Below are 54,829 nucleotides of genomic sequence, written 5' to 3' on the forward strand. Positions count from 1 at the left end.
CTGTCATTGCACTTGAAGAGGCGGGCCGACGACGGATATGACGTACTCAAAAATCCAGCCCAACCCCATCCCACCCCCGTCCAATCAAGGATGCCCGCGTCATGCCCGACAAGCAGCTTCTCCACCTCGTCTTCGGCGGCGAACTCGTCCGCCCCGATTCCGATCAGTTCGTCGACCCGACGAAGGTCCACATCGTGGGCATCTTCCCCAACTACGACGAGGCCTACAAGGCGTGGCGCGGCGCCACCGGGATGACCATCGACGACGCCCACACGCGTTACTTCATCGTGCATCTGCACCGGCTGCTCGATCCGTCGGCGGACGGGCACAAGCACGGTTGACGGACGGCCGCAACCGGCGGCGCGGGGAACCCTCCGCACCGCCGGTGCGTTGAGGACCCCCGATGGCGGTCTTCTTCACCAGCGACACGCATTTCGGCCACGCCGGCGCGCTCAGCCGCTTCCGCCGCCCCTTCGCGTCGGTCACAGAGATGGACGAGGCCATGGCGGCCAACTGGAACGCCACGGTCGCCCCGGACGACGAGGTGTGGCACCTCGGCGACTTCGCCCTGCACCGCAAGCCGGACGTTATGGCGGCGCTCCTGGAGCGCCTGCACGGCACCAAGCACCTGATCACCGGCAACAACGACGGCGCCGCCACCCTGGCGTTGTCCGGCTGGGCGAGCGTCCAGCCCTACACGGAGCTTCTGCTGGGCGAGCGGCGGCTGGTGCTGTGTCATTATGCCTTCCGCACCTGGAACGGCATGTACAAGGGCGCCTTGAACCTGCACGGCCACAGCCATGGCCAGTTGAAGGGCATGCCCCGGCAATTCGACGTCGGCGTGGATGTGTGGGACTTCCGCCCGGTCACCGTCGACGAGATCCTTGCCTCACGGCAACGGACGAAGAAACGGGAATAGTCCACCCGACACCCGCTGCGGCCTTCTGCAAGGAAAGGCCGACGCACCAGGAATGACGTGGATGGCATGTGATGAAATGGGCTGAGCCGGCTTGCCTAACCCGAAAGCACGATCTGACGAACCCGCGGATTCCATTGATGGTGCCGTCCCGGCGATGAGGCGCTACAGTTCGCGTCCGGCCGGGCCGCCGGGCAGCAAGGGACCCCGGGAGCGGTGATGGAAGCGTCATTGTGGATCGTCGCGCTGGGCGCAGCCGTGGCCGGGTTCGTCCAAGGCCTGTCGGGGTTCGCCTTCGGGATGGTGGCCATGTCCTTCTGGGCCTGGGGCCTCGACACTCGGACCGCCGCCGTCCTGACGGTGTTCGGTGCCCTGACCGGGCAGATGATCGCCGGCCTGTCGATGCGGCGCGCGGTGCGTCTTTCCGGCCTGCTGCCGCTGCTGGCCGGCGGGCTGGCCGGAATCCCGTTGGGGGTCGCCATCCTGCCCTACTTGGACGCCCGGCTGTTCAAGCTGGGGGTCGGAACCATGCTGGCGGTTTGGTGCCCGATCATGCTGCTGTCCCGGCATCTGCCCACCCTGGCGCCGAGCCCGCGCGCTGCGGTGGCGGCGGATGCGGCGGTCGGGCTGGCCGGTGGCGTCATGGGCGGCCTCGGCGGCTTCACCGGAGTCGTGCCGGCCCTGTGGTACAGTTTGCGGCCTCTGGACAAGGACGGCCGCCGCGCCGCCATCCAAACCTTCAACCTCGTCACGCTCGGCGCCACCATGGCGGCCTACACGGCGTCCGGAACGGTGACGGCGGAGATGCTTCCCCTGTTCGCCGTGGTCGCACCGTCCATGCTGCTGCCCATTCTGCTTGGCGGGCGGGTCTATATCGGCATCAGCGAGGCGGACTTCCGGCGGATCGTTCTGGCCCTTCTGACCGCGTCGGGCATCGCCATGCTGGCGGCGGCCCTGCCGTCCGTGCTGCCGCCGTCCGCAAGCTGATCGTTGGATACACGGCGGCGGCATTTTCCCGACCGCTGGCATGGCAACGGGCAACCGCGCCCAGTATTCACATATGAAATTAGTTATTGACATGCTTTGAACACATTAAGAGTAATATCCATACTTGCTTTATAGACATTCTGAAGGAAGACCGCTCCATGCCGTCGGACCTGATCGCTGCCGAAAGAGGTGCTTGGCGGCCCATGCTGACCATGCGCAGGGCGCCTCGGCGTCCGGAGCGCACCGCTTGGCTGACGGAACGGGCGGCGGCGCTGCTCCTCCCGCTGGTGGTGCCCGCCGTCCTGCTCGCGCTGTGGCAGCTTTCCGCCACGCACGGCTGGGTGTCGGTCCAGGTCCTGCCGCCGCCGGCCCTGGTGGCCCAGACCCTGTTCGACCTGCTGTGGTCGGGCGACATCTCCGGGAATCTTTGGATCAGCCTGCGCCGCATCCTGTCGGGTTTCCTGATCGGCGGGCTCGCCGGCATGGCGCTCGGCATCGCGATGGGGCTTTCGCCGCGGGTCGAGCATTACCTGAGCCCGCTGTTCCGCGCGGTCGCCCAGGTGCCGTCCCTCGGCTGGCTGCCCTTCCTGATCCTGCTGGTCGGCATCGGCGAGCCGCTGAAGTTCCTGATCATCGCCAAGGCCTGCTTCGTGCCGATGGCGCTGAACAGCTTCGAAGGCATCCGCAACATCCCGCCCTCCTTCCTGGAGGTGGCCCGCGTGTTTCGCCTCAGCCGCCGCGCGCTGGTGCTGAAGGTGGTCTTGCCCGCCACCCTGCCGCCGGTCTTCAGCGGCGTGCGGCTGGCGCTGAGCCACGCCTGGATCGCCCTGGTGATCGTGGAGATGCTCGCCTCGACCGAGGGCATCGGCTACCTCACCGCCTGGGGCCGGACGTTGTTCCAAGTGGACGTCGTGATGGCCGGAATGGCGGTGATCGGCGTCGTCGGGCTGGCGATGGACGCCGGCCTGAAGCGGATCGAGCGGCGCCTGCGCCGCTGGTCGCCGGCCCGAGCCTGAACGGACGGTGACGCGATGCCCGCCGCCCCGCCCTTCCTCCACGCGCCCGGCCCGCGGATTCGGCGCGGCGCGGTCCTTCCCGCCGCCCTGCTGCTGGCCTGGGCCGCCGCCCATTCCGGTCTGGTGAACGGCCATCTGCTGGTGCCGGTGGAGAAGGTCGCGCTGGTGCCCTTCCTGGACCCGCAAGGCATCCATCTTTGGCCGGGGCTGGCCGCCAGCCTCGCCCGCATGGCCGCCGGCTTCACCATCGGGGCCGCCGCGGGGCTGCTGCTCGGCTTGAGCATGGGGTTGTCGCGCACGGCGGACCGCCTGTTCGGACCGACCCTCCACGCCGTGCGTCAGATCGCCCTCTACGCCTGGATTCCCTTGCTGACCGCGTGGTTCGGCAACGGGGAACCGGCCAAGGTGGTGTTCATCGCGCTGTCCGCCTTCTTCCCCATGGTCCTGAACACGCAGGAGGGGTTGCGCACGGTGCCCGCCGCCTACCGCGAGGTGGCGCGCGTGCTGACCCTGTCGCGATGGCAGCTCCTGCGCCGGGTCCTTCTGCCGGGGGCCATGCCGTCGATCGCCATCGGTGTGCAGTTGGCGCTGATCTACGCTTGGCTGGCCACGGTCGGGGCCGAATACGCCATGGGGTTGGGACGGGGCGTCGGCACCCTGCTGTCGGAGGGGCGGGAGCATTTCCGCATGGACATCGTCATCGTCGGCGTCCTGACGCTGGCGCTGGTCGGCTTCGCCATCAACGCCGCCTTCGGGCGGATCTTCGCGCGCGCCCTGCGCTGGCGTGGGCCCGCCCGCTGAAAGGACATGCCGAATGACCACCCCCGGCTCCCTCGATCTGCGCGCGGTCGGCAAGACCTACGCGGTCGACGGCCGCCCGCTGACCGTGCTCCAGGACATCGACCTGCGCATCGAGCCGGGCGAGTTCCTGGCCATCGTCGGCGCCAGCGGCTGCGGCAAGTCCACGCTGCTGCGCCTGATCATCGGGCTGGACGACGGCTACGACGGGGACATCCTGCTCGACGGCCACCGCATCACCGGGCCGGGGCTGGAGCGCGGCATCGTTTTCCAGGAGCACCGCCTGTTCCCCTGGCTGACAGTGGAGGAGAATGTCGGAATCGGCCTGGAGGCCACCTCGGTCCCCGCCGCCGAGAAACGGCGCGCCATCCGCGAGCATATCGACCTCGTGGGCCTGAGCGGATTCGAGAAGGCCTATCCCTACCAGCTTTCCGGCGGCATGGCCCAGCGCGCGGCGATCGCCCGCGGTCTGGTCAACCGGCCGGAAATCCTGCTGCTGGACGAGCCGCTGGGCGCGCTCGACAGCCTGACGCGCGTGCATCTGCAGGACGAGTTGCTGCGCATCTGGACGCAGGAGAACGTCACCATGCTGCTGGTCACCCACGATGTGGAGGAAGCGGTCTACCTCGCCGACCGCGTCGTGGTGATGGAGCCGCGTCCGGGCCGCATCCGCCGCATCCTTCCGATCGATCTGCCCCGCCCGCGCAACCGCGCCGCTCCGGCCTTCGCCGCCGTCAAGGAAACGATCATCCAAGAGCTGAGGCGCTGATCCCGGACACCAACAAACAGGCCAGACACGAACAAGCAGGAGAGTCGCATGCCGTTGACGCCGTCCGCCAGCATCGCGCTGGGAACCAAGGCTCCTCCGTTCTATCTGCCCAACCCGCAGGGCCACCGCATCGGGCTGCACGACTTCCCGGAGGCCAAGGCCGTCCTGATCGCCTTCATCTCCGACCGCCTCCCCCATGTGCGGATGATCCGCGAAGCCTTCGCCATCCACCAGACGCCGGGCATCGGCGGCAACATCATGTGGCGCCCCGGCAACGAGCCGCGCTGCGCGCCCAGCGCCTGACGCCGTTTCCCCTTTCGGCATCGAATCCTCCCGAATCTGGCGCCCCTTCGCGGGGCGCTCCCTTTCTCGGACCTCGCCGTCCCCAACCCCTCCCACACCCGCGGAGAGTCGAGCATGACCCGTTCCTGGACGCCCCACACGGCGGACGGCGAGCCGAAAGCCTGATCCGGCATGGACACCGTTCCAAATGCCGCCCGGACCACCGAATGGCGGGTCATCGCCCCCATGCTGGTCATCGTGCTGTTCGTCATGTGCGGCATGGGCATGGTGATCCCGGTGCTGTCGCTCTACGCCCAGTCCTTCGGGGTCGGGCCGGCGCTGATCGGCCTCATCATCACCGTCTTCGGGGTGGCGCGGCTGTTCGTCAATTTGCCGGCGGGCATCCTGGCCGACCGCTACGGCCGCCGCGCGCTGTTGTGGGGCGGGCCGCTGGTCCTGGGCGGCGCCTCCGTCGCTGCCGCGCTGGCGGAGGATTTCGCCGTCCTGCTGTTCTGGCGCTTCGTCCAGGGGGTGGGGTCCGGCCTCTACATGACCGGGGCGATGGTCGCCATCGCCGATCTGGGCGACAGCCGCAGCCGGGGCCGGCGCATGGGGGCGTACCAGACGGCGCTGCTGACCGGCGCGTCCATCGGCCCGCTGCTGGGCGGGCTGCTGGCCGAGCGCTGGGGCTACACCGCCCCCTTCTGGGGCTTCGCCGCGGTCAGCGGCCTCGCCGCCCTGTTCGCCTTCCTGGCCATTCCGGAAACGCGCCGGTCGGCCGACGCCGACACCCGCCCGCCGGAACGCGGCGGTGTCGGCGACCTGCTGAGGCAACGGGGGTACGCTCCCGTCCTGCTGGTCACCTTCGGGGTCTTCTTCACCCGCACGGCGGCGCAGTGGCAGTTGATCCCGCTGGTGGCGGCCCACCGCTTCGGCATGGCGCCCGATGCCATCGGGCTGGCGCTGGCCCTGTCGGCGGGGGTGACGCTGGTCACCACGCCGCTGGCCGGCTGGCTGGCCGACCGTTTGCCGCGGCGGGGCCTGATCGTGGCGTCGGCCGCGTCGGTGGCGGTGGCCCTGGGGCTGATCGCCGCCTGCCCCACGGTTCCGCTGTTCTGGGGAGCCCTGACGCTGCTCGGCCTCGCGCTGGGGCTGGGGGGGCCGGCCTCCTCCGCCTTCGCCGCGGGCTGCGCGCCCGCCGGACGGCTCGGCCCGACGCTCGGCCTGCTGCGCACGGCGGGCGACGTCGGCTTCGTCGCCGGTCCGCTGGTCGCCGGCTTCGCCGTCGCCGTCTCGGGCACCGCCTTCGGCGGCGGGGAGGCCGCCGGCCTGTTCGTGAACGCCGCCCTCATGGCCATCGCCGCCGCGGCCTTCGCCGCCGGCACGCACCGCCTTTCTCCCCCACCCAAGGAAACCATCGCATGAGATTGCTCCGCGCCCTCGCCGCCACCCTGGCCCTTCTCGCCGCCGCGCCGGCCCTTGCCGAGGAGGCGCCCGCGGTCATCCGCTTCGGCTCGGTCGGCTTCGGCCCCGGCCAGCCCTTCGGCACCGGCCTGGTCGGCGCCGCCCACAGCAAGGGCTTCGTCGAGGCGGAGTTCAAGGACACCCCGACCAAGCTGGAATGGACCTACTTCCACGCCACCGGCCCCGCCATCAACGAGGCGCTGTCCAACCGCCAGGTCGACTTCGCGGTGTATGGCGGGCTGCCGAACATCATCGGCAAGGCGGGCGGCCTGCCGACGAAGATCCTGCTGTCCGGCGACCGCACCACGGTCTTCACCGTCGCGCGCAGCGACCTGCCGATCACCTCGATCCAGGATCTGAAGGGCCGCAGGATCGCCGTACAGAAAGCCACGATCATCCATTTCGTCCTGCTGAAGACGCTGGAGGCCAACGGCCTGTCGGAGAAGGACGTCTCCATCGTCGAGCTGAAGAACGCCGACCAGCTCGCCGCGCTGCAGAGCGGCGCGGTGGACGCCGCCTTCGGCGCCAGCTTTCTGCTGGGGCTGCGCGACCAGGGCGTGGTCAAGGTGATCGCCAGCACCAAGACCGGCGGCCCCACCGTCCAGACCTTCGGCGGCGTTCTGGTGCACGACGCCTTCGAGAAGGCCTATCCGGGCGCCACGGCGAAGGTCGTGCGCGGCTTCGTCAAGGCCGCCCACTGGGCCGGGCTGGAGGAGAACCGGGAGGAGGCGCTCCAGGTCTGGGGCAAGTCCGGCATTCCGTTGAGCGCCCTGCGGGAGGATTACGCCGGCTCCCCGGTGAAGGAACAGATCAACCCGCTGCTCGACAACTTCACCCTGTCCCGCTTCGCCGCCGGCATCGAATTCGCCAAGCAGCAGAGGCTGATCCGCGCGGACGTGGACCTCAAGAGCTGGGTGGATCCGTCCTATCTGAACGCCGCCCTGCGCGATCTCGGCCTGGAGGGCTTCTGGACGGAGCGCGCCGCCGACGGCTCGCCCAAGCCGCGCGGTTGAGGAGAACACGCGCCATGAGCGAATCCACCCTCCATTTGACCGCCGATGTCCTGGTGATCGGCGGCGGTCCCGCCGGCTGCTGGGCGGCGCTGGCGGCGCGCCGCGCCGGGGCCAGCGTGGTGCTGGCCGAAAAGGGCTATGTCGGCACCTCGGGCGCCACGCCGCCCGCCAACACGACGTTGTTCTACACGGTGCCCGGCGACCGCCTCCAGAACGACGGCATGGTCGATCACCGCGTCGCCCCCGCCAAGGGATTCATCGTCCGCGACTTCGTCCGCCGCGTCTACGACGAGACCACCGTAAACACCGAGCTGATGACCCGCTGGGGCTATCCCTGGCCGCGCAACGAGACGGGCAAGACCTTCCGCGGCAATCTGCGCGGACCCGACTACATGATCTTCCTGCGCAAGCGCCTGCTGGCGGAGGGGGTGCGCATCCTCGACCACAGCCCGGCGCTGGAACTGCTGACCGCCGACGGCGTGGCCGCCGGGGCTGCCGGGATCACCCGCCGGACCGGCGACCGCTGGGAGGTGCGCGCCGGGGCGGTGGTCGTCGCCACGGGCGGCTGCGCCTTCCGCTCCGGCGTGGTCGGCACGCACAACCTGACCGGCGACGGCTACCTGCTGGCCGCCGAGGCCGGGGCGCGCTTCTCCGGCATGGAGTTCTCCGGCCAGTGGGCGCTCGCCCCGGCGGAGGGTGGGCTGACCAAGGGCATCATCTATTTCAGCGGCAGTTTCAGCGACGCCGACGGCACCCCCATCCCGCATCCCGGCGTGCCCGACGCGCTGGCCGCCGGGCGGAGCGTCCATGCGGTGCTCGACCGGGCCGACCCCTATCTGGAGGACGGTTACCGCAAGGGCCAGCCGAACATCTTCGTCTATTTCCACCGGCTGGGCGGCAACCCCTTCACCGACCGCTATCCCGTCCGGCTGCTGTACGAGGGCACGGTGCGTGCGGCCGGCGGGCTGGACGTGGACGAGCGCTGCGCCACCTCCGTCCCCGGCCTCTACGCGGTCGGCGACGCCACCACGCGGGAGAAGCTGACCGGAGCGGCGATGAGCGGCGGCGGCCCGGCGGTCGCATGGTGCATCGCATCCGGCACCTGGGCCGGGCAGGCGGCGACCGCCTTCGCCCGCCAGTTCGCTGCGGGAACGGCGGGGCTTGCCGGACGGCCCGTCCACGCGATCGGCGGCGCCGGGCTGCGGCCCGCCGCGAACCCCGATCCGGAACGGACGGCGGAAGCGGTCACCCGCGCCGTGCAGCAGGAGATCCTGCCGCTCGACCGCAACTACCGGCGGACCGGAGCCGGCATCGCGGCGGCGCTGGAGCGTCTGGACGGGCTGTGGGAGGCCGCGCGCGACGGGCTGGCGCCGCCTGCCGGGGCCACGCCACGCGACATCGTCCGCGCACGCGAAGCGGCGGCGCTGGTCGCCACCGCCCGCTGGATTCTGGCCAGCGCCGGGCAGCGCACCGAAACGCGCGGTCTGCACCGGCGGGCGGATTTCCCCGGCCTCGACCCCGCCCAGCACCATCATCTTCTCAGCGGCGGCCTCGACCGGGTCTGGGTCCGCCGCGCCGACCCGCACGAGGAGGCGGTCGCCGCATGATCGAGCTCATCCTGTCCGAGCGCTGCATCGCTTGCGGCACCTGCGCCAAGGTCTGCCCCGACGACGTTCTGCGCACCGACGCGGCGGGGGAACCCGTCATCGCCCACAAGGAGGATTGCCAGACCTGCTATCTGTGCGAGCTGTTCTGCCCGGTGGACGCGCTCTACGTCTCGCCGCGCACGGCGCCCGACCCGACGGTGGACGCCGCCGCGCTGATCGCCGCCGGCCTGGTCGGCAGCTACCGCCGCGAGTTGGGCTGGGCACGGGGCCGCCCCGGCGGCACGGAGACGGACCTGTCCTACCGCATGCACGAAGCCTTCACCGAACCGTTCGGCGAGATCTGGAAACGCTCCGGCATCTGATACCGTGGGCGGACCCGACAGACGAAGCCCTCAGGCGGCGGCCGTCTGACATGAGGCTTCGGGAGGCGGAGCACCCAGCCTGTCCCCGAAGTCCTCTTCATCGTTCGGCCCATCGTCTGGGTTCCGGCAAGCTTATGGCGCGGATCGCCGCCACAGTCTCCCAACAGGGGGCGATCGGCGTTCCATCGTGTCCCGCATGGGCCGGATGGGCGCCGGTGCACCCGCCGACCGCCCCCGCCCCGGCGATCAGGAGGCGTCCCGCGTCACTCATTTCTGTCCTCCCGCGATGGCTGCGCCCCGTCCTCGTCGCGGGATCGTCGAAAAACCTCGCCTGGGACGAAGCGCGCGCTTGACGTCGGGCATAAACCCTATTTTTCTATATGGAATATATATTATAAATACGGATACGGATTGTTGTTATGAGCGCCGCAGCCGTCCGGAGGATGCCCCGTCTCCTTCCCTCCCGAACAGGAGACCCGACATGACGGCCTCGGACGACGTCCAATGGATGCGGATCGCGTCGCTCAGCCCGTCTTGCGCCTTGCCCCTGCCGCTGCCATCGGAACCCCCGGCGGGCGCATCGGACGGAGGGCGCGCGGACGATCCGCCGGCCAGCCATCGGCTGGCCCTGGGGGTCGGCATCCCCGGCGCAGTCCTCCCGGCGCCGCTGGCCGCCCTGACCTGACCTGACCGCCCCCTTTCTCCCAGACGGAGCCTCGCTTCATGCCGGACACCCTCGTTTCCGCCGAATCCCCCATTGCCGGTCTTCCGGACGACCTCGTGCCGGCTGCCGAGCGCCTGTTCCTGAACGCCCGCACGCCGCAGTCCTGGTCGGACCGCCCGGTCCCGGTGGAGACGCTGCACCGGCTTTACGAGCTGGTCCGGCTGGCGCCGACCGCCTTCAACGGCAGTCCGGCGCGTTTCGTCTTCCTGACGACGCCGGAGGCCAAGGAACGGCTGCGCCCGGCGCTGAGCCGCGGGAACCTGTCCAAGCTGGCCGCCGGAGTCATTGCCATCGCCGCCTACGACCGCCGCTTCACCGAACATCTGCCGGTGCTGAGCCCGCATTTCGACCCGACGCCGCTGTTCGCCAACGATCCCGCCCTGACGGAGACAACCGCTTTCCGCAGCGGCACGCTCCAGGCCGGCTACCTGATCCTGGCCGCCCGGCTGCTGGGGCTGGACGCCGGGCCGATGTCGGGGTTCGACGCCGACGCGGTGGACCGGGAGTTCTTCCCCGACGGGCGCCTGCACGCCAACATCCTCGTGGCGCTTGGCCATGCCGAGGGGCCGCCGGCCCGTCCCCGCGCACCGCGCCTGGACCTGTCCCAGGCCGTGACCGTCCTGTGAGCCAACCGCGGTACGAGGACGCACGCCATGACCGTTCCCGCCGGGATCCGGCGCCCGGAGAAGGCGTGAGCACCCCTACCGTCTTGCGTCCGCTGGCGCAGGCGCCCGCGGCGGATCTCGCCCGCGTGCGCTTCGTGCTGACCGACATGGACGACACGCTGACCCACCGGGGCCGCCTGTCCGCCCGCACCTATGACGCCATCGAGCGGTTGCGGGACGCCGGGCTTCCGGTGCTGCCGGTGACCGCGGCCCCCGCCGGCTGGGCCGACCAGATGGCCCGCATGTGGCCGGTGGACGGGGTGATCGCCGAGAACGGCGGCCTGTTCCTGCGCCGCACCCCGGACGGCGACGTCGAGCGCCGCTACTGGCACGGGGAGGCGGAGCGGGCGACGGTCGCGGAACGGCTCGACCGGCTGTCGCACGCCATTCGCGAGGAGTTGCCGGGGGTGGAGCCGGCGAGCGATCAGCCCTTCCGCCTGACCAGCCTCGCCTTCCGTGCGCCGGAGGATGCCGGTTTGCGGGCGGCCCTGGCCGCGCGCTTCCGGGAGGCCGGGGCGGACGTGACGGTCAATTCGCTGTGGGTGCTGGGCTGGATCGGCGGCTACGACAAGCTGACCATGGCCCGCCGTGTGCTGCGCGAGACCCACGGCCTGGACATCGACGCCGCCGCCGATGCGGTCGCCTACGCCGGCGATTCGGTCAACGACGCGCCGATGTTCGCCCATTTCCCGCTGTCGATCGGCGTCAGCACGGTGGCCGACATCCTGCCCGAGCTTCCCGCGCCGCCCGCATGGATCACCCGCGGCCCCGGCGGCGACGGCTTCGTGGAGTTGGCCGACGCGCTGCTGGCCGCCCGCCGCACGGTTCGCTGACGCACAGCGGGGTAGTGATGCTTCCCACCAACCTCGACATGGACGTGCTGCGGGCGCTGGTCATCGCCATGGAGCATGGCGGCTTCGCCCGCGCCGCCGAGCGGCTGGGTCGCAGCCAGTCGGCGATCAGCCTCCAGATGAAGAAGCTGGAGGAGCAGGTTGGCCAGCCGCTGTTCCGCAAGGCGGGCCGCACCGTGGCGCTGACCGACGCCGGGGATCTGCTGCTGGGCTACGCCCGCCGCATCGTTGCCCTGAACGACGAGGCGCTGTCCGCCGCGCGCGGGCGGGCGATGGACGGCACGGTGCGGGTCGGCTTCCCGCAGGATCTGGCGGAGCGCTGGCTGCCCGCCGTGCTCGGCTCCTTCCACCGTGCCCATCCGCGCATCCATGTGGAGGCGCAGGTGGGCCGCGGGCGCGAACTGCGCGAGAGGGTCGCGCACGGAGCGCTCGATCTGGCTTTGGCCTTCGGTGAGATCGGCGGCACGCCCGGCATTTCCGGTGCGGCGGCGCTCGCCCATCTGCCGGTGGTCTGGGTGGCGCCGGAGGGATTCCGGGGTGATCCGGAAAGCTCCCTGCCGCTCGCCCTGCTCGACGCGCCCTGCATGTTCCGCCAGCACGGGATCGAACGGCTGGACGGCGGCGGGCGGACCTGGCGCATCACCTTCACCAGCCCCAGCTTGTCCGGTTTGTGGGCGGCGGTGGAAGCCGGGCTGGGGGTGACCGTCCGCACCCCGCTGGGCCTGCCGGACACGCTGTCGATCCTCGAACCGGACGGGGCATTGCCGGCGCTCGGCACGGTGCCGCTGGAACTGCACCGCGCGCTGTCCGCGGCCAGCCCCGCGGTGGATCGGCTGTGCGGGATTCTGACCGAATCCCTGGGCGCGATGCTGGCCGACGCCCGACCGAACAAACAACACTGAATACTCGTTACTTGAGGATTTCTGAACAATCCTGTTTGTGTTTTTTGTTTTTCCTATCTCCGCAATAGGAATAGGCTTTTCCCGCAGCGCCAACCCTGGCCGGCTTCGGGAGGCATCATGACGGCAGCCACCGTGAGAAAGCCGGGACGTTCGTCCCGCGCCGCCGCGCTCGCGGCGGGCCTGCGCCGCTGCGCGGTGCCTCTGGCCCTGCTGGCGCTGTGGCAGACCAGCGTCGGGCTCGGCTGGATTTCCACCCGCTCCATCCCGTCGCCCACCCAGATCCTGCTGGCCTTCTGGGAACTGACGGCCAGCGGCGAACTGGCGGTTCATCTGCTGGTGTCGCTGGGCCGGGTCAGCGCCGGGCTGGCCATCGGCGTGTCGGTCGGCACGGTTTGCGCCCTGATCGCCGGTCTGTCGAAGCGGGGAGAGGACGCGCTGGACGCCCTGCTCCAGATGCTGCGCACCTTGCCCCATCTGGCGCTGGTGCCACTGTTCATCCTGTGGTTCGGCATCGGCGAGGCGCCGAAGATCGCCCTGGTCGCGCTCGGCTCCGCCTTTCCGATCTATCTGAACCTTTTCGCCGGCATCCGCACGGTCGACGCCAAGGTGGTGGAGGCCGTGTCCACCCTTGGCCTCACCCGGCGGGAACTGATCGCCTTCGTCATCCTGCCGGGGGCGCTGCCCTCCTTCCTGACCGGGCTGCGCTACGCCCTCGGCGTGGCGTGGCTCAGCCTGGTGGTGGGGGAGCAGATCAACGCCTCCAGCGGCATCGGCTATCTGGCGATGACCGCCCGCGACTTCCTGCGCACCGACGTGATCATCGTCGCCCTGATCGTCTACGCCATCCTGGGGCTGCTCGCCGACCTGATCGTCCGGGTGATCGAGCGGTCGGCCCTGGTTTGGCGCCCCGCCTTCATCAAGGAGTGACCCTCCATGAGCCACAACCTTCCGCAAACCGCCGCTCCCGAGCCCGAAGCCGTCGTGACGGTGCGCGGCTTGGTCCGCGGCTTCGGCAACGGCAACGTGCTGGACGGCCTGTCGCTGGATCTTCAACCGGGGTCCTTCACCGCCCTGCTGGGCCGGTCCGGCTGCGGCAAGTCCACGCTGCTGCGCACGCTGGCAAAGCTGGACCCGGCGCCGCACGGCACGGTCACGCTGCCCGACGAGCGCGCCGTGGTGTTCCAGGAGCCGCGGCTGGTCCCCTGGATGCCCGTTCTGCGCAACGTCACGCTGGGGCTTCGCCATGCCGACGCGGAAGCCCGCGGTCTCGCAGCCCTGGCGGAGGTCGGGCTGTCCCACCGCACCCGCGCCTGGCCGCTGACCCTGTCGGGCGGCGAGGCGCAGCGGGCGGCGCTGGCCCGTGCGCTGGTGCGGGAGCCGCGCCTGCTGCTGCTCGACGAGCCCTTCGCGGCGCTCGACGCGCTGACCCGACTGCGCATGCAGCGGCTGGTCGAAACGCTGTGGCGCGCCCACGCCCCGGCGATCCTGCTGGTGACCCACGACGTGGACGAGGCGTTGCTGCTGGCCGACCGCGCCCTGGTGATGGCCGACGGCCGGATCGCCGCCGACATCCCGGTCCCGCTCGCCCGCCCGCGCCGCCACGGCGACCCCGGATTCATCGCGCTGCGCAGCCGCCTGCTCGCCGAACTCGGCATCGACGAGGAGCGTCTCGCCGGGCAGGAGCCGCAGCGCAGCGCCACCGATTCCAGATCGGCGGCGCCCGGCGTGGCCGTGGGCGGCTACGCCCTGCCCGCGGGAGCCGTCGCCGCCCCTTCCCACTGACTCCCAACCCGCGGGACGCCCAACCCATGCCGTTCGACCCGACCACCGCTTCCATTTCCCGTTCCCTGTCCGGCATCGGGCGGCGCAGCCTGCTGCGCGGCGCTGCCGGAGCCTGCGGCGCCCTGGCGCTGGGCGGCCTGCCCGCCCCCACGCGCGCCGCCTCCGGCCCGACGCCCGAGACCGTGCTCCGCATCGCCGACTACAAGGCGCTGGACGGGCTGGCGCTGGAGGCGTCCGGCCAGTTGCCGACACCCTTCCGGTCGCAGTTCGCCGAGTTCGGCTCCGGCAACCTGATCGTGGAGGCGATCAACGCCGGCTCCATCGACGTGGGGTCGAGCAGCGAGATCCCGCCCGCCTTCGGCATCGCCGCCGGGGCGCGCCTGTCCATCGTCGCCGTCGTCAAGGACGACGTGAACTGGCAGGTGGTGCTGGTTCCGCCGGACAGCCCGATCCGCTCGGTCGCCGATCTGAAGGGCAAGCGCGTCGGCTATGTCCGCGCCACCACCACGCAATATTACCTCGCCAAGATGCTGGGCGAGGTCGGGCTGCGCTTCACGGACATCCAGCCGGTCGCCCTGACCCCGGCGGAAGGACAGGCCGCCTTCGAGCAGGGCGCGCTCGATGCCTGGGCGATCTACGGCTATTCCGTGCCCTTCGCCATCAAGAAGGGGGCGCGGGTCCTCGTCACCTCCAACGGCTATCTGTCGGGCAACTACCTGTATCTCGCCTCGCCCGACGCGCTGGCCGAGCCGGGCAAGGCGGCGGCCATCGGCGAGTATTTCCTGCGGCTGCGCCGCGCCTTTGCCTGGCGCGCCGCCAATCTGGAACGCTGGGCGCAGGTCCATTCCGCGGCCATCGGCGTCTCCGCCGAGATCGACCTGGAAATCCTCCGGAAGAATTCGCGCCAGCGCGACCTCGCGCCGATCACCGACGCCGACGTCGCCTCGGCCCAGAACGTCGCCGACACCTTCCACCAGCTCGGCGTGCTGCCCAGGCGGATCGACATCGCCCCGGCCTTCGACCGCCGGTTCAACGACATCCTGTCGCGTCCGCTCGTTTGACCGGACGCCATTCCAATCCCGTCCCATACCACGCACATGAAGGGATCGCCCCCCATGACCGTTTCCGCCACCGCTTCCGCCCACCCGCTGCGCTTCGTCGGCTTCGTCGGCAACCACAATGCGTCGGAGATCATTCCGCGCCAGGGACCGGTGGTCGACCGCGACTACATCGAGACAGTCGCCAAGGCCCATGAGCTGGGCGGCTTCGACGCGGTGCTCCAGGCCTTTCATGCCGACTCGCCGGACAGCCTCCAGGTCAGCCAGCACATCACCAGCGTGACCGACCGGCTGGGCGTGCTGATCGCCCACCGCCCCGGTTTCCAGGCGCCGACCATCCTGGCCCGCCAGTTCGCCACGCTCGACCAGCTGAGCCGCGGCCGCGTCGCCATCAACGTCATCACCGGAGCCGAGCGCAGCGAGCTGGCGCGCGACGGCAACAGCGTGGACGACAAGGACGACCGTTACGCCCGCACGTCGGAGTTCCTCGACATCGTGCGCGCCGAATGGACCAGCGAGACGCCCTTCGACTATGCGGGCAAGTACTACCGCGTCGAGCAGGCCTTCTCGCAGGTGAAGCCCTACAACGCCTCGGGCATCCCGGTGTGGATCGCCGGCGCCTCGCAGGCCGCCATCGACGTTGCAGGGCGCCACGCCGACACCTTCGCCCTGTGGGGCGAGACCCACGAGCAGGTGCGCGAACTGCTGGGCCGCGTGCGCGCCGCCGTCGCCAAGGCGGGGCGTCCGCAGCCGGCCTTCAGCCTGTCGCTGCGCCCGATCCTGGCCGACACCGAGGAGGCCGCCTGGGCCAAGGCCGACGCCATCCACCAGAAGGCCAAGGCGCTGCTGGACAAGACCGGTTTCCGCCGCGGCGATCTGCCCAGCAACGAGGGCGCCCGCCGCCTGATCGCCATCGCCGATGCCGCCGCCGACAAGGGCCACCGCCACGACAAGCGGCTGTGGACCGCCATCGCCGGGCTGACCGGGGCCAAGGGCAACTCCACCTCGCTGGTCGGCACGCCGGATCAGGTGGCCGACGCGCTGCTGGACTATTACGACCTCGGCATCACCACCTTCCTGATCCGCGGCTTCGACCCGCTGCCCGACGCCATCTCCTATGGCCGGGAGTTGCTGCCGCGCGTCCGCCAACTGGTGGCCGAGCGCCGGCAGGCCCAAGCCGCCGCGGCGGAGTGAGGGCGTGGTGGCGGGCACGGGCCGGTCGCCGGTCGTCCTCAATCAGATCGGCGCCCTGGTGGGGGAGCGGATCGCCGCCCACCCGTCGCGCCCGACGGTGCTGCGGCACGAGGACGGCCGTCCGCCCTGGGACATCCCGGACGGGGTGGAGGTGCTGCTGACGCGCCCGCTGATCGGCTGGGACGCGGCGCCCACCGCACGCCCCGCCGGCTGGGGGCGGGGGCTGCGCTGGATACAGTCGGCCTCCACCGGCATGGACGTCTACCCGCCCTGGCTGCTGGACGGAGCGCCGCTGGTCACCTGCGCCCGCGGCGTCTCCGCCGTGCCCATCGCCGAATATGCGATGGCCGCCGTGCTGGCCTTCGAGAAGCGGCTCGACGCCGTGCGCCTGCGCGGACCGGAGGACTGGCGGCGGGAGACATTGGGCGGCCTGTCGGGCCGGCGGCTGGGGCTGGCCGGCTTCGGCGCCATCGGACAAGCGGTGGCGGAGCGGGCGCGGGCCTTCGGCCTGTCCATCGGCGCCGTGCGGCGGTCCGGCTGGACCGGGTCGAGGCCGGGGGTAGAGCCCTTCGACCGGCTCGAAGACCTCATCGCGGTCAGCGACCATCTGGTGCTGGCCCTGCCGCTGACCGCCGCCACCCGCGGCGTGGTCGGCGCGGATCTGCTGGCGCGGGCCAAGCCGGGGCTGCATCTGGTCAACGTCGCGCGCGGCGCGCTGGTCGATCAGGAGGCTCTTCTGGCCGCCATCGAGGCAGGGCGGATCGCCGGGGCCACGCTGGACGTGACCGAGCCGGAACCGCTGCCCGCCGGCCATCCCTTCTACCGCCATCCGGCCATCCGCCTGACGCCGCATGTGTCCTGGTCCGCCCCGGACGTCGAGCCGCGGCTGGCCGAGCGAATCCTGGCCAACCTGGACGCCTACGCACGCGGCGAGCCGCTGCGCGACGTGGTGAACGTCCAAGCCGGCTACTGACCCCATCCCTCGAGGAGCGTCCTTCCGATGACCCACATCCAGCCCCGCCCCCGCAAGTTCTGGCCGCCCGTCGATCCGGTCACCCACACCAGCGTCGAGGAGGAGCGGCAGCACCGCAAGCAGCGGCTGGCCGCCACCTTCCGCCTGTTCGGCCGCTACGGCTACGACAAGGGGCTGGCCGGCCATGTCACTGCCCGCGACCCGGAGCATCACGACCGCTTCTGGATCAACCCGCTGGGCCAGCACTTCAGCACCATCCGGGTGTCCGACCTGCATCTGGTGGACATCGACGGCAACGTCCTGCACGGCGACCGCGCCATCAACCAGGCCGGCTTCACCATCCATTCGGCCATCCACCGCTCCCGCCCCGACGTGGTGGCCGCCGCCCACACCCATTCGACCTACGGCAAGGCGTGGTCGTCGCTCGGGCGGCCGCTGGCCCCGCTGAGCCAGGACGCCGCGGCCTTCTACGAGGATCAGGTGATCTTCGACCCCTACACCGGCGTCGTGCTGACCGAGGGCGAGGGCCGGCGGCTGGTCGAGGCGCTGGGCGACCGCAAGCTGGCGATCCTGAAGAACCACGGCCTGCTTACCCTCGGCCCGAGCGTGGAGGCCGCCGCCTGGTGGTTCATCAGCGCCGAGGACGCCGCCCACACCCAGCTTCTGGCGGAAGCCGCCGGCACGCCGCAGCCCATCGACCACGAGACCGCCCTGCTGACCCGCGCGCAGGTCGGCACCCAGCAGGGCGGTGCCTACAACTTCCACCCGCTGTGGGAATGGATCGTCGCGGCGGAGCCCGACCTGCTCGACTGACCTTAAGTCCCTCTCCCGCCCCGGGAGAGGGTGCCCGCGAAGCGGGCGGGTGAGGGTCGTGCGAGGATCAGAACACTTCATCCTCGGCAGCACCCTCACCCTCCCACGCTGACGCGTGGGCCCCTCCCTCTCCCGGGGCGGGAGAGGGGATGCCAACCGCCCGCCCCCGTTCCTCCGCAAAGGCTCCCGCACCATGACCGCAAAGCCCGCCTTTCCCCTTCTCAGCCGCCGCGGCGTGATCGCCGCCGGCGCCGTTGGCGCCGTGGCGCTGTCCGCGCCCTTCGTCCTGCGCCGCCACGCGCTGGCGGCGGAGCCGCTCCGCCTGTCCTGGAACGCGGGGGCCGTCTGCTTCTCCGCCGTACCGCTGGCCTTAAAGCTGGACCTGTTCAGGAAGCACGGGCTGGAGGTCGAACTGATCAACTTCACCGGCTCCACCGACCAGCTTCTGGAGGCCATCGCCACCGCCAAGGCGGACGCCGGGGTCGGCATGGCGCTGCGCTGGCTGAAACCGCTGGAGCAGGGCTTCGACGTGAAGATCTCGGCGGGCCTGCATGGCGGCTGCATGCGGCTGATCGGGTCCAGGGCGGCGGGTGTGAACACCGTGCTGGACCTGCCGGGCAAGATCATCGGCGTCAGCGACATGGCCAGCCCGTCGAAGAACTTCTTCTCCATCGTCTTGTCCAAATTCGGCATTGATCCGGCCAAGGACGTCGAATGGCGCCAGTATCCCGCCGACCTGCTGGGGCTGGCGGTGGAGAAGGGCGAGATCCAGGCGCTGGCCGATGGCGACCCGCTGGTCTGGCGCCACACCAAGGACCCCAAGCTCGTGGAGATCACCAACAACGTCTGCGGTGAGTACTCCACCCGCACCTGCTGCCTCGTCGGGGTGCGCGGCAGCCTGCTGCGCGACAACCGCCCGGCGGCCAAGGCGCTGACCGCGGCGCTGATCGAGGCGCAGCACGCCGCCTACGCCGACCCGCGCGCCGCCGCTGCGGCCTATGCCCCCTTCGCCCCGAAATTCCCGGCGGAGGATCTGGAGGCGATGCTGCGCAGCCACGCCCACAACGTCACCCCGGTCGGCGACGCGCTGCGCCAGCAGCTCGCCCTTTACACCGACGAGCTGAAGAGCGTCTCGGTCATCAAGCGCGGGACCGACAGCCAGCGCTTCGCCGGACGCATCACGGTGGATCTCGTCTGACCGCCGTCGCCGTCCCGTTTCCCCTCTTCGCAGCGGACCGACCCGACATGCCCCCCGACACGCTCCATGCCGACTTTCCCTTCCAGCCCGCGCCCCTCGGCGAGGCAGCCCCCGTCCCGGTGGTGGACGAGGCCGAGATCGCGGCGCTGGCCGCCCGCTTCGCGCTTCGCGCCGCGGAGCACGACGCCGCCGCCAGCTTCCCCTTCGAGAATTTCGAATGGCTGCGGGAGGCGGGACTGCCGGCGCTGGTCGTTCCGACGTCGCTGGGCGGCAAGGGCGGCGGGCTGAGGGACGCGTTGGCCGTGGTCGGCGGGCTCGCGCGGGGGGAACCGTCCACCGCCCTGGTGCTGGTGCTGCAATACGCCATCCTCAACCAGATCCAGCGCAGCGCCGGCTGGCCGGAGCCTCTGCGTGACCGCATCCTCCGCAGCGCCGTGACCGAGGGCGCCATCATCAACCTGCTGCGGGTCGAGCCGGAACTGGGCACCCCCCACCGCGGCGGCCTGCCGGCCACCGTGGCGCGCCGGGTGCCGGGGGGCTGGCGGATTTCCGGGACCAAGCTCTACTCCACCGGGCTGCCGGTGCTCTCCTGGCTCGGCGTCTGGGCGCGCACGGACGACGACGAGCCGCTGGTCGGCACCTGGGTGGTACCGCGCGGCGACGGCCTCGCCGAACAGGGCATCGAAGTGCGCGAAAGCTGGAACCACATCGGCATGCGGGCCAGCGGCAGCCACGAGGTGATCTTCCACGACACCTTCGTTCCCGACGACCATGTGGGCGAGCTGCGCCCCGCCGCCGGCTGGACGGTGCCCGATCCGGTCGGCTCCGCCTGGCTGTCCACCCTGTTCAGCGGCGTCTACGACGGCATCGCCCGCTCGGCGCGGGACTGGCTGACCGGCTTCCTGCACGCCCGCAGGCCGACGGCGCTGGGCGGTGCCCCGCTGGCGACCGTGCCCCGCCTTCAGGAGGCGCTGGGCGCGGTCGAGGCGCTTCTGCTGACCAACACGGTGCTTCTGCGCTCCCTGTCGGCCTCGGCGGACGTCGGGACCGTCCCGCCGGCCAGCGACAGCCTCCTGGTCAAACACACGGTGACCAACAACGCGATCGACGCGGTCGCCAAGGCACTGGAGATCACCGGCAATCCCGGCCTGTCCCGCGACAACCCCCTGGAGCGCCATCACCGCGACGTGCTGTGCGCCCGCGTCCATGCCCCCCAGAGCGACATGATCCTGACCGGCGCCGGGCGCGCCGCCCTGGCCCGCTCCGCCCCGTAATCCGGTAAAGATGATCCGGTAAAGATGATCCGGCAAAGTCGGGGGGCACGGCCGGGCGCCCCCCTGTCGATTCCTCAGATCACGAAGTCGCCGCGCTCCTTCTGGCGCCGCGCGTGCTCGGCGGCCAGCCGGTCGAGGCTGTCCGCGGCGGCCTGCGGTGCCTCCGGGCGGCCCAGCAGATAGCCCTGGATCAGCGTGCAGCCGTTGGCCGCCAGCCAGGCGAGCTGCTCCGGCGTCTCCACCCCCTCGGCCACCAGAGTCATCGACAGGCTGCGGGCAAGGCCGATGATGGCGCGGGCCACCGCCTGCCCGCTGGCGTTTTCCCGCCCCGCGTCGCCCAGGTTGCGGGTGAAGGAACCGTCCATCTTCAGGATGTCGAAGGGCAGGTTGTTCAGATAGCTGAGGCTGGAGTAGCCGGTGCCGAAATCGTCGAGCGCCAGCCGCACCCCCAATTCCTTCAAGCGGGTCAGGACCTGGCGGCTGAAGGCCATGTCCTCGATCAGCAGCCCTTCGGTGACCTCCAGGACCAGCCGCGACGGTTCGATCCCGGTGGCGGCCAGGACGCCGCGCACGTTGTCGACCAGTGCCGGATCGCGAAGCTGGCGGGGCGACAGGTTGACGGCGAACTCCAGTTCGCCGCGTCCCTCCTCCTGCCATCGGCGCAACTGGCGGCAGGCGGTCTCCAGCACCCAGCGCCCGATGGGAAGGATCAGCCCGCTGTCCTCGCACAGGGGGATGAAGGTGGACGGGGGGACCGGCGCGCCGCCGACGGGATTCCAGCGCAACAGCGCTTCCACACCCACCGGACGGCCCCCCGCGGCCTCGGTCAGCGGCTGGTAGACCAGATGGAACTCCCCGCGCTCCAGCGCCCCGGCCAGCAGGCTGCGCAGCCGCGCCCGTTCCACCGTGGCCGTCATCATCGCCGGGTCGTAGCGGCAGACGGTGCCGCCGCCTTGCTCCTTGGCGCGGTACATCGCCAGATCGGCCATGCGCATCAGCTCCTCCACCCCGTTGCCGTGGTCGGGATGGCGGGCGATGCCGATGCTGACGCTCACGCGATGGCGCACGCCGCCCAGCGGAAAGGGATCGGCGGTGACGCGGGCCATCCGGTCGAGCAGGTCCGTCACCTCGCCGCCGTCGCGCTCCTCCACCAGGACCGCGAACTCGTCGCCCCCCAGGCGGGCGGCTGTGACAATCGGGCCAAGGACACCGTCGGACAGCGCCTCGCGCAGGCGGCGGGCGATCCCGGCCAGCAACTCGTCCCCCGCGGCGTGGCCGAACTGGTCGTTCACCTCCTTGAAGCCGTCGAAGTCGAGCAGCAGCAGCGACAGGCCGCCGCCCGACCGCCGCACGGTTTCCATGGCGCGTTCCAGCGCCTGATGGAACTGCACGCGATTGGGAAAGCCGGTCAGCGGGTCGAAATGGGCCAGCCAGGCCATGCGGTCCTCCGCCGCCTTGACCTGGGTGATGTCGCGGAAGACCAGCACGCCGCCGACGGAGAATCCGTTCTCCATCAGGGGCCGGGCGTTCTCCCGCAGCCAGTCTCCGGAACCGCCGGGCGGCGGGGCGAGATAGAGGCTTTCCCGCTCCATCGCACCGCCCCGGATGGCGCGGCCCATCGGCCAGGAGGCCGGTGGGCACGGGGTGGTCCCGTCGGCCAGCCGCAAGCGCGGTCCGAACAGCGTGTCGAAGGCCGCACCGGTGAGCGGCCCGAACACCGCCTCCGCCGCCGGGTTGGCGGTGATGATCCGGCCATCCGGACCGGCGACGCACACCCCCTCCGCCATGTTGTCGAGAACGAGGCGCAGGATCGGCATCAGGCCGGCATCTCTTGGCTGCACTTCGTTGAAGGAAGCGTATCGTACGGATGTGTGCGGCATGAATCCCACCATTGGCGGCTGAATTATACCATTCCGAAGAAGACAATTATTATCAATGGTGTTCATTCGGATTAAAATACAATAATTATGCGTTAATTGTGGCGATGCGTTGGGATCGACGATTCCGTCGTCGTAAATCACCTGCCGGATCGGCTGATCTTCCTGAAGATCCGGCAAGACCACTGGGACGATCGGGCTCCATCGCACCGGAAGCCGCCGCGTTCCTCCACCATCGCCCCGAACGAAATGCGAGAATTTGGCCTATAAGCGGACACAATGAGAACATCAGGCGGCGAGGAGAAGGCCGTTCGGGACAGGGCCGCGCGGCCTCAATCCGTTATGGTTTTCCGTCATGACCCGACCTCGACTTTGGCCGATTTTGGGGTCTGTGGATCAGGCGTGTATCCAGAAGTCCGGCTGGTTGGCGACACAGTCGAGGGCGCGGTCGAGCGCCATGGTGGCAATCCCCAGCGGGCCTTCGAGCTTAGTGGTGGTGGCATTCTATAGCTGTATCGGAGCGGCAGCCCTCACAACCATACCGATACTGGCCTAGACATGGGACCGCGGTGCCGTTACTGAAAGGTAGCGCTAGAGCCGAACGTCAACGCTGGGGGCTATTTCCCGCGCTCTAAATGGCCGCTCGGGTCTTTGTGCCACTCCCCCAGTACCCCGGCATACCTTTTGGAACAAGGTAGGGGGTCCTCCAATAAGCTTGAAGATGAACCCCCGCCCCATCAGAGACGTTATAGAAAAACTTTGGGGCCTCTCCGCTTGGAAAGGTCAGAACATGAGCCACAACACGGCCCAAAAGTCGGTATTCTCGAAGTGACCATTCAGAAAGGGCGGGAGGGTCTTGGTTCCATGTAGGGAAGTTAGGGACCCCTACGGCAATCGTGCTGCCCTGCTTCTGCTGCTGACACAGCTTCTGATGGGGGCGAGGCGAAGCGTTTGCCGCTCAGTCCCGGCAAGGGCCTCAGGAAGCCCGTTGCAGAGTCGCTGGGTTCGGTCTGGGGATTGGGGAGTTCCCCATGTAGCCGGGAAGCGCAGAAGCCCCTAGCGAGTCGCTAATGGAGGCGAATTTGGAAGCTGTTTAGACAGCCGCTGACGGCTTGACGGAAGGGCAAACGCGCATCCCATCCGTGTACCCTACCCGCCTATTTCCCTGGGATAACTTGCCGGGAAAATCAAATACTTAGACAGGTAGAGGCATGCTGGCGGAGGGAGAGGGATTCGAACCCTCGATACCCTTTTGGGGTATACACACTTTCCAGGCGTGCGCCTTCGACCACTCGGCCACCCCTCCGCAGAGGCCGCGTTTATATCCAGCCCGAAGGCGGCGCGCAAGCCCCTGAAATCACTTTTTGGGAAAAATCTTGCGCCGCCTTCAGGATGATCCGCGGGGCGGATCGAAGCCCCCCTCCTTCAGCCGAGACCGCGGACCAGATCGTCCACCGTGCGGCACAGCAGGTCGATGTCCTGGTCGCGCGACAGGCGGTGGTCGCCGTCCTTCACCAGCGTCACCCGCACGTCCGCGCTGGTCAGGCGGTCGGCCAGGGTCAGGCTGACCTGCCAGGGCACGTCCGGATCGGCCATGCCGTGCAGCAGGCGCACCGGCTTGTCGAAGGCGATGGGCTGGCGCAGCAGCAGGTGGTTGCGCCCGTCCTCGATCAGGGCGCGGGTGATCGGCTGCGGCTCCGGCCCGTAGTCGGACGGGCGCAGCCAGCGGCCCGTCTCCAGGATCTCGCGGCGGACGGACTCGTCGAAGAGGTCCCACATCAGGTCCTCGGTAAAGTCGGGGGCGGCGGCGATGCCGACCAGCCCGGCCACCCGCTCCGGACGGCGCAGCGCGGTCAGAAGCATCATCCAGCCGCCCATCGAGGAGCCGACGAGGATCTGCGGCCCCACCGTGACGCGGTCCAGAACAGCCAGCGCGTCGTCGGCCCACAGCCCGATGGTGCCCTCGTCGAACCGCCCGCTGGAGGCGCCGTGCCCCTGATAGTCGAAGCGGGTGAAGGACACCCCCTCGCCCGCCGCCCAAGCCTCCAGGGCCAGCGCCTTGGTGCCGGTCATGTCCGACATGAAGCCGCCGAGGAACATCACGCCGGGGGCCAGACCTTCCGGGTCGCGGCCCGGGGTGTGACGATAGGCTATGGTCGCGGCGCCGCGCTTCAGGCTATGGTGCGCGCCGCCCGGCGACGGGACGGGGCCGGCTGCGGGTTCGGTCATATCGGACACCTCTGTGGGCCAGGACTTTAGGAATCTGTGACTATGGACGTCGAATCCCAGCTTAGCACCGGCGAGGACCCGCGCAACCCGGCCGACGCCTTCGCGAAGGGCGCCTTCGCGGCCGCCGGCCGCCGGCCCGTCGTTCTCCAGGTGCTGCCGGCGCTGGTCACCGGCGGGGCCGAGCGCGGCTGCATCGACGTGGCGCTGGCGCTGGCCCAGGCCGGGGCGCTGCCGCTGGTGGCGTCCGAGGGCGGGCCGATGGCCGCGGAGCTGGACCGCGCCGGCATCCGCCACATCACCCTGCCGCTGGCCTCCAAGAACCCGCTGGTCATCCGCCGCAACGCGCGCAAGCTGGAGGCGATCATCCGGGAGAACGGCGTGGACATCGTGCACGCCCGCTCCCGCGCCCCGGCCTGGAGCGCCTGGCTGGCCTGCCAGGCGACCGGCGCGCGCTACATGACCACCTTCCACGCCCCGTACAATTACAAGAACGGGCTGAAGCGCTGGTACAATTCGGTGATGGCGCGGGGCGAGCGGATCATCGCGATCTCCGGCTTCATCCGCCGCCACATCCTGGAGAATTACGACGTCGATCCGGCGGTCATCCGCACCATCCACCGCGGCATCGACCCGCTGTCCTTCGCGCCGGAACGGGTCAGCTCCGCCCGCATGATCCAGCTCGCCCAGAAATGGCGGCTGCCCGACGACAAGCCGGTGATCCTGCTGCCCGGCCGCCTGACCCGCTGGAAGGGCCAGACGGTGCTGATCGACGCGCTGGCGAAGCTGGGGCGCAAGGACGTCTGCGCGCTGCTCGTCGGGTCCGACCAGGGCCGCACCGGCTACCGGCAGGAGTTGGAGGAGCAGGTGCGCCGCGCCGGGCTGGACGGTGTCGTCACGATGACCGACCACTGCAACGACATGGCCGCCGCCTACCGGCTGTCCACCGTCGTCGTCTCCGCCTCGCAGGAGCCGGAAGCCTTCGGGCGGGTGATCGTCGAGGCGCAGGCGATGGGCCGCCCGGTGATCGTCTCCGCCATCGGCGCCTACCAGGAGACGGTGATTCCCGGCGAGACCGCCTGGGTGGTGCCGCCCGCCGATCCCGACGCGCTGGCCAAGGCGCTGGACGAGGCGCTGTCCCTGACGACGGAGCAGCGCGACGCCATCGGCGCCCGCGCCCGCGCCTTCGTCGCCGAGCGCTACACCAAGCAGCGCATGTGCGCCGACACGCTGGCCGTCTATGCGGAGCTTCTCGCCGAGCCCAAACACGCTGGGCCCAAACGCGCCGCGCAAGGCCGCTGAGCCGCCCCCCTTCCCCGCCCGTCACACCACCGGACATCATGACCGACATCGTCCAGCTTTCCGGCATCGCCTCCGTCATCGACCGTTACGACGGGGTCATCCTCGACCTGTGGGGCGTCCTGCACGACGGCGAGCGGCCCTACCCCGGCGTGCCGGAATGCCTGGACCGGCTGCGCGCGGCGGGCAAGGTAATCTGCCTGCTGTCCAACGCGCCGCGCCGCACCGGCGGCGCCATCGCCAAACTGGACGGCATGGGGATCGGGCGCGAGCGCTACCACCACGTCATGACCTCGGGCGAGGCCACTTACGACGCGCTGCGCGATCGCAACGACCCATGGCACGCCGCGCTGGGCCGGCGGCTGTACCACATCGGCCCCGACCGCGACATGGACGTGTACGAGGGGCTGAACTACACGCTCGTGGCGTCGCCGGACGAGGCCGATTTCGTCGTGAACACCGGCATCGTCGATTTCGGGGAGTCGCTGTCGGTCTACGAACCGGCGCTGGAGGCCTGCCGCCGCCGCAACCTGCCGATGGTCTGCGCCAACCCCGACCTGATCGTGATGGTCGGCGAGCAGATGGTCATCTGCGCCGGCACGCTGGCCCAGCGTTACGAGGAGATGGGCGGCGACGTCTTCTGGCACGGCAAGCCGCACGCCCCGGTCTATGACCGCTGCCTGTCGCTGATGGGGATCAAGGACAAGCGGCGCATCCTGGCGGTGGGCGACAGCCTGCGCACCGACGTGGCCGGGGCCAACGCCGCCGGGATCGACGTGGCGCTGGTCACCTTCGGCATTCATCGGGAAGAGCTGGGCGGCGCCTGGGGCGAGTCCGTCGATCCGGCCAAGCTGGCCGCCGCCGCTGCCGCCTCCGGTCATCAGCCGACTTACGGCCTCCCCAGCCTGCGCTGGTAAGGCGGACGGTGTCCCGTCCCGCTGTTCAGTCGAAGGGCGGGATGGCGTCGTCCATCGCCTTGCGGAGAATGCTGGACGGCCCGTCTTCGGAGAAGCCGCGGTTTCCGATGGCGTTGCGGAAATAGCTGACGATAAAAACGCGGATGGAGGCGGTCAAATTCGCTTCCCCGCGCCTTTGATCGATCTGGGTGCAGATGTCGTTCAGCGTCAGCCCTTCACGCTCGCAGATTTCCTTCAAGGAGTCCCAAATATAGGGCTCCATCCGAAGACTGGTGCGTCGTCCGGAAACCTTGACATTGCGACAGACCAGGACCGGCCCTTCCTTGTTCCCCTGTCTGCCCGCCATATCGTTGCCCTTGGTCCCCTGCCGTTGCGGAAAAGCGCTCGCGTTTCCGGCGAATATACATTCACTTGTATGATGATATTGCAAGCGGCGTGTGGGCACAAAGCCAATTTCGACCGGGGGTCGCGATCCAGGCCCAAGGTTCACCGTTCCAGTCACCGCGCGCTCCCGGCTTGGGCAAAAGCCGCTTCCCTTCGCGGGCGGCTTCGCTGTACCAGTGCCTGGACGAACCGGCACAAGCTGTAGTGGTCACTTCCGGTGGAGAACGAGCGATGGTGCGACCGGCGGCGTGGGGGATCGCGGTGACGCTGATGGCCGGGCTGGCTCCCGTCCTGCCGGCCCGCGCGTCCGACCTGCCCATCGACCGCATCCGCGCCGAGGTGTCGCGCCTGGTCCCGCCTCTCTGGACCGTCGAGGAGGTGACGGCGGACCCGATTCCCGCCCCGGCGCCCGATGGCAAGGGCACCGCGAAATCCACCGAATCGCGCACCGCCGTGCGAATCGGGGCCAAGCTTCGGCTCGCCAAGCCGACCTACATGGTGGAAAGCCGGGACGGCGCCGTGACCTTCATCCGCCCCGTTGCCGAGGCCGGGCTGGAGAAGACGCTGACCGCCACGGCGCTCGCCACGCTCGGCCCCAACGGCTGGAACGCGCGCATCGAGTTGCGGAATCCCGAGGTGCTGGAGGGCATCGGCCAGCCGCTGGAGGAGCTTCCCGGCCGCCCGGTGCTGGCTGGCTCCGCCGAGGCCAACCGTCTGCGCGACCAGATCGCCCGCGACGCCGAGGCCCGTGGCGACGAGGAGGACGCCCGCCGCCGCCGCGAGGAGGATCTGCTCGCCCGGCAGGCTGCCGCCACCAAGGCCGAAGAGGAACGCGCCGCCGCCGAACGGCGGCGGGAGGAGGCCCGCGCGACGCGAATCGCCGATCTGCGCACCCGGATTCTGGGAGCCGACCGCCCGGCGCGGGTCGCCGCCTATGAGGCGGCGCTGGGCGGCAACGACCCGTCGCTGCGCCAGATCGCCATGGAAGCGGCGCTGCAGAGCCGCGACCCGGTGCTGGGCAATCTGGCGCTGAAGGACTGGATCGCCCGCCGCAAGGCGGTGCCGGTGCAGCTCTACGCGACGAAGGAGGATCCGCATTCGGAAACGGTGCTGAACAACCTGGGTCCGCTGACGCTGGAGATCGATTCCTTCAACCCGGTCAACGGCGCGCTCGCCGGGCGGTTGGGCGCCCCCGGCTACAGCATCGCCAAGCCCTCCGCCGCCATCGGCACGCTGGCGCAGACCGCCTTGACGGTGAACGCCTACGGCTGCGCCCTGTCGTTGCGCCTGACCGAGCAGCAGACGCTGGACGGGCTGTTCCGCTGCCAGACCCTGCCCGCGCTCGTCGCCCGCGTCGTCGTGGACTGAGGCGGCGGATGCGCCGGCTTGCGCTTCCCCTCCTCGGCCTGCTGGCGCTGCTCGGCGGCCCTTCGGTGTGGGCGGACGAGGCCGAACCGACCTTCACGCCGCGCCCGCCGCCGACCGCCGTGCTTCCCCGGCTGACCCCGCTGGGAACGGCGGGGAAGGTGGCGCCGCAGGGTCTGGCGCCGTTGCTTCCTGTGCCGGTGCTGACCGCGCCCGCGCCATCGGTGCCGGCGGAACCGGCCACCACCGCCGCTCCCACGGCGGAGCCTCCGGCGCCGGCCGCCACCGACACCGTCGCCGCTCCCCTGCCGGCCCGCAAGCCCTCCGGCCCGGCCCCCACGACGGCCACGGAAAGCGCGCCGACGAACCGCTTCAAGGGCGGCTATGCCAAAGCCTCGAAGGAGGATCGCGGCTGCGCTCTGCCCGGTCCCATCGCCGAGGAGCGCAGCGCCGAAGCGCGCCGCCCGGCCATCCCCGTGGGGACGCGGGTGCGCGTCCGCGCCGCCGCGAACCTGCGCGTCGCCCCCTTCTGCGACGCCAAGGTGGCGGACGTCCTGGAGAGAGGTGAAACGGTCACCGTGATGGCCGCCTTCGGGTCCTGGTACGAGGTCGGGCGGAACGGGCGGGCGCTGGGCTTCGTCGGCGCCTCCCTGCTCGCCGGAGCGAAGGGCCGCTAACCCTTCACCCGAGCCGCCTCGACCATGAAGCGACGCCAGATTTCCGCCGGAACGGAGCCGCCGGTCACCCCCTTCATCGGCGTGTTGCCGTCGTTGCCGACCCACACCCCGACCGTCAGCCCACGCCCGGCCACGCCGTCGGCGAAGCCGATGAACCAGGCGTCCCGGTAATCGTTGGTGGTGCCGGTCTTGCCGCCCGCCCCGCTCTTGGCGAGCGCCGCCGGCAGGCGGGCCGTCTTGCCGGTGCCGTCCCGCATCACCTCGCCAAGCATTGATTTCAGGGTGGCGGCGGTCCGCGGGTCGATCACCCGTTCCGCCTTCTGCGGGGTGTGGCTGTAGATCGTCCGCCCGGCGGGATCGCCGATGCGCTGGAACAGATGGCCGTCGACCTTGCTGCCGCCGTTGGCGACCGCCGCGTAGGCCTGGGTGATCTCCAGCAGCGACACCTCGCTGACCCCCAGGGCGAGGCCGAGATCCGGCTCCAGCGGCGACTCGACGCCGAGGCGGCGTGCGGCGGCGGCGATCTCCTCCGCATGACCGCGGGTCAGGCGGGCCGAGGCCGTGTTGGTGGAATGGGCGAAGGCGTCGGCCAGCGTCACCGAGGACGGGTAGCGGTTGTCGAAATTGCGGATGGCCCGCCCGTCCGTGAACTCCATGCGCGAGCCGTCGACGTGGGAGTCCGGAGTCAGCCCGCGCTCCAGCGCCGCCAGGAAGACGAACAGCTTGAAGGCCGAGCCGGGCTGGCGGCGGGCCTGGAGCGCGCGGTTGAAGTGGTCCCGTCGGGCCGCCGCGTCGCGACCGCCGATCATCGCCAGGATGGCCCCGTCGCCGTCCATCGCCACCAGAGCGACCTCCGCATCGCCCAGGCTCTTGGCGTGGCGCTTCAGGGTGGTGTCCACGCTGCGCAGGGCGGCAGCCTGAAGGTCGCGGTCGAGCGTGGTCCTTGCGGTGAAGGTCGGTCCCGGAAGCTCTCCGCCGTAGCGGTCCGCGGCGAAACGGTCGAAGCGGGCCTTGGCCGTCTCGCGGAAATGACCGGTGGACAGGACCGCCGCCTTGTTGGCCGCGGCCAGCATCGGGCGCTGGCGCTTGGTCTGCTCCGCCGTGCGCTCGGTGATGAAGCCCGCGTCGGCCATGGCGTCGAGCACCAGGGCGGCCTTGGCCTCCGCCTTCTCCAAGTTGGCAAAGGGGTTGAGGCGGGAGGGGGCGGGCAGCGAGCCGATGAGCATCGCCGCCTCCTTCAGCGACAGCTTGCCCGCCGGCTTGCCGAAGAAGACGCGGGCCGCGGCGTCCACCCCGTACGCGCCGAACCCGAAATAGGCGCGGTTGAGGTACAGGTACAGGACGTTCTTCTTGCCGAGCTGTTCCTCGAAGTCGCTGGCGCTGTACAGCTCGTACGCCTTGCGGGACCAGCGGTTGTAGCGGTTGAGGAAGATCAGCTTCATCGTCTGCTGGGTCAGCGTGCTGCCGCCCTGGCTGAAGCTGCCGGAGGTCACCGCCACGGCCAGCGCGCGGGCCAGCCCTTGGAAGTCGATGCCGTCATGCTCCAGATAGCGCCGATCCTCCTTGGCGATCAGCGCCTGGATCAGGTGCTTCGGCATCTTCTCCAGCGTCAGCGTGTCGCCGTACGTCTCGCCGATGGAGCCGATGAAGCGTCCTTGCCGGTCGAGAAAGCGCACACCGTGGCCGCGGTTGTACGCCAGCACGTCGTCGACGGTGCGGAACTCGTCCCCGAACAATTCCATTGCCTGGGCAGGGGGCGGCGCGGACAGGCCGGACAGCAGCGGCAGCGCGAGCGTCAAAGCCAGGGCGGCGCGGCGGAGCAGGGATGGTCGGGGCATAGGCCGGATGTTGGAGGCGGAATGTGCCTCACGTCGGCGTGGCGCCCCGCTTCCGCAATGCCGCTACCTCGTAATTGCGGAGCGTCGGAATGGCCCCGCCGCCCAACAAAAAAGCCCGCCGGAACCGGCGGGCATTTTTTGGGACGCGTGTGCTCTGCGGAAGGCGGGCGGGCCGGGGCGCCGAGGGGGCACCTCGGCGCGAGGGCCATGACCATCTGGCGGCCTTCGAGCTTGGGCATCTGCTCGACCTTCGCCAGCTCATCCAGTTCGTCGCGCACGCGGACCAGCACGTTCATGCCAAGATCCTGGTGCGCCATCTCGCGCCCGCGGAAGCGCATGGTCACCTTGACCTTGTCGCCTTCCTCAAGGAAGCGGCGGGCCGAGCGCATCTTCACGTCGTAGTCGTTGTCATCGATGTTGGGTCGGAGCTTGATCTCCTTCACCTCGATGATCTTCTGCTTCTTGCGCGCCTCGGCGGCCTTCTTCTGCGCCTCGTACTTGTACTTGCCATAGTCGAGGATCTTGCAGACAGGAGGCTCCGCCTGGGGGGCGATCTCGACGAGGTCGAGACCCGCATCCTCAGCGGCCAGCAGCGCATCGCGCAGCGAAACGACGCCCACCATCTCGCCGTCGGCACCGACGAGACGGATCGAGCGAGCCGTGATCTCCCGGTTTACCCGCGGTCCATCGCGGGTCGGAGCGGCTTCTGACGGTATCCTGGCTATGGACGCTTCTCCATGACTGGAAACCCACCGGGGCGCGGCCTCCCAGAGGGAAGCCCGCCCGAACGGTGCGGTCGGTTAAAACGGCGAATCGAAGGCGGCGGTGCCCGCGGGGGACCTCGCCTCCTCACCCAGTTTATTGAGCGCCGCGTCGAGGGCAAGAACTTCCTGATCCTTACCACCGAGGGTACGGAGGGCGACCGTCCGCTCCTCCGCCTCGCGCTTGCCCACGACCACCAGGACGGGAACCTTCTGAAGGCTGTGTTCGCGGACCTTCAGGTTGATCTTCTCGTTCCGGGTGTCGAGTTCGGCACGGATGCCGCGGCGCTTCAGCAGGCTGACGACCTCCTGCCCGTAGCCGTCGGCGTCGTTGGTGATGGTGCAGACCACCGCCTGGACCGGGGCGAGCCACATCGGGAACTTGCCGGCGTAATGCTCGATCAGCATGCCGATGAAGCGCTCCAGCGAGCCCAGGATGGCCCGGTGCAGCATCACCGGACGGTGGCGGGCGCCGTCCTCGCCGATGTAGGAGGCGTCGAGCCGCTCGGGAAGGTTCGGATCGTACTGGAGCGTGCCGCACTGCCAGGTGCGCCCAATGGCGTCGGTCAGGTGGAACTCCACCTTCGGACCGTAGAAGGCGCCCTCGCCCGGCAGGTCCTCATACTCCAGCCCGGCGGCGTCGAGCGCCTGGCGCAGCGCGCCCTCGGCCCGGTCCCACAGATCGTCGGAGCCGGTGCGCACGTCGGGACGCAGCGCCAGCTTCACCGCGATCTTGTCGAAGCCGAGATCCCGGTAAACGCCGAGCTGCAGCTTGAAATACTCCGCCGCCTCGCTCGCCACCTGATCTTCCGTGCAGAAGATGTGGGCGTCGTCCTGGGTGAAGGCGCGCACGCGCAGGATGCCGTGCAGCGCGCCGGACGGCTCGTTGCGGTGGCAGGACCCGAATTCCGCCATGCGGATCGGCAGGTCGCGGTAGGAGCGCAGCGAATGCCGGAAAATCTGCACATGGCCCGGGCAGTTCATCGGCTTGATGCCGAGCATCTTCTCGCCGTCGTCCGCCGAGACCTTGAACATGTTGTCGCCATACATGTCCCAGTGGCCCGACGCCTTGAACAGCGAGCTGTCGATCAGCTGCGGCGTCTTGACCTCGACGTAGTCCGCCTGGCTCAGCTTGGTGCGGATGTAGGTCTCCAGCGTGCGGAACAGCGTCCAGCCCTTCGGGTGCCAGAAGACCGAGCCGACGGCCTCCTCCTGCACGTGGAACAGGTCCAGCTCCTTGCCCAGCCGGCGGTGGTCGCGCTTCTCCGCCTCCTCGAGCTGGTGCAGGTAGGCCTTCAGCTCCTTCTCGTCGCGCCAAGCGGTGCCGTAGATGCGCTGGAGCATCGGGTTGCGGCTGTCGCCGCGCCAGTAGGCGCCGGCCACCTTCATCAGCTTGAAGCCGTTGCCGACCTTGCCGGTCGTCGGGGCGTGCGGGCCGCGGCACAGGTCCAGCCAGTCGTCCTGGCGGTAGATGCTGATGTCCTGGTCCGCCGGGATCGCCTCGATCAGCTCCGCCTTGTAATGCTCGCCGAGCTTCCTGAAGTAGGCGACCGCATCGTCGCGGGTCCAGACCTCGCGCACGATGGGAACGTCCTTGGCGACGATCTCGCGCATCTTCGCCTCGATCTTCGTCAGATCGTCGGGCGTGAAGGGCTCCTCGCGCGCGAAGTCGTAATAGAAGCCGTTGGCGATCGCCGGACCGATGGTCACCTGCGTGCCCGGATAGAGCTTCTGCACGGCGTCGGCGAGGACGTGGGCGGCGTCGTGACGGATGACCTCGAGCGCGTCGGGATGACTGCGCGTGACGATCTCGATCCTGGCGTTGGTGGTGACGGTGGTGGTGAGGTCCTTCACCTCGCCGTCGAGCTTGACGGCAAGAGCATCCTTGGCAAGGCGCGGCCCGATGGACTGGGCAATCTCAAGCCCCGTCACCGGCCGGTCGAACTCCCGCACGCTGCCGTCGGGCAGCGTGATGGCGATGTTGGACGTCACCGAAGTCACCATTTGACTGTTTGCATCGCACCCGGCGCATGCCGGGAGGCGAAACTTCTAATGCGGGCGGGCTTTCTGTCAAGGGCGCCGCAGGCATTTCCGGCCGGAATCCGTCACCCGAACGGCGAATTTTCTTGCAAATTTAGTTCACGGCAAAATTATCTCAGGGCGGTTTGCGCGCCGGGCGCGGCTCGCCGAACAGATAGCCCTGGCCGAAATCGATGCCGCTGCGCAGGATCGCGTCGAGCTGCGTCTCCGTCTCGATCTTCTCGGCAATGAGATCGATCCCCGTACCGTCCAGACGGCGGCGCACATCCTCGATGCGCAGGGTCATCGCAGGGTCGAGCAGCAGACCGCAATCCAGCTTCAGATAGCGGATTTCGTGGCGCAGCAGCGCGTCCACGTCGATGTCCAGGTCGGTCACCCGATCCATGGAGAAGCGAAAGCCGATGCGGGCGAGCTGCGACAGAATGCCCATCGTCACCGCCCCGCCGGCCCGCAGCTCCTGCTGGCTCAATTCGAACACCAGCTTTGGCACCAGCGACTGGTTCCGGGCCATCAGGTCCAGGAACTGGCGCATGAACTCCGCATCGCTGAGCGTGGCGGCGGATATGTTGGAGAAGAAGCCGATGGCGTGCTGGCGCCGCTCCGTCTCGCGGATCAACTGGATGCAGCGGACCAGGAGCAGATTGTCGATGGTGGCGATCAGCCCCTCGCGCTCCGCGATCTCCAGATAGCGGTCGGGCAGGATCAGCGACCCGTCGGCGGCGCGCACGCGCGAGAACACCTCGAAGAAGCGGTGCTTGCGCTGCGGCAGGCTGACCATCGGCTGGAGGTGGATGTCGATCCGGTCCGCGGCCAGCGCGTCGCGCACCGCTTCCAGAACGCCGGCGTCGTCCATCGGCGGCGCTTCGCCGAACGCCGCGGGCCGCAGGTCCGGAGATCGCGGGGCCTGGGACGCCGGCATGGCGTCCCGCGGCACAGGCCGGGCCGGGCGGGACGCCCGCGGCGGTTCGCGCTCCCCCGAAAACCGGGATTCGCCGAGCCGCGCGACCAGGGTTTGCAGGAGTTTCACCTCCTGAAGGACGGTTTCGTGGGTGGCGGCGGGGGTGGCGGCCTCCGCCACCAGCGCGATCCGCTGGTCCAGCCGTTCAGCCAGCGCGTCCACGCTTTTCTGAAGGGTTTCCAGACGGCGCTGGGTTTCACGCTCCCGGCGGGCCAGCCGGCGGTGCAGATCCAGGACGGCGCCCGCCAGAAGGACCAGCCCGCCGCCGAGCCAGCCCACCGCCGGGCCGGTGCCGGGCCACAGATCCGGCAGGGCGAGAGCGACCAAGACCGCAGCCGCGACGGCCAGCCCATGGATCAAGGCCGCCTTGATCAGGGCCGAAAGGGCCGCCATGCGCCGGTTCCCCCCGCCCCGCTCAGCGGTGATCCGCCCCCACGGCGTCGCTCAACGAGGCGAAGCCGTCGCGGCGCAGCAGGGCGGCAAGGTCGCGCCGGATCGCCAGCACCAGCGCCGGCCCGGCATAGACCAGCGCGGAGTAGAACTGCACCAGCGAGGCGCCGGCGCGGATCTTGGCGTAGGCGTCGGCGCCCGACGCGATGCCGCCGACCCCGACCAGCGGCACCTTGCCGCCGGTCAGCCTGTACATCTCGCGCAGGACGGCGGTCGACGGCGCGAACAGCGGCTTGCCCGACAGGCCGCCGGTTTCCGCGCGCAGCGGCTCCGGGATCTCCGCCGGCCGGGCGATGGTGGTGTTGGACACGATCAGCCCGTCGATGCCCGACTCCAGCACGACCGCGGCGATGTCGGCCTTGTCCTCGTCGGTCAGGTCCGGGGCGATCTTCAGCAGGACGGGGGGCGCCTTGGCCAGCTTGCAGGCGGTCCGGGCATCCAGCACCCGGCCCAGCAGGGTGCGCAGCGGGTCGCGCCCCTGGAGCGTCCGCAGGCCCGGCGTGTTGGGGGACGACACGTTGACGACCAGATAGTCGACCAGCGACGCCACACGGGTCACGCCGAGGACATAGTCGTCCGCAGCCTCCACCGTGTCCTTGTTCTTGCCCAGGTTGGCCCCGACGATTCCCGTCGCCTTGCGAGCGCCGGACAGGCGCCGCTCCAGCCGCTGGGCGAAGGGCTCCAGCCCCTCGTTGTTGAAACCCAGGCGGTTGATGACGGCGCCCTGCTCCGGCGCGCGGAACAGGCGCGGCTTGGGGTTGCCGGGCTGCGGGCGGGGCGTGACGCTGCCCGCCTCGACGAAGCCGAAGCCCAGACGCAGCATGGCATCCACCACCTCGGCGTTCTTGTCGAAGCCGGCGGCGAGGCCGACCGGGTTGGCGAAATCCAGCCCCATCACCGTGGTCCGCAGGATGGGGTCGTCCTTTTCCCGCACCGGCGGCATCAGCCCGCTCGACAGGGCCTTGATGGTCAGCCCGTGCGCCGTCTCCGGATCGAAGCTGCGCAGGACGGGGCCGACGATGGGAAAGAGGTCGATCACGGTGCGGTGTCCTTAAAGGCGGCGTCCTTGAAGGTCGCCGGGAAAACGTGGCGGCCGTCCGGCCCCAGCGGCAGCGGATCGGTACGCAGCACCGCCGCGGGCGGCAGCGGGCCGTAGAGATGGGGAAAGAGCTGGCCGCCGCGCGATGGCTCCCACTTGAGCGCGTCGCCCAGAGCAGCGCCGTCCACTGTCAGCAGGACGAGGCCGTCCTGCCCGGCACGGTGCTTGGCCGCACTTTCCTCGACCTGGGCGCCGGTGGAGAAATGGATGAAGCCGTCCGCCGCATCCTGCGACGAGCCGTGGTAGGCCCCGGCGGCGAGCGCCCTCTCCCACTCCGCGGCGCGGCACATATGAAAGATGATCCGTTCAGTCATGGCACGGCGACCTTAGCGCAAAGCCGACCGCCAAAGCCAGCCGTGGCAAATTCGGGGGGATCGGCGGAACGTTGATAACTTCAGAATGGGACGTTGCGCTGTTTGCTTCGCAATTTGCAAATGTGGCTTTGGGAATCCCGCGGCGTTTTGCAGAAGGAAAATTCGCCATTCCGCCGGATCGCACCCCGGCGACCACACGGAAAAGCAGCAGAATCAAGCATTCCCCGGGGCATCCACCCCTTCGGCGGCAACTTTTCGGAACTGGCATCGGGATTGCTGAGGGATGGGCAAGCAAGGAGATGCCCCATGAACGCGATTGCGATGAATGTTGTGAAGGAACGGCACCCGGTGGACCACGCGCTCGATTCGCGCATCCATGGGGTGATCGTGTCCAGCGTGGACAGCGCCCCCTTGGCCGCCGCCGTCGAGCCCAGCAGCACGCCCGTTCCGCTGAAACCCTCGGCGGCGATGCTGGCCGCCGGGTCGCGCGCCGGCGGCGTCTCGGTCGAGACGGCGTGGAAGATCTATCTGGCGATGATCAAGGAAGCCGCCTGACCGATCCGCTCCAACCTCTCCTTCCGCGGCGGCGGTCCGGAATGATTGTCCGGTCCGCCGGAGCGCGGCCGGGAGATGTCGTTCGACATCGTTGCAGACCGAGACGTCATTCGACGTCGTTGTAGAACTGGAACCCGCCGATCTCGGCACAGACACTGCGCCCTTGCGCCCATTGCGGGTTCGCCCCCGCCCGGTGCAGGTGAGTCGCTCCGCCCGTCGGGTCGTCGAGCAGACCGGCCACCGCGCGGCGGGCGATCCGCTGGGCGACGGCGAAGACCGGGTCCGCGGCGGTCACCGACAGCAGCCCCAGCCGCCCCGGCGCGTCCGGGTCCCAGCAGGGAAACTGGCCCGGCAGACGGCACACGGCGACCACGTCGTTCCCCCACCACCACCCTCCATGGTCGCGCGCCCGGCCGACGCGGTTCATCACGACCGCTGCCACCGCCTCCATGGCCCGCACGGACTCGCCGCGCGCCTCCCCCCACAGGGTGCGGGCGAGCGTGTCGATGGCCTGACCGGGAGCGTCGGCGCGCAGCACCTGCGGCCCGGCCGCCGGTCCGGGTTCCGGCTTCAGGACACGCGCCCTCATCGGCGGCCCCCATCGCCATAGGGCGGAGCGTAGGGCGGGGCAAATGGCGCGCAGCCGTTTTCCAGCTTGGTCTCGATGCGCAGCAGATGATCGGTCAGCCGCCGCTCCACATCCTTCAGCGTCGCGACCGAGACGTAGGTCTTGGCGACCTCCAGCTTGTAGGCGGCCAAGCTCTCTCGGACCTGCGCCTGGGCGGTCTCGGCGCGCGCCCGCACCGTTTCCAGCGCGGTTTCGGCGTCCCGGCGCAGCCGCGCGATCAGCCAGAACAGCCCGCCCATGACCGGCAGCTCGACCGCCGTGATCCACCAGGACAGGTCGATGGACTCCTGCATCTCCGTTCTCCAAGGAAAAAGGCAAAAGAAAAGGCCGCCTCCGGTCAGGGAAGGCGGCCCGACGCAACACGGGTCCTCAAAAGCAGTGGTCACACGTCCCAGCCCTCCGCCGGGGTCGGCACCGCCGCGGAGCGCCAATCCGGCTTCCGTCCCGGCGCCGGCTGACGGTCGAAGCGGAACGGCTCGCAGGACAGCGCGCCGGCCACCGCGTCCAGCCCATCGTCGCGGCCCGTATAGCGCCCGTCCGGCGACCATTCGCGCATCTCGCGGATGAAGGGCGTCTCCCACACCGCGGCGTGGGCCAGCAGCCGGCGGTCGGCCAGCAGGGCGTCGAATGCCTCGCGGATGCGCAGCGCCTTGGTACGGCGGCTGGCCTCCTCGACCACCGCGGCGCCGACCTTCTCCGTGCGAAGCGCCTTGCGCAGCAGGCCGGGCAGGAAGCGCCCGATGCCGTTGATCTCCACATGCACCGCCGGCAGGTGATGCCGCTCCAGGAATCGGGCGACCTGCAGGCACTGCTGCTCCGCCTCGGTGTCCGGGTCGCCGGGATCCACCGACAGGTAGAGCACGCGGTGCAGGTAGAAGCGCCCGTCCGCCCCGCCGAACACCGCGGCGACCACGCTGGAATCGCCGGGTTTGCCGCCCTCCGCCGCCGGGCGTGCGAAGGCCGGGTCCCACCAGCAGGAGGCCGAGGCCATGCGCTGGCCGTTCAGCGTCAGGACCGCCCGCCCCGCCGACTCCCGATACTCCAGCTCGCCGTCGTAGCGGCCCAGCCGGTCGGGGTCGAGGAACCCCTCCGCCTCGTTGACCGGCTGCAGCAGCATCTGGCTGGTGAACTTGTTGGGGCCGGTCGTCTTGCGGATGCGGTTGACATGGGCCTCGCCGAAGCGCTGGGGCCAGGCGTAGCGGCGCCGGCCGTCCGGTCCGTCGGCGTAGACCGGCAGGACCAGCCGCGCGAAGCCGTCCAGGAAGGGCCGCGTCTCCCCCGCCTCCGTCCGCGGGTCCTCCGCGTAGATGGAATAGTAGCTGTGCGGCGTCCCGACATAGAGCTGCACCCCGCCCGGCACCAGCAGATAGTCGATCTCCGCCAGCTTCTCGCGCAGGTCGGCGCGCTTGCCCGGACTGCCGGAGGTCCGCGGAACCTCGACGTCGTCGCAGATCACCACGTCGGCGCGGCTGCCCGTGATGTTGCCGCCGACCCCCGCCGCCACCATGGAGGGGTCGCGCAGCTCCTGCGCCCGCACCACGGTGAACTGGTCGGCCGCCCACTGGTCGCGCTCCTTCGCCGGGGGCTTCAGGCCGCGGGTGTCGGGATGGCGCTCGATGATGCGCTTGACGTTGCGCACCATCTTCTTGGCCAGCTTCAGGTCCGCCGCCAGGACGAGCAGACGCCGGTTGGGGTCCTGGTAGAGCATCCAGGCCGCGAACAACCCGACGATGGACGACTTGCCCGCCCCGCGGAAGGCCATCAGCAGCAGGCGCGGCCCGATGCCAAAGGACCCGACTCCGACCGTTTGCCGCTCCAGCCACGCGGCGATCTGCAGATGGTGGCGGGGGGTGGTCAGCTCCGATTGCCGGTTCCAGTCCTGGACGAAGGCGAAGAAGCCCTTCTTACGCGTTTCCGCCGCCTCCATCACGCCACCCGTCCCAGAATGTGCCAGCCGGCACCGTTGGACATGGCCGTGACCGCGCTGCCGGTTAAGTTCAGCGACACCGGGGCGTTGTCCGGCCCACTGCCGCCCTGCACGGTGACGGTGATCGGGTTGCCCGACACGTCGGCCTTCTTGACCGTCACCGTGCGCCCGACCGCGTGCAGCGCCCCTGCCGGCGGCAGCCGCACCGTGACCGCGCCGCCGAAGGCGCTCACCAGATACAGCGCCTGGTTCAGGTCCGGCTCGAACAGGCCCGGCTGGTCGTGGAAATGGGCGTTGCCCGGCCGGTTGTTGCCGGCCACCACCCACCAGGCGGCGCCGTTCGAGACGATGGTCACGAAGTCGTAGCGGTTGCCCAGCGCCACCGTCCGCCCGTCCGGCCCCGGCCCGCCGTCCTCGGTGATGGTCAGGCGGTGGGTGGAGGCGTCGGTCCGCTTCACCGTCACGGCATGGCCGTTGGCCGCCCCCGCCGCCGGCAGCCGAAGCTCCAGGTCGCCGCTGTAGGCGCTGACCAGATAGACGGAACTGGTCAAATCCAGCGCGACCACGCCACCCGCTTGCGGATCCACATACTCGGTGTCGTAGCGCAGGGCCTCGACGACCAGTTGGGAGACGCGGCTGCGCGCCAGCCGGTTCTTCTCCGGATAGCCGGCGTTCACCGCCGTGTAGCGGCCACCCGACAGGTCGTAGATGGCCGGGCCGGCGGACATCGACAGCAGGTTGACGATGGCCGTCTCGACCGACCCGGCGTCGAGCTGCACGTTCGGCACGCCGCCCAGCGATTCGGCGTAGAAGTTCAGGATCAGCGTCTTGTCGGTGTTGGCGCCGACGCGGAAGCAGGCCAGCGCCATCGTCGACAGGTTGGCCTCGCAGTCCTGGAAGCTGTTGTTGTACTTGCCCTGCTCCACGAAGAAGCCGCAGCCGGCGATCGGCGCCGACAGGGAATAGACGCGCACCATGGAAAAGCGGTTGGCGTTGGGCGTGTCGCCCTCCCCCGTCCGGGTCAGCCACACCCCGTGCAGCGACGGGCGGGCGACCAGCACGCGCGACACCATGTTCCAGTAGCAGGGCCAATTGGGGTCGACGTACCCGTCGAACAGCAGCCCGACCCGCGGGTCCCAGATGGTCAGGTCGCTCAGCGTGTTGTGCACGCAGGGTCCGTCCCGCCCGAACAGCCTCACCGCGGCGTCGCCCCGCTCCAGCCGCAGGCCGCTCACCGTGGCGTAGCCGTCCGGCAGATGGATCAGGTCGAACCCCGCCGAGCCCCCGGCGATGACGGACCTCTGCCCCGCCCCATACAGCGTCTGGCCGTAGCCCACCGTCAGCGTGTTGGTGATCCGGTAGGTGCCCGGCGGCACATAGACGGCGTCCGCACCGGTCAGCGCGGCCTGGATCGCCCGCGTGTCGTCGACGACGCCGTCGCCGACCGCGCCGAAATCCTTCACCGACAGGGCGTCGGCCAGCTTCTCGCGCACCGGGCGGCGCACCGCGCCGGCGCCGGGGGCGACGAAGGTGGACAGCGCCTCCTCGTCCACCGGTTTGCGGGCGATCGGGTTGCCCGTGGTGTCGAAAGCGAGAAGCTGACCGGCCCGCACCGCCCGTTCCGGCAGCCGGTTGGAGGCCGGCAGGTCGGTGTCGGTGTAGCGCAGCATCAGCTCCTGATCGCCGGCCACCTGCTGGAGCGCCGCGGTGAGCTGGTCGAACTCGCGGTTCAGGCTGGCGGCCGGAAGCGGCCCGCTCTCCAGAAAGTCGCTCATCCGCTCGATGGGCAGGCGGCGGCGCAGCAGGACGGGCGTCCCCGCCTCCGGCGGCTCCGCGAACGCCACCGTGCCGCCCGCGGTTTCCCCGGCGCCGCTCACCGCATAGCCGGTGGTCTGCCGCGCCGCGCCCAGGAAAACCTGAAGGTCGCCGTCCTCGAAGACCGGAAACGGGAAGGTGAAGTCCGTCTGCACGCCGTCGGCAAGATACTGGACGCGCGGGTTGCCGCGCGGAACGTCGAGTGCGCTGGGCATGGGTGCGCCCCTCCTGCTGCGTGGAACGAAGTAAAGCGTTCAGTAGAAGCGGCTCATGAACTCCAGCCGTTGGCGCTCGGCGAGCTGCGCCTGTTCCAGCAGGTTGCGGCGGCGCACGCTGTCCACCTCCTGCTGGATGGCCTCGCGCTTCAGCCGGTCGGCGCTCTCCGCCTCCCCGCGCTCCGTGGCGCTGTCCTTGACGACGCCGAGCAAGATCGCCTCGCCGGACCCATCGGCCGCGCTGATCCCGTTGGAGCCGAGCGTCGCGCGGGTGCGCGCCACGGTGCGGCGCAGGGCGTCGACGCGCCGCCGCTCGTCGGATTGCGCGGCGGCGGACATCTGGGCCAGCCGCGTGCGGGCGTCCCCTTCCTTGTCGGCCAGCGTGACGGCCTGCCCGGCGCGGAGCTGCTGGGCGGCCAGGTTCTGGCTCTGCGCCAGCCAGTCCATCTCGCGGACGCGTTGCCGCTCCGCTTCGGCGCGGGCCTGCTCGTCCTTCTGGCGCTGAAGCTCCTGGTCCTGGCGGCGCAGCTCGTCCTCGCGCTGCCATTGCAGCCGTTGCTGCTCCGCCTGATAGGCGTAGCGGCGCTCGTCGGCGGCCTGCTGGCGGCGTGCGCTGTCCGAAGTGCCGGAGACGCGGTCCACCGTGTCGGCGACGGAGTTCGCCAGCGGCAGCGCCGTCGTGGCCAGGGTCGTGATTCCGCCCATCAGTCGTTCACCCTCAATTCCATGGTTACGGACAAAAGCGTGAAGGGCAGCGGCGCGTCCTGCCGGATGCTCCACAGCGGCCGGTCGCTGTCGCGCCGCCAGCCCAACGCCCGCAGCTTGCGGTCCCCGGAGACCAGCGCCGGAACGCCGCCCGCCGGCTGCGGCCCCGTCCGGTGCAGCGGCAGCTCCTGCAGGCCGCGCCCCAGATCGGCGTGGAGCGCCGCCGTCTCCTCCAGCCGGAAGCCGACGGAGACCAGCCGCACCACGTCCGTCCCGCCCGCCTGTCCGATCAGGCTGACCGGCAGCGGGTCGATGCGGTGGCTGTAGGGCAGCCCGGCCTCGACATGGCGGGCCGGCGGGTCGAGCACGATCCTGCCGGCGACGACGGTGGCGTCGGCGCGCACCGTCCCGTCGGCGACCACCGCGACGGTCCGTCCCTCCAGATGCTCCAGCCCGCTCCACACCGCGGTCGGGGCGTCGTGGTCGCCGACCAGGGCGGCGTCGAGGTTCAGCCCGTCGTCGAAGCGCTCCACGCTCCACCGCCCGGCGCGGTCGACCAGCGCGTAGACCTCGTCCCCGACCACCGCGACGGAGCGCACCGCCCCGTCGGTCTCCAGCCGGGTCCAGGCGGTCACCTGCTCCAGCCGGTAGACGGTCAAGGCGCACAGCGCGCCGTCCTCCATCACCACGAACATCAGGCGGCGGCCCTGGTCGTAATCCTGGTCGCGCGGCTTCACCACCAGATGGCGGGCCAGCAGCGCCAGATCGTTGGCCTGATAGGCGGCCTCGGTGTCGGTGTAGAGGAATTCGCGGATCTCCCGCCCGTTGCGCGACACGAACAGGGTGGCCCCGTCCACGTCGCGCGGCGGGACGGAACGGTCGACGGGGGAGCCGATGCGCGTCTGCCGGTGGACCTGGATGTTCTGCGGAGTCAGCGGATCGCCCGACACCATGTATTCCGCGCCGGAGGTGAAGACCTGGAGATGGCGCCCGGAAAAGACGGCGCGCACCGCGTTCACCTGATCGGACAGGATGCCGAACTCGATGGCCTCGTCGTCCTGCCCGGTGCCGAGGTCGAAGTTCCACAGGTCGGCGGAACGCGACAGCCACAGCCGGTTGGGCAGGTCGCGCGACCCGCCGATGACCAGCCGGTCCTGGTGGAAGGCGGCCGACACCGGCCAGCCGCGCAGCGGCGAGAAGGACTGCTCGTCCCAGGCCGTCGTCGCGGCGGTTCCCGCCAGCGTCTCCAGCGCCGTCGCGGTGACCTGCGTCGCCGAGACCACCCCTTCCACGCGAAGCTGTTTGCCCTGGATGCGCAGGCGCGTGCCCTCCTGCTTCGGGTCGAAGACGGGGGCGGAAGCCGTCACCGTCACCAGCCCGTCCGTGCCCGACGGGGTCAGCGTCACCGCGGGATCGGCGAAGCGGTAGAAGGGCATCGCCACCCGCTCCCCCTCCGCGACGTAGCTCCAGCCGGTCAGCGCCCAGGCGTCGGCGCCGCTGCGCGTCAGCTTGCGCGGCGGCACGTCGGGGTGGCAGACCAGCAGCGTGTCGGCGCTCTGCGTCCAGGTGATCTGGGGCAGCTGGGCGGCGGTCCAGGGGGCCTCCACGCTGGCGATGGGCGTGTCGTTGCCGTAGACGTCGATCCGCCCCTCGGAAAAGACCAGCAGATAGGTCTGCTCCGTGTTGAACTCGAAGGCGACCAGCCTCCCGTCGCCGCGGGCCGGATCGACGAAGGCGAGGCCGGAGCGGCGCGTCACCCCGCCGGTCGGGTGGATGAACAGGTTGCGCAGGGCCAGCGCCCCGTTGTCGTAGGCGCGCAGGTCGCCGCGCCCGAGCAGCCGGCGGGAGATCTCCCCCGCTGTGAAGTTGGTCTTCACCTGACGGATCCGCGCCATCAGCCCCTCGCGTCGATCAGGGTGAAATCCTCGAAGCCCGGCTGGCTGTCCTGCAGGGCGTCGATCTGGCGGGCGCGGCGGAACTCGCTCTCGGCCAGCCGCTGCAGCAGCTCCGCCCGGCTCGTGCTCTCGGTCAGCGGAATGCAGAACTCCGCGGCCAGCCGGGCGATCAGCGCCTGGTCGAAGAAGGCGGGAAAGTCCTCTTCCGCCGGGCGCCCGACATAGGTCAGCACCACCGCGTCGGATGCCGCGTGCAGCGCCCGCCCGGCGATGCGGTAGTCGAGCCCCCGCCCCCGCCCGCCCGCTCCGGCGCCGAGCGCGCGCAGGAAATCGGCGGGAAGCTGGAAGGCAACGCCAAAATCGGCGACCGGTTCGTCCGCCAGCCGCGCCAGCCGGGCCTGCCGGGTGGCGAAGCTCCAGGCGTTGGCGGAGAGCAGCGCGTCGCGCGCCGGCTCAAAGAGCGCGGCCGCAACCTCCGCCTCGGCGGTACCCTCGTCGAAGGCGGTGATCGCCGTCGCCCCAATCTTGATGAGCGCGCGGCTGCACAGCCCGATAGCCGTCAATGCCATGGGATCGAACCTCCGAATCCCTCTCCCGCCCCGGGAGAGGGTGCCCGCGAAGCGGGCGGGTGAGGGTGCATACGAGGATCGAGCACCGGCCCGTTGCCGGCACCCTCACCCTTCCCGCGCGTTGCGCGGGCCCCTTCCCTCTCCCGAGGCGGGAGAGGGGACATCAAATGGAACGCATCAGTCCGTGTTGGACGCGCCGAAGGGCGACAGGTTGGTGACGTCCACCACCCCCGCCACGTTGGCAGCGACCACCAGGACGCCGGCGGCGGGCGTCCCGCCGGTGCCGGTGTTGGCCAGGATCATGTCACCACTGCGCAGCAGGTCGGACGCGCCGTTGAAATAGCCACCGTTGTCCACCAGCGTGGCGGCGTCCGGCGTCGTGTAGTGCCACAGCGTGAAGCCGTTGGCGTAGGCAAGGACGCTCAGGTCCTTCGGAAGATAGGCCATGGGGGAAACTCCAGATCGGTCGTCGGCGGGGTGGGGCGTCAGGCTTCCAGGCAGCGCATGGTGACGACGCCCGCCGCGTCGATCAGGCCGGCGCCCTGCGACATCATGTTGTTCACGAAGTGCGCGGCGCGGTCGCCGTGCCAGGAGATGTCCGTCTTCACGTCGGCGCCGGAGGCGTGGCCGATGGCCGTCTTGTGGTACCAGTGGCACAACCTCACGCCACCCTCGGCCTTCAGGCCGGAATGCGGCATCCACAGCGTGCCCAGCCAGCGCTTGGCCTGGGTGCCGCGCCAGGGCAACTCGTCGGCGCCGACATATTCGGTGCTGGCGAACTCGTCGATGCCCAGAAGCTGGCTCCACTGCTTCCAGCCGACGACGGCGAAGCGCTGGCCGTCGTCCGGCACGTCGGACTCGCCCAGCGTCTCGAAGGCCGCCAGAACCTTTGCCTTGGTCAGCCCATCGTTGGAGCCGCCCGCGTAGTTGGTGGACTTGTTCAGCTCGCCGAGGATGAGTTCGTCGGTCTTGCGGCCCAGCGCGTAGGCGCCGGCGCTGGCGATGATCTGCCGCTCGTCGATGTTGGTCTTCAGCTCGTCCAGCCGGTCGACCCAGTCGCCGGCGTAGAAGTCGTAGAGGGTGCATTCGACCGGCGTGTGGTCCAGGTTCATCACCGGAACCGCGCCGTGGCGCGCCTTGGTGGAGGCCGTGCCCTTGCCGACCTTCTGGAAGACGGTGGAGGCGCCCTGGACGTTGTTCTTGGTGCGCACCGTGTTGCGCAGCTTGGAGCCCATGCGCTGGTAGGCGTCGTGCACTTCGCGTTCGAACTGCTTGACGAAAGCCTGGGCGACCGAGGTGGACATTGGACTGTTTTCCTTTCGCGTTCTGCGGGATCCCGTCCGGCGGGAAGCATTCCGCCACCCGGTTGTCAGGCGCGCCCGGTCCCGGAAAAAGGACAAGGGGACGCGCGCCCGGCCGCGGGCGAAGCGCGAAAAAGAAAGGGGCCGACCGGGCCTTTCGGTTGTCCGGTCAGCCCCTTTCAGGACAGGCGTGGAGGGGAGGTTCGGGATGCCGCGGCCCACCGCGTGAGGGGACGCACGACGGGCGTTGGCAAGACGGTTTCTAGGACACTTGCCCTCTCGCGTCAAGAATATTTTCCTTTACCGCAATCCCATCATCTTGGAGCGGTACTCCCTTGGGGCACGGAATATCCCCCAGAACCACGGTGTTGAATCGTTGGCCTTCACGGCACGAAAAACACGGCATAAAAGAGGAATACGCTTCATGAAGACGATCATCACCGCCTGCGGCGTTGCCGCGCTTCTGCTCGCCACGCCGGCCCTTGCCGACAGCCTGTCCGGAACCACCGCCAAGGAGGTCCCGAACAACAAGGCGACCGGGCAGGTCGCGGCGACCCACGGCTCGCTTGACCCGGCGGTCGCGAAGATGACCGCGGCCCAGCTCAAGGGGAAGGACGTCTACGGCAGCGACGGCAAGGACATCGCCGAGATCGAGGGCATCGTCCGCAAGGGTGGCCAGACCTTCGCGGTGATCGATGTCGACCACGTCGCCGACATCAGCGACAAGGACGTCGTCCTGCCGCTGGAGCGGCTGCACATGAAGGGCGAGCGCCTGACCGTCGACATGTCGGAGAACGACCTCAAGGGCCTGGAGTCCTGGCAGAAGGGCAAGTACGAGGACGTCAAGGGCGCGTTGCGCTGACCTCCGGGACGTCCTGGGGCGGAGCGGTCCGGGGGCGGCAAAGGCCCCCGGACGCTCAAACCGTCAGGCCAATCGTCAGGCCGTCCGGCGCAGGCGCACGGCCAGCAGGTCGGCGGCCTGTCCGGCGGGAACCGGGCGCCCGGTCAGCCAGCCCTGGACCAGGGTGCAATTGTGATGGCGCAGGAAGTTGGCCTGCTCCTGCTTCTCCACGCCTTCCGCCACCACGTCCAGCCCCAACATGTCGGCCATGGCGATGATGGTGGAGACGATGCCGTTGTCCTCCCGCTCGCTCGGCACGCCGTTCACGAAGGAGCGGTCGATCTTCAGCGTCGTCACCGGCAACCGCTTCAGGTAGCTCAGCGAGGAGTGGCCGGTGCCGAAATCGTCCACCGCCACGCGGATGCCCATCGCCTTCAGCGCGGCCAGAACGGACAGGGCGTGGTCCATGTCCTGCATCACCGCGCCCTCGGTGATCTCCAGCTCGACCAGATCGGGCGACAGGTGGTGGCGGTCGATGATGCGGCGGAAATCCTCGGCGGAGCGCTGGCGCAGGTGGCGCGGGGAGATGTTGACGGCCACCGGAACCGGCTCCAGCCCACGGTCGATCCAATCCCGCAACTGCCGGCAGGCCTCGTCCAGCACCCAGTCGCCGAGCGGCACAATGAAGCCGGTATCCTCCGCGACCGGGATGAACTCGCCGGGAGGGATCATGCCGAAGCCGGGCTTTTCCCAGCGCAGAAGCGCTTCGAACCCCTCCAGCGACTGGTCGATCAGCGACACCTTGGGCTGGTAGTGGAGTTGGAACTCCCCGCGCGCCAGCGCCGCCCGCAGGTCGCGGTCCAGCGCCAGATGGCGGTGCGCCTGGTCGGCCAGTTCCTTTCGGAAGAAGGCGTGGCGCTTGCCGCCGGCCCGCTTGGCCGCGTAGAGCGCCGTGTCGGCGGAGCGGATCAGTTCCTGCGCGCTGTCGGCATGGTCGGGGAACAGGGCGATGCCGATGGATGGGCGGACGTAATGCTCCGTCCCCATCAGCAGCACCGGCTCTTCGAAGGCGGCCAGGATGCGCTGGGCGGCGATCTCCGCCTCCTTCGCCTCCCCCACCTCGTCGAGGATCACCGCGAAGTCGTCGGTGCCGATGCGTCCCACCGTGTCGCTGGCCCGCACCGTGACGACGATCCGCGAGGCGACCTCCTGCAGCAGCAGGTCCCCAGCGTGGTGGCCCAGCGTGTCGGTGATCAGCTTGAAGCGCGACAGGTCCAGGCACAGAACCGCGAAGCGGCGGCCATGGCGCCGCGCCCGCTCGATGGAGGTGTCGAGCAGCGACTCGATCAGGGCGCGGTTCGGCAGGCCGGTCAGCCGGTCGCGCGTGGCGAGGCGCAGCAGTTCCCGCTCGTGGCGCATCCGCTCGGTCATGTCGGCCAGCGCGCAGACGTAGCTGCGCCGCCCCTGCACGTCCAGGCAGGACAGGGAGAGCGAGGCGTCGATCCGCCCGTCCTCCCGCTCGATCGCCAGCTCCTCGGCGCGCTCCGTGCGGCCGCCGCCCGTCCCCGCCTCGCCCACCGAACCGCCCCCGGCCAACGTCCCCAGGCCGAGCAGCCGGGCGACCCGCTCGCGGTCCTCCTCGGCGAACAGGTCGGCGAAGCGATGGCCGTCGAGCCGCTCCGCAGGGACGCCGAACAGCGCGACGGCGGCGGGGTTGTGCTCCTGGACCAGACCGTCCTCGCCGACCAGCAGGATGGCTTCGCCGATGTTGTTCATGATGCCGAACAAACGCTCGTCGCGCACGATCAGAGCCTCGGCGGCCTGCCGGAAATAGTCCATGGCGCGGGCCATGGCGCCGAACTCGTCCTTGCGGTCGCGGCCGGGGATGTCGATGCCGGTCTGCCCTTCGGTCAGCCGCTCCATCCGCTCCGACAGCGCCTCGATCGGGCCCAGCACATGCTGCGACAGGAACACCGAGAGCGGCCAGCTCAACACCAGAAGAACCGTGATGAACAGGACGAAGGCCAGAGCCTCCATGACGAATTCGCGGTCGAGGTCGTCGGTCCCGCTGGCCGCCGCGATGGCCCAGCCCCAGGGTTCGAAGGTCAGGCTGGCGCGGACCGAATGGCCCTCGCCCATCCAGCCCTCGGGCACGCGCCCGTCGGTGAACACGCTGACATGGAAAGGATCGCGCCCCAACGCCCGCAGCGCCAGCCGCGCCTGTCCCTGGCCCTCGTCCCGCGGCAGGGCGCCAGCCTCGATGGCCGTGTTGATTTCGCCAAGCATGGCGTGCGCCGACCCGACCAACGCGTGGGTCAGCCGTTCCCGTTCCGAGATCAATCCGCTGCGCAGCAGGTAAAGCGCCGGTATTGCCGCCATGAGGCAGCCGATCAAGCCGATCCAGGTCAGCCAGCGGATCTTGCGGCGCAACGTCATTTCGGTTCCGGCGGCAGTCGTCGCACCCGGCCTCTGCCTCCGGCCGGTTGTCATTCTGCGCAAAAGCCTCGCTTTTTTATTTCAAACACGCAACGGCCAAGTTGCCCGTTCCGGCCCTCCCGCGTCCTTTTCAAACCGGCTGCGACATTTCGCCCATCCGGCGCGGCATGGCTTCGCGGATCTCCCCGAGAGGCCCCCCTGCGAAGCACGCCGCGCCGCCGGTCCGGCGACCGATCAGGCGGTCGGGTAAAGGCGCCGGAACCCGTCGGTCACCTTCGACACCACCGCCGGGTCGCGGTCCCGCCAATAGCGGGGGTCGCGCATCAGCGCCTGAAGCTCCGCCTCCCCGCCGGCGGACGGCGCGCCGGCCGGCATCGACAGGGCGGCGGGCTCGCCCCCGGTCATCATCCGGTGAAGCGCCATCACCCCCTCATAGGTGGTCGACAGCCCCTCCACCGCCGCCGGCGGCAGGTTCTTCACCGCCCAGGCGTGGAGCTGCCGCGACACCTCCCGCCAGCGCTCGGCCCCGCCGAACTGGGCGGACAGCCGCTCGACCTCCCGTTCCGCCTGGAACTCGGCGGCCAGCTCCTGGATCAGCGGGACCAGCCGCTCGGCGGCGAGGTCGTAGACGAGCTGCGCCTGCTCCGGCGTGAAGCCGGCGCCGTGCAGGCGGCCGTTGATCGCCGGGTCCGGCTCGAACAGCCCGTGGTCGCAGGCGATGCAGTAGCCCTCCGGTCCGTCCGGCACGCCCGACGCCTTCAACAGGTCGGGCCGCTCGCCGCCACCGTGGGCAGGGGCGGACAGCTTGCGCTCCAGCTCCAGATAGGACTTCAGCAACGCCTCCACGCGCACCGTGCCGGTTTCCGGGTCGCGGAACTTTTCGGGCACCGCGGACGGGACACCGGGAACGGGCGAAGTCAGCAGATTGTCGGCCATGGATAGCTCCTTATCGATGAAAGAATCAGGCGCCCTGCCCACGGGCGGCCAGGGCGAGGATGAGGGCGACCAGACGGCGCTGACCCTCCAGGTCGCGCAACGCGGCGTCGGAGGCGTCGGGGCCGAGCGTGCGTTCCAGCGTCATGGCTTTCAGCGTGGCCAGCACCCGCGCCCCGTCCGGCCCGGCGAAGCAGCGGGCGAAGCTGGGCGCCGGATCGCCCGCCGGAACGACCTCGGCGGGTGAGACTCCATCCAGCCAGTCCCACCCGCCTTTGGTCCAGCCAGCCGGATCAGCCATGGGGAGCCTCCGCCCGCACCAGCTTGGCGGGCACGCCGAAGGCCTCGCCCAGCCAGCGCGCGGTCGCCGCGACGTCCACCGCGGACAGCGCGTCCGGGCCGAGTTGCCGTGCGGTGTCCAGCCAGCGCAGCGTCGCCTGGACGTCCCGCTGCGCCTGCGCCTGGGCGAGCGGGGAACGGTGCTGCAACGCGACCGTGCGCCCGTCGACCGCGATGTCCGGGATCTCGCCGCGGCGGCGCAGGATGCCGACGGCGCGCAGCACCAGCGGCGTCAGCAACTCGGCCTGGAGACGCCCATAGGTCGCGCCGAGCAGCCGGGCCATCTCGGCGGAGCGTTCGACCACCTCGGTCGCGGTCATCCGCGGCTGGTCCAGCGGCCCCAGCCGGTCGGCCAGCAGCGCGTGGCGGATGCGCGACCGCAGGTCGTCCAGCACGAGTTGCGACACGTCGAACCGGCCGGGGTTGGCGAGCGGCGTCAGCCCGGCCGAGCCCACCGCCTTGGGGATGATCGTCCCCGGCACCAGCCGGATGGTCGCGGGGTTCAGCACCCCGTCGTCGTCGGCCTGCCAGATGCCGGTGACGGCGACGGAGGCGTTCTTCAGCACCAGCTCGACCACCTTGTTGGCGGTCTTGATGTCGGGCAGCGCCTTCATGACCGGCGACCGGCCGTAGGTCTCCCCGGGTGCCTTCAGCCAGCGAAAGTTGATGAAGGGCGATTGCGCGAAGCGTCCCTCGGCCAGCGTGGCGGGATCGGCCAGCCCGCTGTCCAGCACCACCGTCCAACGGTAGGCCAGCCCATCCGGCAGCACCGCCTCGACCAGCGGAAAGCGGCTGTCCGGCTCCGCCGCGCCGCGTTCCCGCACCTCGTCCGGGAGGACCGCGCCGGAAAAGCGGCGCTCGATCTGGGCCAGCGTCGCCTCGCTGCGCCGGAAGGTGCCGTCCAACCGCCCGTCCGCTCCCTCCTCCAGCACCGCCTCGGCCAGCGGCACCGCGGTGAAGCGCAGGCTGGACGCGCCGCCGGGCGGGGCCTCCTCCATCAGCAGGCAGGCGGTGCCCACCGTCACGAGGTCGAGGAAGGCCTGATGGATCTCGACGGCGAAGTTGGAGCGGTCGACATGCGCCTGCACGATGCCGGCGGCGCGGTCGAGCATCGGGGCCACCCGGTCGCGCTCGCCGTCCGGCAGCGAAGGGCCGGGCTGAAGCCCGAACCAGCGCGACCAGGGCGGGGTCAATTCGGCGAGCAGGCTGGCGGCGAGCTGCTCCACCGCGTCCGGCGCGGTCCCGTCGAACAGCCGGTCCACCCGCCGCTCGCCGGGGGTGCCGCCGCCGCGGAAGGGCTGCCCGTTGGGCAGGGCGTGGTCGTAGCATTCCTGCCAATGGCTTTCCCAGACCGACCGGCGCTCCCGCGCCGCCCGGTAGCGCTCCAGCAGCCGCTCCGGCGCGTTCGGCGAAGCAGGACCGGTGGCGCCTTTGCGGCGCCCTCGATCAGCGTTGGGCGCGATGTTGGGCACGCTGTCCGTCATGGCCTCACTCCCCCAACAGGCGCTTGCGCAGCGGCACCAGCGCGCCGACGTCCAGCGCGCCCCGCCAGGAGGTCTGGACCGTCCCCGCCCGGCCCCGGTTGCGGCGCTGGATCAGCGCCTCGGCGGCCTTCGCCGGGTCCTTCTCCTCCTCGGTGGCCGGAGCCGGAGCCGCCGGGTCGGCGGCAGGCGGAACCGCGGGAGGCGGGGCCTCGACCACCGGGGCGGCGGGTTCCGGAACCGGTTCCGGGGCGGTGTTCCACCAGGGCGTCGTGATGGGAACCGGCGTGGGAGTCTCCACGGGGACCGGTGCCGGGGCCGGCGCGGGGACGGGTTCGGCGGCGGGCGGCGGCGTGGGTTGGGGGGTGGGCGCGGGGTCGGGGGCGGGGGCCGGGGGCGGCGCCGGCCGGGGCGCCTTGAACAGGTTCGCCATGAACGGGGTTTCCTTGTTCGTGGTGAGGAAGGGCGACGGGAAGCGGGACGGGCCGGCGGCGCGGATCAGGCTGCGGGGGTGAGCCGCGTCAGGCGCCGGTGGAGCTGCCAGGGCGTCAGGACACCGGGCGCGTGGAGACCCAGCAGGCGCTTGACCGCCTCCACGCAGGTGAATGGCCCCCAGGGGGCCGGTCGATTCAGGCCCCGCCGCACCGGCGCCGGGATCACCGCCATGCCCAACCCGTGGTACCAGCCCGGCAGGTCGAAGGCCGCGGGCAGTTCGAGGACCGACACGTCGGTGAAGGGCGAGAGCGGATCGACGATCACCCAGTGGCGCCCGTCGTGCAGCAGCGCGAAGCAGTGGCGGAATCCCGGTTTCAGCAGGCGCAGCCACCACAGCTCCGCCTCGCCCCGAAAGACCACCCAGGCGCGCGGCGCGTCCACCCCCGCCCGGCAGGGTTGGGGCAGCGGCGTGCTCACTGGACGATGCCCTTCTCGCGCAATACTGGACGGAGCCGCTCGAACGCCTCGCGCCACAGGGTGTGGGCACGCTGTTCGCGGTATCGCGCGGGGTCCGGCGCCATCAGGCGGCGCCCGTAATAAACCAGCACATGCAGATGGTCGCGGATCAGCAGGCGGCGGCGGTACAGCCGGTCCACCGCGCACAGCACGTCACCGGGCTCGCACGGGCGCTGAACCAGCCCGCGCCCGGCGGCGATGCGTGCACCGGCGGCCTTGGCGTCCTGCGCCTGGACCGACCAGAACCACGCCTCCTCCGCGCTGCCGAACGGTTCCCCGACGGCGTCGGACAGGACCATGGACGTGTTGCGGTGATGGACCATGCGAGAGGCCTCCCTGGGAGTTGCAGCTTTTGGGTTCGCGGGCGCAGCTTCGCTCTCGGGCGGAGCGCCGGATGGGCCGCGTCACGCGCGGCTGGCGAACACATGTTCACGTTATGTACTGATTAAAGTCCTTCGTCAAGGAAAATATGAATAGGTTCCTAGGGACGGGCCGGCTCGTTTATGTGATTATCCTCCCATGCTCAAACATGCGGACATTTGGCGGGCGATTGACCGCCTCGCGGCCCAGCACGGGCTGTCGGCCTCCGGACTCGCGCGGCGCGCGGGGCTGGACCCGACGACCTTCAACAAGAGCAAGCGGACCACCGGCGATGGAAAGCTCCGCTGGCCTTCGACGGAGAGCGTGTCCAAGGTTCTGGAGGCAACCGGCGCGTCGCTGTCGGAGTTCGTCAGCCTCGTCGGCGATTCCGCGGGCGCCGGCTCGCTCCAGCGGGTGCCGGTCATTGGCTATGCGCAGGCCGGCAACGCGGGCTTCTTCGATGATGCGGGCTTCCCCTCGGGCGTCGGCTGGGACGAGCTTCTGTTTCCCAGCATCGGCGACCCCCACGCCTACGCGCTGGAGATCGCCGGGGACAGCATGGACCCCGTCTACCGGGACGGCGATACCATCATCGTCTCGCCCGCCGCGCAAATCCGGCGCAACGACCGCGTCGTCGTCCGCACCAAGGGCGGCGAGGTGATGGCGAAGCAGCTCCTCCGCGAAACCGCCACCAAGATCGAGCTGATCTCCATCAACCGCGCTCACCCGGACCGCAGCATCCCGCGCGCCGACGTCGCCTGGATGGCCCGCATCGTCTGGGCAAGCCAGTAAGCGTCAGCCCTGCGGCTCTCTGTCCTAGGATTAAAATCCTTTACAATGGCGACGCAATGGCTTAGCGTCCGGTCATGATCGGAACCGCCGGAACGCTGCCGCGTTCATCCCTTCTGGAAGACCTTGAACGCCGCCACGACGATGCGCCGCCCCGCGACGCCATGCGGGCAGCGGCTCTGGAAGGGGCGGAGCGTTACGTCGCCCTGGCCCATGCCGCCGCGCTTCGTCTGCAC

At 70.1% G+C, this 54,829-nt stretch carries 55 protein-coding genes, 1 tRNA gene and 1 pseudogene (1 of these 57 running past the window's edge); 31 read left to right on the forward strand and 26 right to left on the reverse strand.

Features of this window, described 5'->3' with window-relative positions; all coding sequences use genetic code 11:
* The first annotated feature begins 101 nt into the window (after window positions 1-101).
* The 23 genes from H0B54_RS14895 to H0B54_RS15005 all read left to right on the forward strand — a co-directional run bounded on the left by H0B54_RS14895 (window position 102) and on the right by H0B54_RS15005 (window position 20,648).
* On the forward strand, window positions 102-341 hold the full coding sequence (locus tag H0B54_RS14895) for a DUF4170 domain-containing protein (protein WP_014241380.1): 240 nt from the start codon (window positions 102-104) through the stop codon (window positions 339-341).
* Between the two features lie 62 nt (window positions 342-403).
* Complete coding sequence (locus tag H0B54_RS14900; RefSeq protein WP_188260974.1) at window positions 404-919, forward strand: metallophosphoesterase family protein; 516 nt, start codon at window positions 404-406, stop codon at window positions 917-919.
* A 216-nt stretch (window positions 920-1,135) separates the two neighbouring features.
* Window positions 1,136-1,903 carry a sulfite exporter TauE/SafE family protein gene (locus H0B54_RS14905; protein WP_188260975.1) on the forward strand — a complete coding sequence of 256 codons (768 nt, stop codon included), beginning with the start codon at window positions 1,136-1,138 and terminating at the stop codon, window positions 1,901-1,903.
* A gap of 158 nt (window positions 1,904-2,061) precedes the next feature.
* Window positions 2,062-2,919 (forward strand): ABC transporter permease, encoded by an 858-nt coding sequence (locus H0B54_RS14910; RefSeq protein WP_188260976.1) that lies wholly within the window; start codon window positions 2,062-2,064, stop codon window positions 2,917-2,919.
* A gap of 15 nt (window positions 2,920-2,934) precedes the next feature.
* Window positions 2,935-3,720 carry an ABC transporter permease gene (locus tag H0B54_RS14915; protein WP_188260977.1) on the forward strand — a complete coding sequence of 262 codons (786 nt, stop codon included), beginning with the start codon at window positions 2,935-2,937 and terminating at the stop codon, window positions 3,718-3,720.
* A 13-nt stretch (window positions 3,721-3,733) separates the two neighbouring features.
* Window positions 3,734-4,486, forward strand: a complete 753-nt coding sequence (locus tag H0B54_RS14920; protein WP_188260978.1) for an ABC transporter ATP-binding protein — start codon at window positions 3,734-3,736, stop codon at window positions 4,484-4,486.
* Window positions 4,487-4,534: 48 nt separating this feature from the next.
* Window positions 4,535-4,789: a thioredoxin domain-containing protein gene (locus H0B54_RS14925; RefSeq protein ID WP_188260979.1), complete on the forward strand. Its 255-nt coding sequence runs from the start codon at window positions 4,535-4,537 to the stop codon at window positions 4,787-4,789.
* Between the two features lie 171 nt (window positions 4,790-4,960).
* Window positions 4,961-6,193: an MFS transporter gene (locus tag H0B54_RS14930; RefSeq protein ID WP_188260980.1), complete on the forward strand. Its 1,233-nt coding sequence runs from the start codon at window positions 4,961-4,963 to the stop codon at window positions 6,191-6,193.
* Entirely contained in the window at window positions 6,190-7,245 is a 1,056-nt protein-coding gene (locus H0B54_RS14935) for an ABC transporter substrate-binding protein (RefSeq protein WP_188260981.1), read from the forward strand. Before H0B54_RS14930 ends, H0B54_RS14935 begins: the two co-directional genes overlap by 4 nt.
* Window positions 7,246-7,259: 14 nt before the next feature.
* Window positions 7,260-8,852, forward strand: a complete 1,593-nt coding sequence (locus H0B54_RS14940; RefSeq protein WP_188260982.1) for an FAD-dependent oxidoreductase — start codon at window positions 7,260-7,262, stop codon at window positions 8,850-8,852.
* On the forward strand, window positions 8,849-9,214 hold the full coding sequence (locus tag H0B54_RS14945; protein WP_188260983.1) for a 4Fe-4S dicluster domain-containing protein: 366 nt from the start codon (window positions 8,849-8,851) through the stop codon (window positions 9,212-9,214). Before H0B54_RS14940 ends, H0B54_RS14945 begins: the two co-directional genes overlap by 4 nt.
* A 481-nt stretch (window positions 9,215-9,695) precedes the next feature.
* Window positions 9,696-9,899 (forward strand): hypothetical protein, encoded by a 204-nt coding sequence (locus H0B54_RS14950; RefSeq protein ID WP_188260984.1) that lies wholly within the window; start codon window positions 9,696-9,698, stop codon window positions 9,897-9,899.
* A 38-nt stretch (window positions 9,900-9,937) separates the two neighbouring features.
* The gene (locus tag H0B54_RS14955; RefSeq protein ID WP_188260985.1) at window positions 9,938-10,564 is read left to right on the forward strand and encodes a malonic semialdehyde reductase; all 627 of its coding nucleotides are present in this window, start codon (window positions 9,938-9,940) and stop codon (window positions 10,562-10,564) included.
* A gap of 65 nt (window positions 10,565-10,629) precedes the next feature.
* The gene (locus tag H0B54_RS14960; protein WP_343068948.1) at window positions 10,630-11,436 is read left to right on the forward strand and encodes an HAD-IIB family hydrolase; all 807 of its coding nucleotides are present in this window, start codon (window positions 10,630-10,632) and stop codon (window positions 11,434-11,436) included.
* 17 nt (window positions 11,437-11,453) lie between these two features.
* On the forward strand, window positions 11,454-12,356 hold the full coding sequence (locus tag H0B54_RS14965; RefSeq protein ID WP_211109383.1) for a LysR substrate-binding domain-containing protein: 903 nt from the start codon (window positions 11,454-11,456) through the stop codon (window positions 12,354-12,356).
* A gap of 117 nt (window positions 12,357-12,473) precedes the next feature.
* Window positions 12,474-13,283: an ABC transporter permease subunit gene (locus H0B54_RS14970; RefSeq protein WP_188260987.1), complete on the forward strand. Its 810-nt coding sequence runs from the start codon at window positions 12,474-12,476 to the stop codon at window positions 13,281-13,283.
* 6 nt (window positions 13,284-13,289) lie between these two features.
* Window positions 13,290-14,138 carry an ABC transporter ATP-binding protein gene (locus H0B54_RS14975; RefSeq protein WP_188260988.1) on the forward strand — a complete coding sequence of 283 codons (849 nt, stop codon included), beginning with the start codon at window positions 13,290-13,292 and terminating at the stop codon, window positions 14,136-14,138.
* Window positions 14,139-14,164: 26 nt separating this feature from the next.
* Window positions 14,165-15,199: an ABC transporter substrate-binding protein gene (locus H0B54_RS14980; RefSeq protein WP_188260989.1), complete on the forward strand. Its 1,035-nt coding sequence runs from the start codon at window positions 14,165-14,167 to the stop codon at window positions 15,197-15,199.
* A gap of 54 nt (window positions 15,200-15,253) precedes the next feature.
* Window positions 15,254-16,390 (forward strand): LLM class flavin-dependent oxidoreductase, encoded by a 1,137-nt coding sequence (locus tag H0B54_RS14985; RefSeq protein WP_188260990.1) that lies wholly within the window; start codon window positions 15,254-15,256, stop codon window positions 16,388-16,390.
* A gap of 4 nt (window positions 16,391-16,394) precedes the next feature.
* Window positions 16,395-17,363, forward strand: coding sequence for a D-isomer specific 2-hydroxyacid dehydrogenase family protein (locus H0B54_RS14990; protein WP_343068949.1), 969 nt, complete (start codon window positions 16,395-16,397; stop codon window positions 17,361-17,363).
* A gap of 27 nt (window positions 17,364-17,390) precedes the next feature.
* On the forward strand, window positions 17,391-18,176 hold the full coding sequence (locus tag H0B54_RS14995) for a class II aldolase/adducin family protein (protein ID WP_014241412.1): 786 nt from the start codon (window positions 17,391-17,393) through the stop codon (window positions 18,174-18,176).
* A 193-nt stretch (window positions 18,177-18,369) separates the two neighbouring features.
* Window positions 18,370-19,374, forward strand: a complete 1,005-nt coding sequence (locus H0B54_RS15000; RefSeq protein WP_188260992.1) for an ABC transporter substrate-binding protein — start codon at window positions 18,370-18,372, stop codon at window positions 19,372-19,374.
* 47 nt (window positions 19,375-19,421) lie between these two features.
* Window positions 19,422-20,648 (forward strand): acyl-CoA dehydrogenase family protein, encoded by a 1,227-nt coding sequence (locus H0B54_RS15005; protein WP_188260993.1) that lies wholly within the window; start codon window positions 19,422-19,424, stop codon window positions 20,646-20,648.
* A gap of 74 nt (window positions 20,649-20,722) precedes the next feature.
* Here the strand turns inward: H0B54_RS15005 and H0B54_RS15010 are convergent, their stop codons facing one another.
* The 3 genes from H0B54_RS15010 to H0B54_RS15020 form a co-directional block, all read right to left on the reverse strand.
* Entirely contained in the window at window positions 20,723-22,465 is a 1,743-nt protein-coding gene (locus H0B54_RS15010; RefSeq protein ID WP_188260994.1) for a putative bifunctional diguanylate cyclase/phosphodiesterase, read from the reverse strand.
* Window positions 22,466-23,740: 1,275 nt separating this feature from the next.
* Window positions 23,741-23,831, reverse strand: a tRNA-Ser gene (locus H0B54_RS15015).
* A 119-nt stretch (window positions 23,832-23,950) separates the two neighbouring features.
* Window positions 23,951-24,754: an alpha/beta hydrolase gene (locus H0B54_RS15020; protein WP_188260995.1), complete on the reverse strand. Its 804-nt coding sequence runs from the start codon at window positions 24,752-24,754 to the stop codon at window positions 23,951-23,953.
* A gap of 42 nt (window positions 24,755-24,796) precedes the next feature.
* Between H0B54_RS15020 and H0B54_RS15025 the strand changes: the two genes are divergently transcribed.
* The gene (locus H0B54_RS15025) at window positions 24,797-26,053 is read left to right on the forward strand and encodes a glycosyltransferase family 4 protein (protein ID WP_188260996.1); all 1,257 of its coding nucleotides are present in this window, start codon (window positions 24,797-24,799) and stop codon (window positions 26,051-26,053) included.
* A 38-nt stretch (window positions 26,054-26,091) separates the two neighbouring features.
* Window positions 26,092-26,967, forward strand: coding sequence for a TIGR01459 family HAD-type hydrolase (locus tag H0B54_RS15030; RefSeq protein ID WP_188260997.1), 876 nt, complete (start codon window positions 26,092-26,094; stop codon window positions 26,965-26,967).
* A 25-nt stretch (window positions 26,968-26,992) separates the two neighbouring features.
* On the opposite strand, the gene H0B54_RS15035 is transcribed toward H0B54_RS15030, so the two are convergent.
* Complete coding sequence (locus tag H0B54_RS15035; protein WP_094303087.1) at window positions 26,993-27,313, reverse strand: ribbon-helix-helix domain-containing protein; 321 nt, start codon at window positions 27,311-27,313, stop codon at window positions 26,993-26,995.
* Window positions 27,314-27,582: 269 nt separating this feature from the next.
* Here H0B54_RS15035 and H0B54_RS15040 point away from each other — a divergent pair, with 269 nt between their 5' ends.
* Together H0B54_RS15040 and H0B54_RS15045 are read left to right on the forward strand one after the other, a co-directional pair.
* On the forward strand, window positions 27,583-28,719 hold the full coding sequence (locus H0B54_RS15040) for a hypothetical protein (protein ID WP_188260998.1): 1,137 nt from the start codon (window positions 27,583-27,585) through the stop codon (window positions 28,717-28,719).
* Between the two features lie 8 nt (window positions 28,720-28,727).
* The gene (locus H0B54_RS15045; RefSeq protein ID WP_188260999.1) at window positions 28,728-29,393 is read left to right on the forward strand and encodes an SH3 domain-containing protein; all 666 of its coding nucleotides are present in this window, start codon (window positions 28,728-28,730) and stop codon (window positions 29,391-29,393) included.
* Here H0B54_RS15045 and H0B54_RS15050 read toward each other — a convergent pair.
* The 6 genes and pseudogenes from H0B54_RS15050 to H0B54_RS15075 form a co-directional block, all read right to left on the reverse strand.
* Complete coding sequence (locus H0B54_RS15050; RefSeq protein ID WP_188261000.1) at window positions 29,390-31,231, reverse strand: transglycosylase domain-containing protein; 1,842 nt, start codon at window positions 31,229-31,231, stop codon at window positions 29,390-29,392. The genes H0B54_RS15045 and H0B54_RS15050 overlap by 4 nt on opposite strands.
* Window positions 31,232-31,422: 191 nt before the next feature.
* Window positions 31,423-31,947, reverse strand: a pseudogene (gene infC, locus H0B54_RS15055) (translation initiation factor IF-3); the annotation flags it as partial.
* An 84-nt stretch (window positions 31,948-32,031) separates the two neighbouring features.
* Window positions 32,032-33,996, reverse strand: a complete 1,965-nt coding sequence (thrS, locus tag H0B54_RS15060) for a threonine--tRNA ligase (protein ID WP_188261001.1) — start codon at window positions 33,994-33,996, stop codon at window positions 32,032-32,034.
* Between the two features lie 151 nt (window positions 33,997-34,147).
* Window positions 34,148-35,383 (reverse strand): EAL domain-containing protein, encoded by a 1,236-nt coding sequence (locus H0B54_RS15065; protein ID WP_188261002.1) that lies wholly within the window; start codon window positions 35,381-35,383, stop codon window positions 34,148-34,150.
* A 22-nt stretch (window positions 35,384-35,405) separates the two neighbouring features.
* Entirely contained in the window at window positions 35,406-36,479 is a 1,074-nt protein-coding gene (locus H0B54_RS15070) for a quinone-dependent dihydroorotate dehydrogenase (RefSeq protein ID WP_188261003.1), read from the reverse strand.
* On the reverse strand, window positions 36,476-36,853 hold the full coding sequence (locus tag H0B54_RS15075; RefSeq protein WP_188261004.1) for a DUF952 domain-containing protein: 378 nt from the start codon (window positions 36,851-36,853) through the stop codon (window positions 36,476-36,478). Before H0B54_RS15075 ends, H0B54_RS15070 begins: the two co-directional genes overlap by 4 nt.
* A gap of 306 nt (window positions 36,854-37,159) precedes the next feature.
* Here H0B54_RS15075 and H0B54_RS15080 point away from each other — a divergent pair, with 306 nt between their 5' ends.
* A complete protein-coding gene (locus H0B54_RS15080) occupies window positions 37,160-37,408 on the forward strand; it encodes a hypothetical protein (protein ID WP_094303079.1) in 249 nt (82 codons plus the stop codon).
* Between the two features lie 106 nt (window positions 37,409-37,514).
* On the opposite strand, the gene H0B54_RS15085 is transcribed toward H0B54_RS15080, so the two are convergent.
* From H0B54_RS15085 to H0B54_RS15125, 9 genes are all read right to left on the reverse strand, one after another.
* Window positions 37,515-37,997 carry a cell wall hydrolase gene (locus H0B54_RS15085; protein ID WP_188261005.1) on the reverse strand — a complete coding sequence of 161 codons (483 nt, stop codon included), beginning with the start codon at window positions 37,995-37,997 and terminating at the stop codon, window positions 37,515-37,517.
* Window positions 37,994-38,329 carry a hypothetical protein gene (locus H0B54_RS15090; RefSeq protein WP_188261006.1) on the reverse strand — a complete coding sequence of 112 codons (336 nt, stop codon included), beginning with the start codon at window positions 38,327-38,329 and terminating at the stop codon, window positions 37,994-37,996. Before H0B54_RS15090 ends, H0B54_RS15085 begins: the two co-directional genes overlap by 4 nt.
* Window positions 38,330-38,418: 89 nt before the next feature.
* The gene (terL, locus tag H0B54_RS15095; protein WP_188261007.1) at window positions 38,419-39,963 is read right to left on the reverse strand and encodes a phage terminase large subunit; all 1,545 of its coding nucleotides are present in this window, start codon (window positions 39,961-39,963) and stop codon (window positions 38,419-38,421) included.
* Entirely contained in the window at window positions 39,963-41,993 is a 2,031-nt protein-coding gene (locus H0B54_RS15100) for a glycosyl hydrolase family 28-related protein (protein ID WP_188261008.1), read from the reverse strand. Before H0B54_RS15100 ends, terL begins: the two co-directional genes overlap by 1 nt.
* A gap of 39 nt (window positions 41,994-42,032) precedes the next feature.
* On the reverse strand, window positions 42,033-42,698 hold the full coding sequence (locus H0B54_RS15105) for a hypothetical protein (RefSeq protein WP_188261009.1): 666 nt from the start codon (window positions 42,696-42,698) through the stop codon (window positions 42,033-42,035).
* Complete coding sequence (locus H0B54_RS15110; RefSeq protein WP_188261010.1) at window positions 42,698-44,593, reverse strand: phage tail protein; 1,896 nt, start codon at window positions 44,591-44,593, stop codon at window positions 42,698-42,700. The genes H0B54_RS15105 and H0B54_RS15110 overlap by 1 nt, the downstream gene beginning before the upstream one ends.
* Entirely contained in the window at window positions 44,593-45,162 is a 570-nt protein-coding gene (locus tag H0B54_RS15115) for a phage connector family protein (RefSeq protein WP_188261011.1), read from the reverse strand. The genes H0B54_RS15110 and H0B54_RS15115 overlap by 1 nt, the downstream gene beginning before the upstream one ends.
* Window positions 45,163-45,339: 177 nt before the next feature.
* Entirely contained in the window at window positions 45,340-45,609 is a 270-nt protein-coding gene (locus H0B54_RS15120; protein ID WP_188261012.1) for a hypothetical protein, read from the reverse strand.
* A 38-nt stretch (window positions 45,610-45,647) separates the two neighbouring features.
* The gene (locus H0B54_RS15125) at window positions 45,648-46,466 is read right to left on the reverse strand and encodes a phage capsid protein (protein WP_094303069.1); all 819 of its coding nucleotides are present in this window, start codon (window positions 46,464-46,466) and stop codon (window positions 45,648-45,650) included.
* 421 nt (window positions 46,467-46,887) lie between these two features.
* Here H0B54_RS15125 and H0B54_RS15130 point away from each other — a divergent pair, with 421 nt between their 5' ends.
* On the forward strand, window positions 46,888-47,325 hold the full coding sequence (locus tag H0B54_RS15130; RefSeq protein WP_188261013.1) for a PRC-barrel domain-containing protein: 438 nt from the start codon (window positions 46,888-46,890) through the stop codon (window positions 47,323-47,325).
* A 75-nt stretch (window positions 47,326-47,400) separates the two neighbouring features.
* On the opposite strand, the gene H0B54_RS15135 is transcribed toward H0B54_RS15130, so the two are convergent.
* The 7 genes from H0B54_RS15135 to H0B54_RS15165 all read right to left on the reverse strand — a co-directional run bounded on the left by H0B54_RS15135 (window position 47,401) and on the right by H0B54_RS15165 (window position 53,767).
* Window positions 47,401-49,740, reverse strand: a complete 2,340-nt coding sequence (locus H0B54_RS15135; RefSeq protein ID WP_246472536.1) for a putative bifunctional diguanylate cyclase/phosphodiesterase — start codon at window positions 49,738-49,740, stop codon at window positions 47,401-47,403.
* Window positions 49,741-49,974: 234 nt separating this feature from the next.
* A complete protein-coding gene (locus H0B54_RS15140; RefSeq protein WP_188261015.1) occupies window positions 49,975-50,676 on the reverse strand; it encodes a capsid assembly protein in 702 nt (233 codons plus the stop codon).
* 25 nt (window positions 50,677-50,701) lie between these two features.
* Complete coding sequence (locus tag H0B54_RS15145) at window positions 50,702-50,974, reverse strand: Bbp19 family protein (protein WP_188261016.1); 273 nt, start codon at window positions 50,972-50,974, stop codon at window positions 50,702-50,704.
* Complete coding sequence (locus tag H0B54_RS15150; protein ID WP_246472537.1) at window positions 50,967-52,496, reverse strand: portal protein; 1,530 nt, start codon at window positions 52,494-52,496, stop codon at window positions 50,967-50,969. Before H0B54_RS15150 ends, H0B54_RS15145 begins: the two co-directional genes overlap by 8 nt.
* A 4-nt stretch (window positions 52,497-52,500) precedes the next feature.
* Window positions 52,501-52,926: a hypothetical protein gene (locus tag H0B54_RS15155; RefSeq protein ID WP_188261017.1), complete on the reverse strand. Its 426-nt coding sequence runs from the start codon at window positions 52,924-52,926 to the stop codon at window positions 52,501-52,503.
* Window positions 52,927-52,991: 65 nt separating this feature from the next.
* Window positions 52,992-53,405 (reverse strand): hypothetical protein, encoded by a 414-nt coding sequence (locus H0B54_RS15160; RefSeq protein WP_247895078.1) that lies wholly within the window; start codon window positions 53,403-53,405, stop codon window positions 52,992-52,994.
* Window positions 53,402-53,767: a hypothetical protein gene (locus tag H0B54_RS15165; RefSeq protein WP_188261018.1), complete on the reverse strand. Its 366-nt coding sequence runs from the start codon at window positions 53,765-53,767 to the stop codon at window positions 53,402-53,404. Before H0B54_RS15165 ends, H0B54_RS15160 begins: the two co-directional genes overlap by 4 nt.
* Before the next feature lie 196 nt (window positions 53,768-53,963).
* On the opposite strand from H0B54_RS15165, the gene H0B54_RS15170 reads away from it, so the two are divergent.
* Both H0B54_RS15170 and H0B54_RS15175 read left to right on the forward strand, forming a co-directional pair.
* Window positions 53,964-54,596 carry a S24 family peptidase gene (locus H0B54_RS15170; RefSeq protein ID WP_094303062.1) on the forward strand — a complete coding sequence of 211 codons (633 nt, stop codon included), beginning with the start codon at window positions 53,964-53,966 and terminating at the stop codon, window positions 54,594-54,596.
* A gap of 74 nt (window positions 54,597-54,670) precedes the next feature.
* Window positions 54,671-54,829: the 5' portion of a hypothetical protein gene (locus tag H0B54_RS15175; RefSeq protein WP_246472538.1), read on the forward strand. Its footprint extends 156 nt past the window's final position; 159 of the gene's 315 nt are visible here — the first part of the coding sequence; the start codon lies at window positions 54,671-54,673; its stop codon lies off the right edge, out of view.

Source organism: Azospirillum tabaci, from assembly GCF_014596085.1.
Lineage (GTDB): Bacteria > Pseudomonadota > Alphaproteobacteria > Azospirillales > Azospirillaceae > Azospirillum > Azospirillum tabaci.

Bases quoted from the DNA above. Each gene is read 5' to 3' on its own strand.
- H0B54_RS14895 (WP_014241380.1), top strand. From the start codon at position 102: ATGCCCGACAAGCAGCTTCTCCACCTCGTCTTCGGCGGCGAACTCGTC.
- H0B54_RS14900 (WP_188260974.1), top strand. From the start codon at position 404: ATGGCGGTCTTCTTCACCAGCGACACGCATTTCGGCCACGCCGGCGCG.
- H0B54_RS14905 (WP_188260975.1), top strand. From the start codon at position 1,136: ATGGAAGCGTCATTGTGGATCGTCGCGCTGGGCGCAGCCGTGGCCGGG.
- H0B54_RS14910 (WP_188260976.1), top strand. From the start codon at position 2,062: ATGCCGTCGGACCTGATCGCTGCCGAAAGAGGTGCTTGGCGGCCCATG.
- H0B54_RS14915 (WP_188260977.1), top strand. From the start codon at position 2,935: ATGCCCGCCGCCCCGCCCTTCCTCCACGCGCCCGGCCCGCGGATTCGG.
- H0B54_RS14920 (WP_188260978.1), top strand. From the start codon at position 3,734: ATGACCACCCCCGGCTCCCTCGATCTGCGCGCGGTCGGCAAGACCTAC.
- H0B54_RS14925 (WP_188260979.1), top strand. From the start codon at position 4,535: ATGCCGTTGACGCCGTCCGCCAGCATCGCGCTGGGAACCAAGGCTCCT.
- H0B54_RS14930 (WP_188260980.1), top strand. From the start codon at position 4,961: ATGGACACCGTTCCAAATGCCGCCCGGACCACCGAATGGCGGGTCATC.
- H0B54_RS14935 (WP_188260981.1), top strand. From the start codon at position 6,190: ATGAGATTGCTCCGCGCCCTCGCCGCCACCCTGGCCCTTCTCGCCGCC.
- H0B54_RS14940 (WP_188260982.1), top strand. From the start codon at position 7,260: ATGAGCGAATCCACCCTCCATTTGACCGCCGATGTCCTGGTGATCGGC.
- H0B54_RS14945 (WP_188260983.1), top strand. From the start codon at position 8,849: ATGATCGAGCTCATCCTGTCCGAGCGCTGCATCGCTTGCGGCACCTGC.
- H0B54_RS14950 (WP_188260984.1), top strand. From the start codon at position 9,696: ATGACGGCCTCGGACGACGTCCAATGGATGCGGATCGCGTCGCTCAGC.
- H0B54_RS14955 (WP_188260985.1), top strand. From the start codon at position 9,938: ATGCCGGACACCCTCGTTTCCGCCGAATCCCCCATTGCCGGTCTTCCG.
- H0B54_RS14965 (WP_211109383.1), top strand. From the start codon at position 11,454: ATGCTTCCCACCAACCTCGACATGGACGTGCTGCGGGCGCTGGTCATC.
- H0B54_RS14970 (WP_188260987.1), top strand. From the start codon at position 12,474: ATGACGGCAGCCACCGTGAGAAAGCCGGGACGTTCGTCCCGCGCCGCC.
- H0B54_RS14975 (WP_188260988.1), top strand. From the start codon at position 13,290: ATGAGCCACAACCTTCCGCAAACCGCCGCTCCCGAGCCCGAAGCCGTC.
- H0B54_RS14980 (WP_188260989.1), top strand. From the start codon at position 14,165: ATGCCGTTCGACCCGACCACCGCTTCCATTTCCCGTTCCCTGTCCGGC.
- H0B54_RS14985 (WP_188260990.1), top strand. From the start codon at position 15,254: ATGACCGTTTCCGCCACCGCTTCCGCCCACCCGCTGCGCTTCGTCGGC.
- H0B54_RS14995 (WP_014241412.1), top strand. From the start codon at position 17,391: ATGACCCACATCCAGCCCCGCCCCCGCAAGTTCTGGCCGCCCGTCGAT.
- H0B54_RS15000 (WP_188260992.1), top strand. From the start codon at position 18,370: ATGACCGCAAAGCCCGCCTTTCCCCTTCTCAGCCGCCGCGGCGTGATC.
- H0B54_RS15005 (WP_188260993.1), top strand. From the start codon at position 19,422: ATGCCCCCCGACACGCTCCATGCCGACTTTCCCTTCCAGCCCGCGCCC.
- H0B54_RS15010 (WP_188260994.1), bottom strand. From the start codon at position 22,465: ATGCCGATCCTGCGCCTCGTTCTCGACAACATGGCGGAGGGGGTGTGC.
- H0B54_RS15020 (WP_188260995.1), bottom strand. From the start codon at position 24,754: ATGACCGAACCCGCAGCCGGCCCCGTCCCGTCGCCGGGCGGCGCGCAC.
- H0B54_RS15025 (WP_188260996.1), top strand. From the start codon at position 24,797: ATGGACGTCGAATCCCAGCTTAGCACCGGCGAGGACCCGCGCAACCCG.
- H0B54_RS15030 (WP_188260997.1), top strand. From the start codon at position 26,092: ATGACCGACATCGTCCAGCTTTCCGGCATCGCCTCCGTCATCGACCGT.
- H0B54_RS15035 (WP_094303087.1), bottom strand. From the start codon at position 27,313: ATGGCGGGCAGACAGGGGAACAAGGAAGGGCCGGTCCTGGTCTGTCGC.
- H0B54_RS15040 (WP_188260998.1), top strand. From the start codon at position 27,583: ATGGTGCGACCGGCGGCGTGGGGGATCGCGGTGACGCTGATGGCCGGG.
- H0B54_RS15045 (WP_188260999.1), top strand. From the start codon at position 28,728: ATGCGCCGGCTTGCGCTTCCCCTCCTCGGCCTGCTGGCGCTGCTCGGC.
- H0B54_RS15050 (WP_188261000.1), bottom strand. From the start codon at position 31,231: ATGCCCCGACCATCCCTGCTCCGCCGCGCCGCCCTGGCTTTGACGCTC.
- thrS (WP_188261001.1), bottom strand. From the start codon at position 33,996: ATGGTGACTTCGGTGACGTCCAACATCGCCATCACGCTGCCCGACGGC.
- H0B54_RS15065 (WP_188261002.1), bottom strand. From the start codon at position 35,383: ATGGCGGCCCTTTCGGCCCTGATCAAGGCGGCCTTGATCCATGGGCTG.
- H0B54_RS15075 (WP_188261004.1), bottom strand. From the start codon at position 36,853: ATGACTGAACGGATCATCTTTCATATGTGCCGCGCCGCGGAGTGGGAG.
- H0B54_RS15080 (WP_094303079.1), top strand. From the start codon at position 37,160: ATGAACGCGATTGCGATGAATGTTGTGAAGGAACGGCACCCGGTGGAC.
- H0B54_RS15085 (WP_188261005.1), bottom strand. From the start codon at position 37,997: ATGAGGGCGCGTGTCCTGAAGCCGGAACCCGGACCGGCGGCCGGGCCG.
- H0B54_RS15090 (WP_188261006.1), bottom strand. From the start codon at position 38,329: ATGCAGGAGTCCATCGACCTGTCCTGGTGGATCACGGCGGTCGAGCTG.
- terL (WP_188261007.1), bottom strand. From the start codon at position 39,963: ATGGAGGCGGCGGAAACGCGTAAGAAGGGCTTCTTCGCCTTCGTCCAG.
- H0B54_RS15100 (WP_188261008.1), bottom strand. From the start codon at position 41,993: ATGCCCAGCGCACTCGACGTTCCGCGCGGCAACCCGCGCGTCCAGTAT.
- H0B54_RS15105 (WP_188261009.1), bottom strand. From the start codon at position 42,698: ATGGGCGGAATCACGACCCTGGCCACGACGGCGCTGCCGCTGGCGAAC.
- H0B54_RS15110 (WP_188261010.1), bottom strand. From the start codon at position 44,593: ATGGCGCGGATCCGTCAGGTGAAGACCAACTTCACAGCGGGGGAGATC.
- H0B54_RS15115 (WP_188261011.1), bottom strand. From the start codon at position 45,162: ATGGCATTGACGGCTATCGGGCTGTGCAGCCGCGCGCTCATCAAGATT.
- H0B54_RS15120 (WP_188261012.1), bottom strand. From the start codon at position 45,609: ATGGCCTATCTTCCGAAGGACCTGAGCGTCCTTGCCTACGCCAACGGC.
- H0B54_RS15125 (WP_094303069.1), bottom strand. From the start codon at position 46,466: ATGTCCACCTCGGTCGCCCAGGCTTTCGTCAAGCAGTTCGAACGCGAA.
- H0B54_RS15130 (WP_188261013.1), top strand. From the start codon at position 46,888: ATGAAGACGATCATCACCGCCTGCGGCGTTGCCGCGCTTCTGCTCGCC.
- H0B54_RS15135 (WP_246472536.1), bottom strand. From the start codon at position 49,740: ATGACGTTGCGCCGCAAGATCCGCTGGCTGACCTGGATCGGCTTGATC.
- H0B54_RS15140 (WP_188261015.1), bottom strand. From the start codon at position 50,676: ATGGCCGACAATCTGCTGACTTCGCCCGTTCCCGGTGTCCCGTCCGCG.
- H0B54_RS15145 (WP_188261016.1), bottom strand. From the start codon at position 50,974: ATGGCTGATCCGGCTGGCTGGACCAAAGGCGGGTGGGACTGGCTGGAT.
- H0B54_RS15150 (WP_246472537.1), bottom strand. From the start codon at position 52,496: ATGACGGACAGCGTGCCCAACATCGCGCCCAACGCTGATCGAGGGCGC.
- H0B54_RS15155 (WP_188261017.1), bottom strand. From the start codon at position 52,926: ATGGCGAACCTGTTCAAGGCGCCCCGGCCGGCGCCGCCCCCGGCCCCC.
- H0B54_RS15165 (WP_188261018.1), bottom strand. From the start codon at position 53,767: ATGGTCCATCACCGCAACACGTCCATGGTCCTGTCCGACGCCGTCGGG.
- H0B54_RS15170 (WP_094303062.1), top strand. From the start codon at position 53,964: ATGCTCAAACATGCGGACATTTGGCGGGCGATTGACCGCCTCGCGGCC.